The 53,526-nt window shown below is 74.7% G+C and carries 45 protein-coding genes and 1 pseudogene (1 of these 46 running past the window's edge); 24 read left to right on the plus strand and 22 right to left on the minus strand.

Annotated elements, in window-relative coordinates; genetic code table 11:
• From ABD345_RS22145 to ABD345_RS22155, 3 genes are all read right to left on the minus strand, one after another.
• Positions 1 to 1,008: the 5' end (the start) of a hypothetical protein gene (locus ABD345_RS22145; protein ID WP_344554251.1), read on the minus strand. 1,533 nt of this gene lie to the left of the window's left edge; 1,008 of the gene's 2,541 nt are visible here — the first part of the coding sequence; it begins with the start codon at positions 1,006 to 1,008; its stop codon lies off the left edge, out of view.
• A 62-nt stretch (positions 1,009 to 1,070) separates the two neighbouring features.
• Entirely contained in the window at positions 1,071 to 3,731 is a 2,661-nt protein-coding gene (locus tag ABD345_RS22150) for a DUF6493 family protein (protein WP_344554252.1), read from the minus strand.
• Positions 3,728 to 5,119 carry an SWIM zinc finger family protein gene (locus tag ABD345_RS22155; RefSeq protein ID WP_344554254.1) on the minus strand — a complete coding sequence of 464 codons (1,392 nt, stop codon included), beginning with the start codon at positions 5,117 to 5,119 and terminating at the stop codon, positions 3,728 to 3,730. Before ABD345_RS22155 ends, ABD345_RS22150 begins: the two co-directional genes overlap by 4 nt.
• A gap of 161 nt (positions 5,120 to 5,280) precedes the next feature.
• On the opposite strand from ABD345_RS22155, the gene ABD345_RS22160 reads away from it, so the two are divergent.
• From ABD345_RS22160 to ABD345_RS22180, 5 genes are all read left to right on the plus strand, one after another.
• Positions 5,281 to 6,210 carry an acyl-CoA thioesterase gene (locus tag ABD345_RS22160; RefSeq protein WP_344554255.1) on the plus strand — a complete coding sequence of 310 codons (930 nt, stop codon included), beginning with the start codon at positions 5,281 to 5,283 and terminating at the stop codon, positions 6,208 to 6,210.
• Positions 6,211 to 6,327: 117 nt separating this feature from the next.
• Complete coding sequence (locus tag ABD345_RS22165) at positions 6,328 to 6,951, plus strand: TetR/AcrR family transcriptional regulator (RefSeq protein WP_344554256.1); 624 nt, start codon at positions 6,328 to 6,330, stop codon at positions 6,949 to 6,951.
• Positions 6,952 to 7,095: 144 nt separating this feature from the next.
• Positions 7,096 to 8,748, plus strand: a complete 1,653-nt coding sequence (locus ABD345_RS22170) for a BCCT family transporter (protein ID WP_344554257.1) — start codon at positions 7,096 to 7,098, stop codon at positions 8,746 to 8,748.
• A gap of 439 nt (positions 8,749 to 9,187) precedes the next feature.
• Positions 9,188 to 9,388, plus strand: a complete 201-nt coding sequence (locus ABD345_RS22175) for a hypothetical protein (protein WP_344554258.1) — start codon at positions 9,188 to 9,190, stop codon at positions 9,386 to 9,388.
• A gap of 104 nt (positions 9,389 to 9,492) precedes the next feature.
• Positions 9,493 to 9,708 (plus strand): cold-shock protein, encoded by a 216-nt coding sequence (locus ABD345_RS22180; RefSeq protein ID WP_344554260.1) that lies wholly within the window; start codon positions 9,493 to 9,495, stop codon positions 9,706 to 9,708.
• A 34-nt stretch (positions 9,709 to 9,742) separates the two neighbouring features.
• On the opposite strand, the gene ABD345_RS22185 is transcribed toward ABD345_RS22180, so the two are convergent.
• Positions 9,743 to 11,191 carry a DUF2398 family protein gene (locus ABD345_RS22185; protein ID WP_344554261.1) on the minus strand — a complete coding sequence of 483 codons (1,449 nt, stop codon included), beginning with the start codon at positions 11,189 to 11,191 and terminating at the stop codon, positions 9,743 to 9,745.
• 88 nt (positions 11,192 to 11,279) lie between these two features.
• Here ABD345_RS22185 and ABD345_RS22190 point away from each other — a divergent pair, with 88 nt between their 5' ends.
• Entirely contained in the window at positions 11,280 to 12,164 is an 885-nt protein-coding gene (locus tag ABD345_RS22190; RefSeq protein ID WP_344554263.1) for a sterol desaturase family protein, read from the plus strand.
• Positions 12,161 to 12,835 (plus strand): lysoplasmalogenase, encoded by a 675-nt coding sequence (locus ABD345_RS22195; protein WP_344554264.1) that lies wholly within the window; start codon positions 12,161 to 12,163, stop codon positions 12,833 to 12,835. The genes ABD345_RS22190 and ABD345_RS22195 overlap by 4 nt, the downstream gene beginning before the upstream one ends.
• 151 nt (positions 12,836 to 12,986) lie before the next feature.
• Here ABD345_RS22195 and ABD345_RS22200 read toward each other — a convergent pair whose 3' ends face one another.
• From ABD345_RS22200 to ABD345_RS22230, 7 genes are all read right to left on the minus strand, one after another.
• The gene (locus ABD345_RS22200) at positions 12,987 to 13,586 is read right to left on the minus strand and encodes a hypothetical protein (protein ID WP_344554266.1); all 600 of its coding nucleotides are present in this window, start codon (positions 13,584 to 13,586) and stop codon (positions 12,987 to 12,989) included.
• 556 nt (positions 13,587 to 14,142) lie between these two features.
• Complete coding sequence (locus tag ABD345_RS22205) at positions 14,143 to 16,416, minus strand: FtsX-like permease family protein (RefSeq protein WP_344554268.1); 2,274 nt, start codon at positions 16,414 to 16,416, stop codon at positions 14,143 to 14,145.
• Entirely contained in the window at positions 16,413 to 17,099 is a 687-nt protein-coding gene (locus tag ABD345_RS22210) for an ABC transporter ATP-binding protein (RefSeq protein ID WP_344554269.1), read from the minus strand. Before ABD345_RS22210 ends, ABD345_RS22205 begins: the two co-directional genes overlap by 4 nt.
• A complete protein-coding gene (locus ABD345_RS22215) occupies positions 17,096 to 17,623 on the minus strand; it encodes a PadR family transcriptional regulator (RefSeq protein WP_344554270.1) in 528 nt (175 codons plus the stop codon). Before ABD345_RS22215 ends, ABD345_RS22210 begins: the two co-directional genes overlap by 4 nt.
• Positions 17,624 to 17,756: 133 nt before the next feature.
• Positions 17,757 to 18,560: an exodeoxyribonuclease III gene (locus ABD345_RS22220; RefSeq protein ID WP_344554272.1), complete on the minus strand. Its 804-nt coding sequence runs from the start codon at positions 18,558 to 18,560 to the stop codon at positions 17,757 to 17,759.
• A gap of 112 nt (positions 18,561 to 18,672) precedes the next feature.
• Complete coding sequence (gene ggt / locus ABD345_RS22225) at positions 18,673 to 20,469, minus strand: gamma-glutamyltransferase (protein ID WP_344554273.1); 1,797 nt, start codon at positions 20,467 to 20,469, stop codon at positions 18,673 to 18,675.
• Positions 20,470 to 20,596: 127 nt separating this feature from the next.
• The gene (locus ABD345_RS22230) at positions 20,597 to 21,706 is read right to left on the minus strand and encodes an ROK family glucokinase (protein ID WP_380275437.1); all 1,110 of its coding nucleotides are present in this window, start codon (positions 21,704 to 21,706) and stop codon (positions 20,597 to 20,599) included.
• Between the two features lie 237 nt (positions 21,707 to 21,943).
• Between ABD345_RS22230 and ABD345_RS22235 the strand changes: the two genes are divergently transcribed.
• Complete coding sequence (locus ABD345_RS22235) at positions 21,944 to 23,083, plus strand: alpha/beta hydrolase (protein WP_344554274.1); 1,140 nt, start codon at positions 21,944 to 21,946, stop codon at positions 23,081 to 23,083.
• Positions 23,084 to 23,152: 69 nt separating this feature from the next.
• On the opposite strand, the gene ABD345_RS22240 is transcribed toward ABD345_RS22235, so the two are convergent.
• Positions 23,153 to 24,133 (minus strand): glycoside hydrolase family 16 protein, encoded by a 981-nt coding sequence (locus ABD345_RS22240; RefSeq protein WP_344554276.1) that lies wholly within the window; start codon positions 24,131 to 24,133, stop codon positions 23,153 to 23,155.
• 338 nt (positions 24,134 to 24,471) lie between these two features.
• On the opposite strand from ABD345_RS22240, the gene ABD345_RS22245 reads away from it, so the two are divergent.
• The 3 genes from ABD345_RS22245 (at position 24,472) to ABD345_RS22255 (ending at position 28,510) form a co-directional block, all read left to right on the plus strand.
• Complete coding sequence (locus ABD345_RS22245; protein ID WP_344554277.1) at positions 24,472 to 24,978, plus strand: hypothetical protein; 507 nt, start codon at positions 24,472 to 24,474, stop codon at positions 24,976 to 24,978.
• Between the two features lie 108 nt (positions 24,979 to 25,086).
• Entirely contained in the window at positions 25,087 to 27,177 is a 2,091-nt protein-coding gene (locus ABD345_RS22250; RefSeq protein WP_425556861.1) for a bifunctional polysaccharide deacetylase/glycosyltransferase family 2 protein, read from the plus strand.
• 1 nt (position 27,178) lies between these two features.
• Entirely contained in the window at positions 27,179 to 28,510 is a 1,332-nt protein-coding gene (locus ABD345_RS22255; RefSeq protein WP_344554280.1) for an acyltransferase family protein, read from the plus strand.
• A 64-nt stretch (positions 28,511 to 28,574) separates the two neighbouring features.
• On the opposite strand, the gene ABD345_RS22260 is transcribed toward ABD345_RS22255, so the two are convergent.
• Positions 28,575 to 30,170, minus strand: a complete 1,596-nt coding sequence (locus ABD345_RS22260) for a PucR family transcriptional regulator (protein WP_344554281.1) — start codon at positions 30,168 to 30,170, stop codon at positions 28,575 to 28,577.
• Between the two features lie 283 nt (positions 30,171 to 30,453).
• On the opposite strand from ABD345_RS22260, the gene ABD345_RS22265 reads away from it, so the two are divergent.
• The 7 genes from ABD345_RS22265 to ABD345_RS22295 all read left to right on the plus strand — a co-directional run bounded on the left by ABD345_RS22265 (position 30,454) and on the right by ABD345_RS22295 (position 38,633).
• Positions 30,454 to 31,341 carry an FAD binding domain-containing protein gene (locus ABD345_RS22265; RefSeq protein WP_344554282.1) on the plus strand — a complete coding sequence of 296 codons (888 nt, stop codon included), beginning with the start codon at positions 30,454 to 30,456 and terminating at the stop codon, positions 31,339 to 31,341.
• A complete protein-coding gene (locus ABD345_RS22270; RefSeq protein ID WP_344554283.1) occupies positions 31,338 to 31,823 on the plus strand; it encodes a (2Fe-2S)-binding protein in 486 nt (161 codons plus the stop codon). Before ABD345_RS22265 ends, ABD345_RS22270 begins: the two co-directional genes overlap by 4 nt.
• Complete coding sequence (gene pucD, locus ABD345_RS22275; protein ID WP_344554284.1) at positions 31,820 to 34,180, plus strand: xanthine dehydrogenase subunit D; 2,361 nt, start codon at positions 31,820 to 31,822, stop codon at positions 34,178 to 34,180. Before ABD345_RS22270 ends, pucD begins: the two co-directional genes overlap by 4 nt.
• A 190-nt stretch (positions 34,181 to 34,370) precedes the next feature.
• Positions 34,371 to 35,834, plus strand: coding sequence for an NCS2 family permease (locus ABD345_RS22280; RefSeq protein WP_344554285.1), 1,464 nt, complete (start codon positions 34,371 to 34,373; stop codon positions 35,832 to 35,834).
• 72 nt (positions 35,835 to 35,906) lie between these two features.
• On the plus strand, positions 35,907 to 37,124 hold the full coding sequence (locus tag ABD345_RS22285) for an XdhC family protein (protein WP_344554286.1): 1,218 nt from the start codon (positions 35,907 to 35,909) through the stop codon (positions 37,122 to 37,124).
• A 269-nt stretch (positions 37,125 to 37,393) separates the two neighbouring features.
• Positions 37,394 to 37,843 (plus strand): hypothetical protein, encoded by a 450-nt coding sequence (locus tag ABD345_RS22290; protein ID WP_344554287.1) that lies wholly within the window; start codon positions 37,394 to 37,396, stop codon positions 37,841 to 37,843.
• 340 nt (positions 37,844 to 38,183) lie between these two features.
• A complete protein-coding gene (locus ABD345_RS22295; RefSeq protein WP_344554289.1) occupies positions 38,184 to 38,633 on the plus strand; it encodes a hypothetical protein in 450 nt (149 codons plus the stop codon).
• 99 nt (positions 38,634 to 38,732) lie between these two features.
• Here the strand turns inward: ABD345_RS22295 and ABD345_RS22300 are convergent, their stop codons facing one another.
• Complete coding sequence (locus ABD345_RS22300) at positions 38,733 to 39,899, minus strand: Dyp-type peroxidase (protein ID WP_344554290.1); 1,167 nt, start codon at positions 39,897 to 39,899, stop codon at positions 38,733 to 38,735.
• Between the two features lie 61 nt (positions 39,900 to 39,960).
• Between ABD345_RS22300 and ABD345_RS22305 the strand changes: the two genes are divergently transcribed.
• The gene (locus ABD345_RS22305; protein WP_344554291.1) at positions 39,961 to 41,265 is read left to right on the plus strand and encodes a right-handed parallel beta-helix repeat-containing protein; all 1,305 of its coding nucleotides are present in this window, start codon (positions 39,961 to 39,963) and stop codon (positions 41,263 to 41,265) included.
• Between the two features lie 48 nt (positions 41,266 to 41,313).
• Here ABD345_RS22305 and ABD345_RS22310 read toward each other — a convergent pair whose 3' ends face one another.
• Both ABD345_RS22310 and ABD345_RS22315 read right to left on the minus strand, forming a co-directional pair.
• The gene (locus ABD345_RS22310) at positions 41,314 to 42,093 is read right to left on the minus strand and encodes a hypothetical protein (RefSeq protein ID WP_344554292.1); all 780 of its coding nucleotides are present in this window, start codon (positions 42,091 to 42,093) and stop codon (positions 41,314 to 41,316) included.
• A gap of 69 nt (positions 42,094 to 42,162) precedes the next feature.
• Complete coding sequence (locus ABD345_RS22315) at positions 42,163 to 44,871, minus strand: SdrD B-like domain-containing protein (protein ID WP_344554294.1); 2,709 nt, start codon at positions 44,869 to 44,871, stop codon at positions 42,163 to 42,165.
• A gap of 357 nt (positions 44,872 to 45,228) precedes the next feature.
• On the opposite strand from ABD345_RS22315, the gene ABD345_RS22320 reads away from it, so the two are divergent.
• On the plus strand, positions 45,229 to 45,522 hold the full coding sequence (locus ABD345_RS22320) for a hypothetical protein (protein ID WP_344554295.1): 294 nt from the start codon (positions 45,229 to 45,231) through the stop codon (positions 45,520 to 45,522).
• Positions 45,523 to 45,609: 87 nt separating this feature from the next.
• Here the strand turns inward: ABD345_RS22320 and ABD345_RS22325 are convergent, their stop codons facing one another.
• The 4 genes from ABD345_RS22325 to ABD345_RS22340 all read right to left on the minus strand — a co-directional run bounded on the left by ABD345_RS22325 (position 45,610) and on the right by ABD345_RS22340 (position 50,396).
• Positions 45,610 to 47,361, minus strand: a complete 1,752-nt coding sequence (locus ABD345_RS22325; RefSeq protein ID WP_344554297.1) for an SDR family oxidoreductase — start codon at positions 47,359 to 47,361, stop codon at positions 45,610 to 45,612.
• Positions 47,358 to 48,200: a M24 family metallopeptidase gene (locus tag ABD345_RS22330; protein WP_344554299.1), complete on the minus strand. Its 843-nt coding sequence runs from the start codon at positions 48,198 to 48,200 to the stop codon at positions 47,358 to 47,360. Before ABD345_RS22330 ends, ABD345_RS22325 begins: the two co-directional genes overlap by 4 nt.
• Before the next feature lies 1 nt (position 48,201).
• Positions 48,202 to 49,281, minus strand: a complete 1,080-nt coding sequence (locus ABD345_RS22335; protein ID WP_344554301.1) for a PDR/VanB family oxidoreductase — start codon at positions 49,279 to 49,281, stop codon at positions 48,202 to 48,204.
• 221 nt (positions 49,282 to 49,502) lie between these two features.
• The gene (locus ABD345_RS22340; protein ID WP_344554302.1) at positions 49,503 to 50,396 is read right to left on the minus strand and encodes a metal-dependent hydrolase; all 894 of its coding nucleotides are present in this window, start codon (positions 50,394 to 50,396) and stop codon (positions 49,503 to 49,505) included.
• 202 nt (positions 50,397 to 50,598) lie between these two features.
• On the opposite strand from ABD345_RS22340, the gene ABD345_RS22345 reads away from it, so the two are divergent.
• Together ABD345_RS22345 and ABD345_RS22350 are read left to right on the plus strand one after the other, a co-directional pair.
• Positions 50,599 to 50,727, plus strand: a complete 129-nt coding sequence (locus tag ABD345_RS22345) for a hypothetical protein (protein WP_344554303.1) — start codon at positions 50,599 to 50,601, stop codon at positions 50,725 to 50,727.
• Complete coding sequence (locus ABD345_RS22350) at positions 50,724 to 51,266, plus strand: pyridoxamine 5'-phosphate oxidase family protein (protein ID WP_344554304.1); 543 nt, start codon at positions 50,724 to 50,726, stop codon at positions 51,264 to 51,266. The genes ABD345_RS22345 and ABD345_RS22350 overlap by 4 nt, the downstream gene beginning before the upstream one ends.
• Positions 51,267 to 51,372: 106 nt before the next feature.
• On the opposite strand, the gene ABD345_RS22355 is transcribed toward ABD345_RS22350, so the two are convergent.
• Positions 51,373 to 51,723 (minus strand): DoxX family protein, encoded by a 351-nt coding sequence (locus ABD345_RS22355; protein WP_344554306.1) that lies wholly within the window; start codon positions 51,721 to 51,723, stop codon positions 51,373 to 51,375.
• Between the two features lie 150 nt (positions 51,724 to 51,873).
• On the opposite strand from ABD345_RS22355, the gene ABD345_RS22360 reads away from it, so the two are divergent.
• Positions 51,874 to 52,251, plus strand: a complete 378-nt coding sequence (locus ABD345_RS22360; protein ID WP_344554318.1) for a winged helix-turn-helix transcriptional regulator — start codon at positions 51,874 to 51,876, stop codon at positions 52,249 to 52,251.
• A 28-nt stretch (positions 52,252 to 52,279) separates the two neighbouring features.
• Here the strand turns inward: ABD345_RS22360 and ABD345_RS22365 are convergent, their stop codons facing one another.
• Positions 52,280 to 53,041: a DUF6193 family natural product biosynthesis protein gene (locus ABD345_RS22365; RefSeq protein ID WP_344554309.1), complete on the minus strand. Its 762-nt coding sequence runs from the start codon at positions 53,039 to 53,041 to the stop codon at positions 52,280 to 52,282.
• A 103-nt stretch (positions 53,042 to 53,144) separates the two neighbouring features.
• On the opposite strand from ABD345_RS22365, the pseudogene ABD345_RS22370 reads away from it, so the two are divergent.
• Positions 53,145 to 53,526 (plus strand): annotated as a pseudogene (locus tag ABD345_RS22370) (hypothetical protein); the annotation flags it as partial.

The raw sequence follows: 53,526 nt of genomic DNA on the forward strand, positions 1-53,526 counted from the left end.
CCCGAGCGCCACCCCCACCCGACCACCAGCCGCCACCCGATCGAGCCAACCCAACTGCGCCCGCACCAACTTCTTCTCCGGACGCGCCCATACCACCCCCGACACCTCCGCGAGCTCCCCCTCCCCCAGCAACCCCGCCCCGTCCAACAACATCAACCATTCCTGCGCGCCTCCGGCCAGCACCGAGTCGCCGTCCAGCATCGCCACCAACGCCCGCCGGTTCTCCGCCAGTTCGGCGAGGTCCGGCGCGAGCCCGGTCAACAGGCCGAGGTAGGTGCGCAGTTCGCCGGGGGCTCCGCCGCGGGCCAGCCGGGCGAAGCCGCAGGCGAGGAAGGCGGCCCGGTCGAGGGTGCCGTCGGCGACGAGCCGCACCAGGGCGGGGGTCCAGCGTTCGGCGTCGTTGCGGCGGGCGAAGTGGTCGAACCAGCGGGCGGTGTCGCCCTCGAAGAGCAGGGGGCCGAGGACGGGGGTGAAGCTGTCGGCGCGCAGCCGGGTGTACAGGTCGGCGTCGGGCGGCAGGACGGTGACGGCGCTGCGGAACAGGGCGGAGCTGCGGTCGCGCATCCAGTCGACGACGAAGCCGGGTTCGGCGGGCGGCGGGGTGTCGCTGCGGCGCAGCAGGTGTTCGGTGATGCCGAAGAGCAGGCCCGATCCCCAGGCGTCGGTGCTGCCGGCCCGCCGGTTGGCCAGTCGGAGGCCCACGTCCCGTTGCCAGGGGGCGGGTTGGGCTTCCAGCAGACCGATCAGCGGCGGGCGGTCCCAGGCGCCGTGGCTGTCGAGTTCGCCGCGGGCGAGCCAGTTCGCGGCCGCGGCGGGGGCGCTGTGGCAGACGGCTCCGACGATCAGGGCGGCGTCCCAGCCGGGGCGGACGCCGTCCCGGCGGATGAGTTCGCGACGCAGTGCCTCCAGGCCGGGCAGTTCGGCCCGGCGCCGGGCCGCGTCCATGCCCGCCACCAGTTCGACCGCCCGTGCCGGGTCGGCGTTCCGGATCGCCGTGACCAGGTCCATGTTCCGTTCCGCTCCGTTCCTCGTGGTCCGTCGTCCTACGCCCGTGTCCGGGCCCCGCTCGGTCAGTCGCCGAGCAGGGCGGCCAGGTTGCGGGCCTCGGTGAGCAGTTTGGTGCTGCCCTTGCGGGCGGCGGTGCGGGTCACCGCGTCGATCGGGCCGCGGGCGCCGCTGCGGCGGGCGGCGTCGACCGCTACGGCGACCAGGTCGGCCGCGCCGCGCGGGGGTGGGCCGTCGAGCAGGCCGGGGACGAGGACCGCCAGGATGCTCCAGGTGAGTCCCGGTGCGGGGTCGGCGAGTTCGGCGAGGGTGGCGGCGAGGCGGTTGGGCTTGACGGCGCCGAGGGCGAGCAGTTCGAGCGTCTCGCGGGCCAGCGCGGCCGGGTCGAGCTGCCGCTGGGCGGCGAACGAGAGCAGGGCGTCGACCGTCGCGGAGCGGTCCTCGGCATGGCCGGCGCCGAGGCCGTAGGCGAGTGCCTGGTGGACGGCGAAGCCGCAGGGGCCGCCCGCCTCGGCGAGCAGCGGCAGCAGTTGGGGGGTCCCGCGGACGGGGGTGGTGGCGGCGGACTCGGCGAGCTGGCCGGTGATCCGGAGGGCCGACTCCTCGCGGTGGTGCGGGAGCTGGGCGGTCCAGCGGGCGCTGGGGGCGGAGTCCTCCACGGCGGAGCGGCGGAAGAAGGGCTCGGCGGGGCCGAGCAGGGCCAGGAGGGCCTCGGACGGGGTGTTCGCGTCCGTGGCCCCGGGGATGTCGAGGGCGGGTATCGCCAGGCGCTCCCGTTCGTGCGCCGACAGCTCGGGCTGCTCCGCGGAGCGGCGGGAGCCCGGGCACCGGACGCCGAGCTTCCAGGTGCCGGGCGGCACCGGGGTCGAGCTGCGCCGGGGCAGTCCGCCGCCGCGCAGCCAGGCCGCCAACTGCCGCCCGGCGGGCGAGGTCAGCGCCTCCGCCCCCTCGCTGCCGTCACCGACGGTGCGCAGCAGCGCCTGCGCGAAGTCCACCGGCCCCGGCTGCACGCCGAGTTCCTCGTACCGGGCCAGCCGGTCCACCAACTCCCGCGCGTCCAGGGCGCCGTGGCACCAGCTCGGGGTGGCCAGCAGGAACGGCACCGGGTCGGCGGTGAGCCGCCAGGCGGTCTCGTGCAGGCGGGCGGCGAGGAACTCGCCGACGGGGCCGCGGAATTCCCAGTGGCCGAAGATCCGGCCGCGGCGGGACTGCAGGGCGTTCAGGACTCGCGGGGTGGGGATGGCGCCGGTGGCGACGCCGGCGAGTCGGCCGAGCACCTGCCATTCGCTGTCGGGTCGCAGCACGGGGGCGAGGGCGGCGGCGAGGGCGTCCCGGTCGGTCCAGACCTGCCGGACCAGGCCGTCCAGCAGGAGTTCGAAGGCCACGCTCTCCTCGGGGGCGGCCAGCGCGGCGGCCAGTTCCTCGGCGACCTCGGCGGGGGTGGCGAGCGGTGCGGGCATCGGCACCGGCCGGGGCGGTTCCGGTAGCCGGTCCGCCACCACCACCTCGCCCGCCAACTCCACCTCCACGCCCAGCAATTCGGCCGCCAGCGCAGCATGCACCGGATCCAGCAGCAACGCCGCCACCCGCAACTCCGTCAGCAACTCCCCCTCCACCACACGGACATGGCGCTTCACCACCTTCAACGCCTGCCCCTGCAGCTGCCGATCCGGATGCCCGAAACACCCCGCCACCGCCCGCAACGCCTCCCCCTCCCGACCACCGGCGGCCACCCGATCGAGCCAACCCAACTGCGCCCGCACCAACTTCTTCTCCGGCCGCGCCCACACCACCCCGGCCGCCTCCGCGAGTTCCTCCTCGCCCAGCAGCCCGGCGGCGTCCAGCGCCGCCAGCGACTCCAGCGCGTACCCGGCCAGCACCGAGTCGCCGTCCAGTAGGGCCAGCAACGCCCGCCGGTTGTCCGCCAGTTCGGCGCTGCTGGGCTCCAGTGCGCGCACCACCCCCAGGTGGGTCCGCAGCTCGCCCTGCCCGCCGCCGCGCACCAGCCGGGCGAAGCCGCGTCCGAGCAGTGCCGGGCGGTCGATGACGCCCTCGGCGGCGAGCCGGGCCAGCACGGCGGGCCAGCGCTGCTCGGAGTCCTTGGCGGCCCAGGGGCCGGAGAGTTGCTGGACGGTGTCGGCGTCGAAGACCAGCGGGGCGAGGACGGGGGTGAAGCCGTCGGCGCGCAGCCGGGCGTACAGGTCGGGTCCGGGCGGCAGTTGGTCGCGCCAGCGACGGGGTTCGGGGTTGCCGCGGTCGCGCATCCACTCCAGGACGAGGCCCGGTTCGGCGGGCGGCGGGGTGTCGCTGCGGCGCAGCAGGTGCTCGGCGATCTGGTAGGGGGTGGCGGAGTCCCAGCCGATCGGGTCGGCGGGGCGGGCGGAGAGGGCGCGGGCCAGCCGCAGGGCCACGTCCCGCTGCCAGGCGGCGGGTCGGGCGTTCAGCAGGGCGAGCAGCGGTCGCTGGTCCCAGGCCCGGACCTCGAAGTCGCGGCCGCCGATCCAGTCGGCGGCGCCGGAGGGGGCGGTGTGGCAGACGGCGCCGACGACCAGCAGGGCGGTGACGGCGCCGCCCCGGGAGTGGTCGCTGTCGCGCAGTTCGCGGCGCAGCTGCTTGAGCCGGGGCAGTTCGGCCCGGCGTTCGGCGTCCGTCATCCGCTCGACCAGGGCGGCGGCCAGCGGGGTCCGGGCCTCCCGGATCGCGGTCACGAGGTCCTCGGTGCTCACTTCCGCACCGCCCCGTCCACGTCGATCGCCCCGTCCGTGCCGTTCGTCATCCGCACCGCGAGCACGTGGCTGCACGGTCCGCGGCCGCCCCGGTGGCGGGCCCACCAGCGGCAGGTGCAGCCGAGGGCGGTGCCGTCGGCGCCGACCCGGACGTGGTGGACGTGGTCGCCGACCGCGACCACCCGGAGGTCGCCGGTGACCGGCCCGACGGCGTCGGCGGCGAGCAGCGCGCGGGCGGACCGCAGCCGGGGGTTGCGGTCCGCCACCCGGCCGCTGTCGTACGGGAGTTGGCGGTGGAAGTGGGCGGCTTCGGCCAGGTCGTAGCCGATCTGGCCGCCGGTGGCGAGGTGGGCGAGGGCGGAGCGGACCCGGTCCGGGGTCAGGCCGGAGTCCTCGGCGAGGTCGGCGGGTTCGATCCGCGGGTCCCAGGCGAGCAGGGCGGCGAGCGCGTCGACGTCCTCGGCCGTACCGGCGGGGCGGGCGAGCAGGTCGAGCAGTCCGCCCTCGCCGGAGAAGCCGCGGGAGCTGTCGGGCGACAGGGTGAGCGTCAACCGGCCGCCGGGGAAGGTGAGTTCCCAGGCGGAGGCGGTGGGCTCGGTGGGGGTGCCGGGCGGGGCGTAGACGTGCAGGCCGGTGGCGTGGCGCAGCAGCGGGCGCAGCGCGGAGAGCCGTTCGGGGCCGGGCAGGCAGATCGCGCCGGGGCCGGGCCGGGAGGTGGGGCGCAGTCCGGGGCCGGCCGGGAGGACCCAGCGGACGGTGCTGCGGCCGCTGCCGCTGACGCCGGCGGGCAGGGTGCGCAGGAAGCGGACGGCTTCGGCGGCCGGGAGGGCGGCGCGCCGGTCGAAGCGGGCGGTGAGCACCTGGGTCTCGGCGAAGCCCTTGAGCCAGCGCTGCGGCAGCGGGACCCGGCGTTCGACCAGTTCCTCGGCCCCGACGCCGACGGCCAGTTCGTCGGCGCCGACGGCGAGCCGCAGCCGTTCGCCGGGGGTGCGCAGCCGCAGCGCCTCGCGCAGCGGGGCGTTGACGTCGACGTTGGTGGTGCCGTGGCCGGTGGCGGCGCCGTCCAGGCCCTCGGGCAGCACGTCGAGCCGGGCGTGCACGCCGCCGCAGCCGGAGAAGGACTCGAAGCGCAGCCGGTCGCCGTCGGCGGTGACCACGGGGTCGAGCGAGGCGGCGCCGGTGGGCCGGTGGTAGCGGGTGGCGGCCACGTCGGCGACGGCGAGCAGCGCGGCGGCCGCGGCGTCGGGGTGGCGCAGCGCGCCGGTGAAGAACCGGGGGTGCTCGGCCGCGCCGTGCGGGGTGGCGCCACCGCTGGTGGCGAGGTCCAGCCGGCTGGGGCTGAGTACGGAGGGCTGGAGGTAGCGCAGGGCGTGCACGGCCGTGGTCATGGGCGGAACGCTAGCCTCCGACCCCGACAGCACCCCGACCCCGCCTCGACCCCGTCCCGGCAGCGCCCCGACAGCACCCGGCGGCCCCCGTCCGGCCGCCATCCGGCCGCCACCCGGCGTGACCGGCCCCACAGCCTGCACCGATTGCCACCTGTTCTAGCATGAGCCGGGTGACCGCTCCCGCCGCCCAGACCCCCGAATTCTCCCCCGGCCTGCGCTCCTTCGCGGAACTGCTCGGCATCGAGGAGCTGGAGGAGGACCTGTTCCGGGGCCGCTGCCACGCGGGCGCCCCGCTGCGCGCGTTCGGCGGCCAGGTCGCGGCGCAGGCGCTCACCTCGGCCGGGCGCACGGTGGAGCCGGCCCGCCGGGTGCACAGCCTGCACGGGTACTTCCTGCGGCCGGGCGACCCGCGCCGCCCGATCGTCTACCAGGTGGACCGGGCCCGGGACGGCCGCTCGTACGCGACCCGGCGGGTGTCGGCGGTGCAGCGCGGCGAGGTCATCTTCACGATGTCGGCCTCGTTCAAGCACCCGGAGCCGGCGGGCGACCGGCAGCGCACGATGCCACCGGTGCCGGGCCCCGAGGAACTGCCCGACCCGTACCTGGCCTGGGAGCGGGACGCACCCGAGGAGTTCGCGAACGCCGCGGTCTTCCGCGCGCTGCGGATGCGCTTCGTCCCGGCGGACGCCCCCGGCCTGCCGCCGGAACTGCCGGGCGTCCCGCAGCAGTTCGTCTGGCTGCGGACGGACCGCCCGCTGCCGGGGGACGATCCGCTGCTGCAGGTCTGCGCGCTGACGTACCTGTCCGACCTGACGCTGGCCTCGACCGCGGCCCTGCACCTCCAGCCGCACCGGGTGCACCGGGTCGAGGAGCCCCGGGTGTCACTGGCCTCGCTGGACCACGCGATGTGGTTCCACCGCCCGTTCCGCGCCGACGAGTGGCTGCTGTTCGCCCAGCGCAGCCCGTCCGCCTCGGACGGCCGGGGACTGGCGATGGGCGAGTTCTACGACCGCGACGGGGTGCTGGTGGCCTCCGCCGTCCAGGAGACCCTGCTCCGCGAACTGCGCCCGCGGCCCGCCCGGACGAGCTGACGACGCGGCACCCACCGGCACGCGTCCTTTGTCACCCAGTGGTACGCGTCCTTTGTCACCCAGTGGTGATCTGCCGCGTCATACCGCTGCGTGGGGCCGCCACGTATCATGGTTCGGGTGACCAAGGTTGACCTGTCACCTCGTCCGGTGGAGGCGATGTCCCCCCGTCAGCTCGAACGCCGCGGCTCCCTCCTGTCCGCCGCCCTGGCCCTGGTGACCGAGATCGGCGTGGAGCGGCTCCAGATGAAACAGGTGTCGGAGCGTTCTGGCGTGGCCCTCGGTACCGCGTACCGGTACTTCTCCTCGAAGGACCACCTGCTCGCCGCCGCGATAGCGGACTGGCACCGGCTGCTGCTCGCCGACCTGGTCGGCGAGGTGGGGGCGGGGCGCAGCGCCTCGCCGACCGAGCGGGCGGTGCGGTTCGTGCGGCGGGGGATGCGGGCGTACCAGCGGCAGCCGGAGCTGGCCCGGCTGCGGGTGGCGGTGGCGACGTCCACGGACCCGTTCGCCAGCGAGGCGCTGCAGGGCCTGGCCCGGGCGGACCGGGCGGCGCTGGGGGCGGTGATGCCGGAGGTCCCGCCGGCCTCCGGGGAGTTGGTGCGGCACATGGTGGGGCACGCCTGGCAGGGCGAGTTGACGGCCTGGGTGACCGGCCGGACGACGCTGGACGACGCCCGCAACCGGCTGGAGGAGATGGTCCGGCTGGTGCTGACGCCGTACGAGCCGCCGCTGTCGGCCTGAACCCCCGCGGCACCACCACTGCCCGCCCGTTCGCCGGGCCGTCTGCCCACCCGTTCGCCGGGCCGTCTGCCCACCCGTCCGCCGGGCCGTCCGCCCGGCGTGCCGCGCCACCGACCGGCCCGGGTTGTGGACATAGTGCCTGGTATGTCCACATCTGCCGAGCCCCCGACGGACCGTCAGCCCACCGCGCCGGACGCGGACGCCTTCCCGCTGGACCGGGTGGTGTTCGGGATCGGCGCGGCCACCGTACTGGGGGTGGTGGCCTGGGGGGTGTTCGCGGAGGACTCGCTGGGCCGGGCCTCGGACTCGGCGCTGGCCTGGGTGCTGCACAACTTCGGCTGGCTGTTCGTGGTCGCCGCGGACGTGTTCCTGGTGCTCGCGGTGGTGCTGGCGGTCAGCCGCTTCGGCCGGATCCCGCTGGGCCGGGACGGTGAGCGGCCGGAGTTCTCCACGCTGGCCTGGATCGCGATGATGTTCTCCGCCGGAATGGGCATCGGCCTGCTGTTCTACGGCGTCGGCGAGCCGCTGCAGCTGTACGCGCAGCCGCAGCCGGGTTCCGGCGTCGAGGCGCAGACCCCGGCGGCGGCGCAGCGGGCGCTGGAGTTCTCGCTGTTCCACTGGACGCTGCACCCGTGGGCGATCTACGCGGTGGGCGGCCTGGCGCTGGCGTACACCACCTTCCGCAAGGGCCGGGGCAACCGGATGTCGGCGGCGTTCGTGCCGCTGATCGGCGAGCGCGGGGCGAACGGCTGGCAGGGGCGGCTGATCGACCTGTTGGCGGTATTCGCGACGGTGTTCGGTTCGGCGACCAGCCTGGGCCTGGGCGCGATCCAGGTGGCGGGCGGCCTGGGCTACGTGACGGACGTCCGGGCCACCGAGGGCGTGGAGCTGGTGGTGATCGCGGCGCTGGGCAGCGCGTTCGTGCTGTCCGCGATGTCGGGCGTGCACCGGGGCGTGAAGTGGCTGTCGACCACCAGCGTGGTGCTGGCCTGCGTGCTGATGCTGTTCGTGTTCCTGGTCGGCCCGACGGTCTTCGTGCTGGACGCGCTGCCCTCCACGGTCGGCGGCTACCTGTCCGACCTGGCGGTGCTGGCCACCCAGACCGGGGCGTTCACGGACGAGGACTGGCTGGGCTCCTGGACGATCTTCTACTGGGCGTGGTGGCTGTCCTGGGCGCCGTTCGTCGGCACCTTCATCGCCCGGATCTCCCGGGGCCGGACGGTGCGCCAGTTCCTGGTGGGCGTGCTGCTGGTGCCCAGCGGGGCGACCGCGGTCTGGTTCGTGGTGATGGGCGGTTCGGCGATCCGGCTGCAGTCGACCGGCGCGGCCGACCTGGTGGCGACCATTCCGCGGGGCGCGGACGCCGGGCTGTTCGAGATGCTGAAGGCGCTGCCGCTGGGGGCGGTGACCAGCGTGGTCGCGGTGCTGCTGGTGATGCTGTACTTCATCACCTCGGCCGACTCGGCGTCCCTGGTGCTGGGTTCGCTGTCCTCCGGCGGCGCCCTGCACCCGCGCACCTGGCTGGTGGTGGTCTGGGGCGTGCTGATGGCGGGCGTGGCCGCCGCGCTGCTGCTGGCGGGCGGGCTGACGGCGCTGCAGAACGCCACCATCCTGGTCGCGCTGCCGTTCGTGCTGGTCATGCTGGGGCTGTGCCTGGCCCTGGTGCGCGAGCTGCGCACCGACCCGGCGGCGGGGCTCTCCCGGTTCCACCCCGCGCACGGCCTGCGCGACGCGGTCGGCGCGAGCGTCGGCGACGAGTACGGGGAGTACCCCGATCGGTCTCGCCCGCAGGAGTGAACCCGCGGTCCCCGCACCGCCCCGGACCGCCCCCGCGCGACCCCCGCTCCGGCCCGGCGGCCCGTGCGGCGCCCGGCCGGGGCCCCGACCGTCGAACCTTTACCAAGAGTTCGTCATGGTCCCGATCGCCCGCCGGCGGTGGCAGGCTGATCCGCGTCGGGCCCACGCCGAACGGTGGGCGCGGACGGCCGTCATCCGCCCGCGCCCACCGCCGAACCGCCCGACGCCCCTCCCCTCCCCCACCCCTCCGCCGGCCTGCCGGGCCCCGCTCGCGCACCGCCCGGGCGGTGCGCGCCGCGCCACCCCGGCTGCTACGCGCGTCCGCGATCAGCCGTTCGACCTGCGCGGATGCGGGGGCGGGGGTTCCGACGCCGAGATCCCTTCCAGACTTCACCCGCCTTTCGTGACCGCGTAACACCCCCCTGCCAGGCTTTCCGGCATGACCGCCAGCACTGCCTCGCCGGCCCTCCCGCCGGCCCAGGATCCGCGCTTCCCGCTGCCCCGCCGCCACCGCCGCCTGCTCGCCTGCGCCGCCGTCGCGGCCTCCGTCGCGCTGGGTTCGCTCGGCGTCGGCGCCACGGTGGAGACCGTCCGGCACCAGGACGAGTCGGCCCGGGCGGCGGCCACGGCCGGACGCTGAACCGGGCGCCGGGCCGGGCGGGTGGTGGGCACCGGGCCGGACGGGTGGTGGGCGCCGGGCCCCGGGCCGATACTGAGGGTGACCGGCCCGAAGGGAGTCCCGTCATGGAGACCGGCACCGTCAAGTGGTTCGACCCCCACCACGGCTACGGCTACATCACCCCGGACGGCGGCGGCCCCGACCTCGCCGTCTACTACGACTCGGTGCTCGCCGACACCGACGACCACCGTTTCCTGCACCAGGGCCAGCGGGTGCGCTACGACGGGACGGTGCAGGAGCTCCGTCCGGTCGCCGAACGGGTCCGCCCGGTCACCTACTGACCGCTCGCCCGCCGACCGCTCACCTGCCGGCCGCTCACCTGCTGAGCACCCGGCCCTGCGCCGGGACGCTCGGGCGGGAGTGCCGGCCGCTGCCCGCCGGGGGTTCGGGTTCGGCGCGGGGGGCGTAGCGGGCGGCGGGGGCGCGCAGCAGCCAGGTGCGTCCGGCGGGGGCGGCCAGGCCCATCCGGTGCAGCAGGTCGAGCGCGTCGCGGCGGAAGGCGGCGAGGTCGGCGAGGTAGCCGGCGTCCCACCCGGCGCTCATGCCGTAGTCGTCGGTGATGTCGCCGAGGGTGCCGTCGATCAGCGCGTCGGGGATCAGGACGGCGGGCGGCGCGGTGGCGGTGTCGGCCGGGCGCAGGTCCTCGACCAGGCGTTCGGCGAGCAGCAGCGCGGCCTGGGCGAGGGTGCCGGGGCCGGGGAGCGCGAGGTCGGTGAGTTCGTCGGCGGGGTCGAGCAGGGCGACGCCCTCGGCGCGGACCTCGGCGGTGAGGCCGAGGAAGTCGGCGACCCGTTCGGCCTCGGCGGCCGCGGCGCCGCGCAGGTGTTCGCGTTCAGCGGGGGCGAGGTCGTCGTACAGCACGACGGGGGTCTCGGCGAGCAGCCGCCGGACGGCCGTCCCGGGGTCGGCGGCGGGCAGCGGGGGCGCGGTGAGCAGGTCGGCGGCGAGCGCGGCGGGCGGCCGCCAGTGGTCGAGCAGGGCGCGGACCGGGGGCGGGGCGGGGGCGGGGTCGCCGGCCAGGGCGCGGACCAGGGCGGCGTACCCGGCGGGGTCGAGGCCGGGCAGCGGGCGGCCGGGCAGCGGGGCCTTGTGCAGGCGGGCGTGGGCGGGGCCGAGGGTGAGCCGGTAGCCGAGCAGGGTGTGGAAGCCTTCGGCGAGCGCCTCGGCGTGACGGCGGATCAGCGCGAGCGCGGCGCCGTGCGGTCCGTCGGCGGTGACCAGCGGGTGGGCCGTCAGCAGCCGGGCCGCGGTGCGCACTTCGGTGGTGGGACGTTCGGGTTTGCGGTGGCGGCCGCCGCCGGTGGGACGGGCGGCGCCCTGGGCGGGCGCTTCGCGGCGTATCCGGCGGTAGCCGAGCGGCCGGAACAGCGGCGAGGTGCTGTGGTGGACGGTGGGGCCGTGCCACCAGCTGGTGCCGGGCCCGGGTTCGGCCTGCCGGGGTGCCCCACCCAGGTGGCGGGCCCCGTGGGCGCCGAACACGGCGCTGGCGAGCAGGTCGGCGGCGGCGGGTTCGGCCGCGGCGAACCGGGCGGCCAACTCCTCGGCGGCCGCGGCCACTTCGGGCCCGGGGCGGTCCTCCGGACGGCCCTGCGGGCGCGCCTGCGCGCGGCCCTGCGGGTGGTCCTCCGCACGGCCCTGGGGGTGCGTCTGCGCGCGGTCCTGCGGGCGTGCCGGTCCGGCGGGCCGTCCGGCCCCGCCCGGGCGCCCCGTCCCCGATCCGCCGGTCGCCGCAGCGACTTCGACGGCTGCTCGCTGCCGCTCCATGTCGGCCCAAGCCTAGACGCCGAACCCGGCACTACGCGCCGGTAACAACCTCTTCCGCAGGTCGCCACCGTCCCCTAGGGTTCCGGGCATGCCTCACCTGCCCGACGTCGTGCTCTGGTCGATACCGGCCTTCGTGCTGCTCACCGTCCTGGAGATCGTCTCGTACCGCTTCCATCCGGACGAGGAGGAGCAGGGGTACGCCGCGAAGGACACCGCGACCAGTCTGGGCATGGGCCTGGGTTCGCTGCTGTTCGACGCGGGGTGGAAGATCCCGATCGTGGCGGTCTACTCGTTCCTGTACGAGTTGACGCCGCTCCGGGTGCCGGTGCTGTGGTGGACGGTGCCGCTGATGCTGCTCGCCCAGGACTTCTTCTACTACTGGTCGCACCGCGGCCACCACGTGGTCCGGATCCTGTGGGCCTGCCACGTGGTGCACCACTCCAGCCGGCACTACAACCTGTCCACCGCGCTGCGCCAGCCCTGGACCTCGGCCACCAGCTGGGTGTTCTTCGTGCCGATGGTCCTGGCGGGCGTGCACCCGGCGGCGCTGGCGTTCTGCTCCTCGGCGAACCTGGTGTACCAGTTCTGGATCCACACCGAGCGGATCGGCCGGCTCCCCCGCCCGGTCGAGTACCTGTTCAACACGCCCTCGCACCACCGGGTGCACCACGCCTCCCAGGGCGGCTACCTGGACCGCAACTTCGGCGGCATCCTGATCGTCTTCGACCGGCTGTTCGGCTCGTTCGCGGCCGAGGCCGAGCGCCCGGTGTACGGGCTCACCAAGAACATCGGCACCTTCAACCCGCTGCGGGTCGCCACCCACGAGTACGCGTCGATCGCCCGGGACATACGGGGAGCGACCACCTGGGGCGACCGGCTGCGCCACCTGACGAAGGGACCGGGCTGGCAGCCCGCGCCGCGCACCGAGAGCCCCGCCACCACCGCCACCGGACCGGAGAGTGCCGCCGCATGACCCCCCTCCGCGACCCGCGCACCGCGCGGGCCCTGCTGATCGCCTTCACCGTCGTCTCGGCCGCGCACCTGCTGGCGATCGCCTTCGGGATCCACCCCCTGCAGTACGCCACCAAGCCGCTGCTGATGCCGCTGCTGGCCGCCTGGGTCTGGTCCCTCACGAAGCCCGGCACGCCGAAGCTGCTCGTCCCGGCGCTGCTGTTCGGCGCGGGCGGCGACATCCTGCTGGAGATCGGCGGGACGGCCGCGTTCCTGGCCGGGATGGGCTCGTTCGCGGCCGGCCACGTCTGCTACGTGACGATGTTCGTCAAGCTGGGCGCGCTCGCCGACCGCCGCCGGGCGCTGATCGTCGCGGGCTGCTACGCGGTGGTCTGGGCGATGCTGATCGTGCTGCTCTGGCCCGACCTGGACGCGGGGATGCGGATCCCGGTGGCGCTCTACAGCCTGCTGCTGGCCTCCACCGCGGTGACCGCCTCGCAGGTCAACGTGCGGGCCGGGCTGGGCGGGGCGCTGTTCCTGTTCTCCGACACCCTGATCGCCACCGACCTGGCGGACTGGCGGCACCTGCCCGCGCACAGCTTCCTGATCATGGTGACGTACCTGGCCGGCCAGTACCTGCTGACGGTCGGCACCCTGGAGCGCACCGGCGGCGTGGAGCGCACCGAATCCTGAGCGCACCGGCCCCCGGCGCACCGGCCCCCGGGCGCACCGGCTCCGAACACGGCGAAGGGCGGCACCCCGCGGGGTGCCGCCCTTCGCCGTGCCGTCGGCCGCGTGGGACGCGCGGCCTGCCGGGTACGGTGGGCGCGTACCGGCCGGCCGCTCAGGAGGCCCGGCCGGCCGCCGTACCGCGACGGCGCAGCAGCCAGAACCCGCCGATGCCGGAGGCCACCAGGCCGGCGCCTACGGCCAACCGGGTGCCGTCCATGCCGACCGAGCCGCCCAGGCCGGTCTCCACCCCGCCCTGCGGGAGCCGGACGCCCTCCCAGACGCCCGCACCGGCGGCCGCGCCGCTGGTGGTGCCGTTCGTCCCGGCGACCGCGATGGCCACCGCACCGACGAAGCCGTCCCCGTTGGGACACTTGCCGTCGATGCCCCAGGACGAGTCGGTGGTGGTGCGCTTGGCGGCGGCCGCGGCCATCTCCTGTTCGGAGATGACGGTGGCGCTGCCCGAGTACTTCCCGTCGGGGCCCACGCGGAGCGTGGTGGAGCCGCCGGCGAAGGCCAGCGAGGTCGCGGTGACGGTCTTCTCCGTGCTGCTCGCGCACGTGACACTGACCGAGACCGACTGTCCGGGCTTGGCCTGCGCGGGAGAGACCCAAGCGGGTTCGCTGCCCTTCGCGGACGCGGGGGCGGTGCCGGCCAGGCCGAGCAGGACGGTGGTGCCGAGCAGTGCGGCGGCGGCGGTGCGCGTCGGGCGCATGCCGTACCTCCAGGGGGTCGGGGTTGGGGGCGGCGGCTGCGTGTTCGGGCCGCTACACCCGGTTGCCGACCACGCTAGGCAGCGTCGCCCGGACCGGCGAACGCGCGAGGCCGTTCGGGGCCGACCGGTGCTCCGGACCCGAACGACCTCCGGGCGGGCCCCCCGGCGAACCGCGCCCGGAACGGACGGACGGGGGCGGCAGCCGGAAGGACGGCGACCGGCGCACCGCGGACACCCCCGCCACCACCCGGAGGGCCGTGCCCTCCCCGACGACGAACGGGAGCACGGGCAGGCCCCGAACGGCGACCGGCGGGCCCGCCCCGGACGCGGCCCGGACGCGGCTGAGCAGCTCGCGCCCCCCTGCCCCGCCCGGCGAACCGCGTACGCGGGCCGGCGCCACCGGACCTGCCGGGCCGCCGACGACCGGAGCCACGAACGCCCTGCCTCCCCGCCCCCGGCCCTCGTCCCCGCCAGAGCGCCAGAACGCCAGAACGCCCGGAGGGCCCGCCCGTCGCGGGCGGGCCCTCCGGTGCGGCCGGTCCCTTCCCGGGAGGGGCTACTCGTTGCGGGCGGTCTCCGGCCCGGTGATCCGGCGCAGCAGCGGCAGGGTGGCGGCGATGACGGCCAGCGCCCCGGCCAGTCCGCCCGCGACCACCAGGTAGTAGCCGGTGCCGAGCGAGTGCAGCGTGTACTGGAGCTGGGAGCGCAGGAACAGGTCGGCGGCCAGCAGTCCGGTGCCGATGGCCAGCGCCGAGACCGCCAGCAGCGGCACCGCGGACTCCAGCAGCACCACCCGGCGCAGCATCGCCAGCGACACCCCGCTGAGCCGCAGCAGGCTGAACGGCCGCTTGCGCTCGCCGAGCGCGGCGGCGACGCTGACCGCCAGGCTGCAGCCCGCGATCGGGAAGGTCGCCAGGATGACCACCTTCGCCAACTGCTGGAAGCCCTCCAGTTCGGCACCGGACTGCTTCCGCCCCTCGGCGAGGGTCTGTGACTGCCGGTTGGCCGGGTAGGCGGTGTCCACCATCGTCCGGGCCCGCTCGACGGCGGCCCGCGAGCCGTCGGTGGCGACCACCACGTTCACCACCGGCAGGGCCGCCAGTTGCTCGGCGGTGTAGGGCGCGGCGGGCCACGCGGTGTCGGCGTAGTCGCGGAAGCCCCCCAGTACGGACGGCAGGTAGGCGGTGGCCGCGCCCGGCTCGCAGTGGCCGAACACCCCGACGGCGTCGAGCTCCGGGCAGGCCACCGCCTCGGACGCCTCGGTCGCGTCGCCGGCGTGGACCGGCACCACCTGGTCGAGCGGGTGCACCAGCATGGTGGCGCGCACGCCGGGGACGGCCAGCAGGCCGGTGGTGAAACCGGGCTGCGCGGGCGGCGCGGCGCCGCGGTCGAGGCCCTCGGGGGTGCGGCCCTCGCTGAGGTAGTCGATCAGCACGTTGTCGAACTGCGGGCCGCCCTCGACCCGGCCGCGCTCGTCGGTCATCGTGGTGATGATCCCGATCGTCGCGGTCATCACCAGCAGGGCCAGCACCAGCCCGCTGACCGCCCGGAACCCGGCGGTGGGGTTGTCGGCGAGCCGCCGGGCCGCGATCAGCGCGGCCGGGCGCTGGGTGCGCCGGGCCAGCAGGGCGGCGGCCCGGCCGGTCAGCCAGGGGCCGGAGAGCACCAGGCCGATCATGATCAGGCCGAACGAGGAAAGGTAGCCCCGCACCTGGCCCGGGACCGACTCCGGGTGCCGGACCAGCAGGAACACCAGCTCGGCGAGCCCGGCCAGCAACGGCGCCACCCGCCAGGCCCGGGGCGGCTTCGGGGTGACCCGGCGGCTGACCCCGAGCGGGGAGACCTGCACCCGGCGCAGCGCGATCCGGGCGGCGACGACGGCCGCCAGCGGCACGCCCAGGACGACGACCGCGGCCTGCGGGAGCGTCAGGGCGAGGTCGGAGGTGTAGAAGCGGTACCCGGTCAGCGACATCGCGGCGACCTGGCCGCGCACCGCGAGGTAGGGCAGGAAGCCGAGCAGGACGCCCGCCGCGGCGGCGAGCGCGGACTCGACGGCGGAGACCGCCGTCACCTGCCGGGGCGTCGCGCCGACCAGTCGCATCGCGGCGAAGCGGCGCTCGCGCTGGGTGGCGCTGAGCCGGGTGGCGGTGCCGATCAGGATGAGCAGCGGGAAGACCAGCGCGCCGGTGACGACGGTCAGGATCAGCGTGACGCCGTCGGACTGGATGCCGACCGGGCAGTCGTCGCAGCGGTCGGGCGGGGTGGTGAGGATCCGGGTGACCCGCGTCGCGCCGTCGAGCGCCGACAGCTCCTGCGGGGTGCGGCCGACCAGGGCGACCAGGCTGTCGGGGCCGGGCAGGGCGTCCTTGCCGAGGATGCCGATCCGGTGGCTGCCGAAGCGGTCGGCGAGCTGCTCCGGGGGCACCGCGTCGGCCAGCTTCGCCAGCGCGGGCGACAGGTAGTACTCGCCGTCGGCGGGCAGCCGGTCGACCCCGGGCGGGAGCGCGGTGGTCGGGCCGGTGGGGGCGACGTCGACGCGTCCGATCTGCTCGCCCTGGAAGGCGTCGCGCCGGACCATCCACCACAGCGGGGCGTCGCCGCCCGAGGCCGTCCCCGCCGCCTCCCGATCGGCGGGGGCGGCCTCGGCGTCGGCGGCGAAGCCGGTGTTGACCCAGGCGTAGCGGCCGTTCTGGGTGTGCACGGCGTTGACGGCGGCGAGGGTGGTGAGCAGCAGTCCGACACCGACGGCCACGGCGGCGGCGGTGACCAGCAGGCGCAGCCACGCTTCGCGGCCGCCGCTGACGGCGAGGCGCAGGCCGAGGCGGATCATCCGGCGGCCCGTCCGCTCAGCGAGGTGGCGCGACCGTCGCGGACGACGGCCTCACGGTCGGCGTAGGCGGCGATCCGGGCCTCGTGGGTGACCAGGACGACGGTGGTGCCCTGGGCGCGGGCGGAGTCGACCAGCAGGTCCATCACGTGCTCGCCGGTGAGCGAGTCGAGCGCGCCGGTGGGTTCGTCGGCGAACAGGACGCGCGGCTCGGCGACCAGCCCGCGGGCCAGGGCGACGCGCTGGGCCTGGCCGCCGGAGAGTTCGCCGGAGCGGCGCCCCTCCAGGCCGTCCAGGCCGAGCCGGGGGAACCAGCCGCGGGCCCGGGCCAGCGCGTCGGCGCGCTTGGCGCCGCCGAGCAGCAGCGGCAGGGCGACGTTCTCCTCGGCGCTCAACTCCGGTACCAGCTGCCCGAACTGGAAGACGAAGCCGAAGCTGTCGCGGCGCAGCGCGCTGCGCTCCTGCTCGCCGAGGCGGTCGATCCGGCGGCCGTCGAAGTGGATCTCGCCGCCGTCGGGGGCGAGGATGCCGGCCAGGCAGTGCAGCAGGGTGGACTTGCCGGAGCCGGAGGGGCCCATCACGGCGAGGATCTCACCGGCGTCGACGGCCAGGTCGGCGCCGCGCAGGGCGGGGGTCTCGCCGAAGGAGAGGGTGACGGCGCGGGCCTCGATCAGGGGGTCGCTCATCGGGCGGTCACCTCCGCGGCGAGGGCGTCGAGCCGGGCGGCGGTGAGGTCGATCCAGCGCAGGTCGGACTCCAGGTGGAACAGGCCGTGGTCGGCGAGCAGGGCGTCGACCAGGCTGCCGGAGCGCTTGACCTCGGTGAGTTCGCGCATCCGCCGCATGTGCGCGGCGCGCTGGGTGTCGAGGTAGTGCTCGGCGTCGCGGCCGAGCATCAGGGCGAGCACGACCTTGCTGAACAGCACGGTCTGCAGGTGGGGTTCGGCGGCGACCGGTTCGCGCAGCCAGTCCTCGAACTCGGTGGCCCCCGCCTCGGTGATCACGTACCGCTTGCGGTCCGGCCCGTCGCCGGCCTCGGGGTCGCCGACCACCACCTTCCCGTCCCGGGCGAGCCGCCCGAGGGTCGCGTAGACCTGGCCGAAGGGGAGCGGTTTGCCGCGCCCGAAGAAGGCGTCGTAGTCGCGCTTGAGGTCGTAGCCGTGGCTGGGCTCGCGTTCGAGGAGCCCGAGCAGGGTGAGTGGAACGCTCATGCCGGGAGCATACGCCGCGCGTACACTCCACGTCTATACACTCGGAGAATAGTCGGGCGGAAATCCCCTGACCTGTACGTTCGTCGAGGGGGGGTGGGGCGGGCAGCCGGGCGGCCCGCCCCCCGCCCGGACCTCACAGCTCCAGGTCGACCACCACCGGCGCGTGGTCCGACGTGCCCTTGCCCTTGCGGGCCTCGCGGTCCACGTAGGTGTCGGTGACGGCGTCCGCGAACGGCTTGTTGGCGTACGTCAGGTCGATCCGCATGCCGCGGTTCTTCGGGAAGGCCAGCGCCCGGTAGTCCCAGAAGGTGTAGGGGCGGTCGTACTTGAGGGCGCGCGGGACGACGTCCCGCAGGCCGACCTCCTGGAGGGCGGTGAGGGTGGCGCGCTCGGGGGCGGTGACGTGGGTGAGGCCCTCGAAGGCGGCGAGGTCGTAGACGTCCTCGTCGGCGGGGGCGACGTTGAAGTCGCCGAGGACGGCGAACGGGCGGTCGCCCGCGGCGTCCTCGCGGACGGCGTCGCGCAGCGCGGCCATCCACTCCAGCTTGTAGCGGTAGTGCGCGTGGTCGACCTCGCGGCCGTTGGGCACGTACACCGACCAGACCCGGACCGGGCCGCAGGTCGCGGCGATGGCGCGCGGCTCGACCACCGGGAGCAGCGCGTCCTCGGCGAGGTAGCCGGGCTGGGCGGGCAGGTCGCGGACCACGTCGTCCAGGCCGATCCGCGACAGCAGGGCGACGCCGTTCCACCGGCCGTCGCCGTGCGCGGCGGAGGCGTAGCCCAGCTCGGCGACGGCCTCCGCGGGGAACGCGTCGGTGGCGCACTTGAGTTCCTGCAGGCAGAGCACGTCCGGCTTGGCGGACTCCAGCCACTCCAGCAGCTTGGGCAGCCGGGCGGTGACGGAGTTGATGTTCCAGGTGGCGATGCGGACGGTCACGGCGGCCTTCCCTCGGCGGTGCGGACGGACGGGGCCCCGGCGCGGGCCGGGCACCCCGTCCGAACATACCGCCCGGCGCCGACAGCGCCCGGCAGCTGACGCCGGCTCAGGGTCAGCGCGAGGGGTGCACCACTCCCGCCGCTCCGCCGCCGCGCCGGACGGGTTCGGCGGCGGCCAGCCAGCGGCCGTCCGGGAGCCGTTCGATCCCGGTGGCGGCGCCGATCTCCGGGGTGGACGCGAACACGTGGCCGAGCGCCTGGAGCTTCGCGGCCTCGGGCGAGGCCAGGAAGGCGGGTTCGGCCTGGGTGGCGGCGGTGTTGCGCTGGCTGGCCCGGGGGGCGGCGATGGCCTGTTCCAGCGTCAGCCCGCGGTCGACCCGGCCGGTGAGCACCTGCAGGACGGTGGTGATGATGGTGGCGCCGCCGGGCGAGCCGAGCGCCAGGTAGGGCTCGCCGTCCTTGAGCACGATGGTCGGCGAGATCGAGGAGCGCGGCCGCTTGCCGGGGCCGGGCAGGTTCGGGTCGGGGACGCCGGGGGTGAGCGGCGCGAAGTCGAAGTCGGTCAGCTCGTTGTTGAGCAGGAAGCCCCGGCCGGGGACGGTGATGCCGCTGCCGCCGGTCTGCTCGATGGTCAGCGTGTAGGAGACCACGTTCCCCCAGCGGTCGGCGACCGTCAGGTGGGTGGTGCTCTGGCCCTCGTACGGTTCGGCGGCGGGCTGCCCGGTGCTGCCGCAGGCGGCCGGGTGGTACGGGTCGCCGGGGGCGAGCGGGCTGGTCAGCGCGTGGTCCGGGTCGATCAGGCAGGCCCGGGCGGCGGCGTAGCCGGGGTCGAGGAGCTGCCGGGTCGGCACCTGGACGGCGGCCGGGTCGCCGACCCAGCGGTTGCGGTCGGCGAAGGCGATCCGGCTGGCCTCCAGGTACTGGTGGTCGTAGGCGGCCTGGTCGGTGAGCCCTGCGGCGCCGTTGGCGGCCAGCACGTTCAGCGCCTCGCCGACCGTGGTGCCGCCGGAGGAGGACGGCGCGATGCCGTACACGTCCAGGCCCCGGTAGCCGACGTGGGTCGGGGCCTGCTCGCGGACCCGGTAGCCGGCCAGGTCGGCGGCGTCGACCCTGCCGGGGCGGGCGGTGCGGCCGGAGGCGGGGTCGACCGGCGGGTGCTGGAGGGTGCGCACCACGTCGGCGCCGATCGGGCCCCGGTAGAGCGCGCCGGTGCCCTGGCGGCCGAGCTGGCGGTAGGTGGCGGCCAGGTCGGGGTTGCGGAAGGTGGAGCCGACGGCGGGGAGCTGGCCGCCGGGCAGGAACAGGGCGCGGCTGGCCGGGAAGTCCTGGAACCTGGCCCGGTTGGCGGCGGTCTGGTCCTGGAAGGTCTGGTCGACGGTGAAGCCGCGCTCGGCGATCCGCTCGGCGGGCTCCAGCACCTGGCCCAGGCTGCGGGTGCCCCAGCGCTGCAGGGCCCGCTCCCAGGTGGCGGCGGTGCCGGGGACGCCGACGGACAGGCCGCTGGTGACGGCGTCGTTGAAGGGCAGCGGGGTGCCGTTCTCCAGGAACAGCGTGCTGTCGGCGCTCCGGGAGGCGGTCTCCCGGCCGTCGATGGTCTCCACCTTCCCGGTGCGGGCGTCGTAGTGGACGAAGTACCCGCCGCCGCCGATGCCGGCCGAGTAGGGCTCGGTGACGCCGAGCGCGGCGGCGGTGGCGACGGCGGCGTCGACCGCGTTGCCGCCGTGCTTGAGGACCTCCAGGCCGGCGGCGGTGGCGTCGGCGTCCACGCTGGCCACCGCCCCGCCCCGGCCGACCGCGACGGGCTGCTTGCCCGGCGGGGCCTGGGCCGCTCCGGCGGGCGTCGCGGCGCCCAGCAGACCGGTGGCGGTGACGAGCGCGAGGACGGGGACGAGACGGGCGCGGACGCGCATGCGGCCTCCTGGGGCGGCGTCGGGCCTCCCGTTCTCCCACACCCGGCGTGCACCGGACAACAGCCCCGTCAGCCAACCGGGGCTGTTTTCACCCGGTGTTGACGCTCCGTCAACACCGGGCCACGGATCAGCCGTTGCCCGCGGGTCGTTCCACCCGGCGGCGCTTGACGGTGCGGAAGCGGCGGGCCACCTGGCGGGCCAGGTCGGCGGCGCCGACCAGGCCGGCCTCGTTGCCGAGGTCGGCGTGCACGATCTCGGCCTCGGGGCGGAAGCCGCGGCCGGTCAGGGTACGGCGGAAGGCGTCCCGGGCCGGGCCGAGCAGCAGGTCGCCGGCCTCGCTGACGCCGCCGCCGACCACGAAGCGGCCGGGGTCGAGCGCGGCGGCCAGGTTGGCGATGCCGACGCCGAGCCAGCGGCCGACCTCGTAGAGCAGTTCGACGGCGACGGCGTCGCCGTCCCGGGCGGCCTCGGTGACCAGCGGGCCGGTGATGCCCAGCGGGGTGCCGCCGGCCCGGGCCAGCAGCGGCTGCACCACCGGGGACTCCTCGGCGGCCAGTTCGCGCGCCTCGCGCACCAGCGCGTTGCCGGAGGAGTACTGCTCCCAGCAGCCCCGGTTGCCGCACGGGCAGCGGTGGCCGCCGGGCACCACCTGCATGTGGCCGAACTCGCCCGCCAGGCCGTGCTTGCCCCGGTCGACGTGGCCGTCGCGGACCTGCGCGCCGCCGATCCCGGTGCCCAGGGTGATCATCACCATGTGGTCCTCGCCGCGCCCGGCGCCGAAGCGCCACTCGGCCCAGGCCGCCGCGTTGGCGTCGTTCTCCACCACCACCGGGAAGCGCAGCCGGGAGCTGAGCGCCTGCTGCAGCGGTTCTCCGCGCCAGTTCAGGTGCGGGGCGAACAGCACGGTGGAGCGCTCGGCGTCCACCCAGCCCGCCGCACCGACGCCGACGGCGTGCACGTCGTGCTTGTCGGCCAGTTGCAGGACCAGTTCGACGATGACGTCCTCGACCACCTTGGGGCTCTTGCTCTTGTCCGGGGTCTCGGTGCGCAGCCGCTCCACCACGTTGCCGTCCCCGTCGACCACGCCCGCGACCACCTTGGTGCCGCCGATGTCCACGCCGATGGTGGGCAGCTTCAGCACCCCTGCGGGCAGGGTGCGCCGGCGGCGCTCGGCGCGCGGGCCGAGGCCCAGCAGGTTGGGCAGGACGGGGCGGGCGGGGCCGCTGGCTCGGGTCACGGAACGAATGCTCCTTGATTGGGTAAAGGTTGCGGTCCGGGGTCGGAAGGCTGTGGGCGAACTGGCAGACTGAGCGCTCGGCACCCAGCGGATTCTCACGAAAACGTGATGTTCCTCTCAGGTTTCCGCGAGTGTCGACGGCAACTGATCGAGTGTGTGACGCAGTCTGACAAGTGTGATGCGTGAACCGGGGGACCATGCCCCGGACGGCCGGACGACCCGATTCGAGAGACCCCGATGCAGCTGACAGGCACCCCGTTCCTCCTCCTCACGATCGTCCTGGTGCCGGTCTCGATCGTGGCGGCGCTGCTGCTGTGGGGGCGGGTGCGCGGTCCGAAGCCCTTCCAGGTGCTCTCCAGGATCGTGATGCTGTTGTTCTGTCAGATCACGGCCGTCATGACGGTCTTCGTGATGGTGAACAACGCCAACCTGATCTACGGCAGCTGGGACGACCTGCTGGGCACCGGCAACCACGTCCGCGCGGTGCCCAACCTGCAGACCGGGCCGGACGGTTCGGGCGGTCCGGAGGGCGGCGGGCCGGGCAACGACGCCCAGCGCCCCAAGGTGCTGCAGCAGTTCAAGCCGGTCGACGACCCGAAGGTGCCGGACGACGTGCGGACCACCGACCTCAAGGGCGAGGTCTCCGGCGTCGACGGCGAGGTGCTGGTCTGGCTGCCGCCGCAGTACGACGACCCGGCGTACAAGGACAAGACCTTCCCCGTGGTGGAACTGCTGCCGGGCTGGCCGGGCTCCTCCAAGACCTGGTTCGGCACCCTGAAGGTCTCCGAGCAGCTGAAGCCGATGATGCGCAGCGGGCAGGTCGCCCCGTTCATCCTGGTCTCGCCGCGCACCAACCTGCTGGGCGACAACACCGACACCGGCTGCGCCGACGTCCCCGGCAAGGTCAACGCGGACGCCTGGCTGTCGCGCGACGTGCCGCAGATGGTGCTCGACAACTTCCGCGCCGACCCGGCGGCCGACCGCTGGGCGGTGGCCGGGTACTCGGCGGGCGCCCACTGCGCGGCCAAGCTCGCCCTGGAGCACCCGAACCGCTACCGGGCCGGGGTCAGCCTCTCCGGGTACAACGACCCCGGCGTCGAGGAGAAGTCGCTGACCGCGCAGGACCCGCACCTGCGCGAGGTCTCCAACCCGCTCAACATCCTCAGGTCCGCCAAGACCCCGCCGAAGACCGCCCTGTACGTCAGCGGCAACAAGGGCGACGGCCTGGAGGCCGGCGAGGCCCTGAAGGCCGCCGCCAAGCCCCCCACCGCGGTCACCGTCCAGGAGACCAGCGGCGCCCACAGCAGCGACGTCTGGAAGCCGATGGTCCCGGGCGTCTTCACCTGGCTGACCGGTGTGATCCCCGTCCAGCACTGACCGCACCGCACGGGGGCGGGTCCGGGGCGCGTGCCCGGCCCGCCCCCGTGCGTCGTCGGCCCGGACGGGTCAGGACCCCGGCAGGGTGTTGACGTAGTCGGTGCCGGCGGCGTAGAAGCCGTCCACCGCCTTCTGGACGTCGGCCTGGGACACCGCCTCGTCGGCCTTGTGGTAGAACCAGTTGACCTTCATGTCCCAGGTGCGCCCGGCGCCGAGGGAGGGCATCAGGTCGATGAACCAGTTGCTGAAGTGGACGTCGACCTTCTCCCGCGCGACGTACTTGCCGGTGCTGGTGAACAGGTCCTTGCCGTCCAGCGAGTAGGTCACCTTCCCGTCCACCGCGGTGATCATCATCAGGTGCCAGCCCTCCAGGTGCTGCTTCAGGGCGTGGGTGACCCGGTCCGGCGGGTCGGCCTTGAACCAGCTGGTGGTGTCGAGCTGCGGGCCGACGGAGCCCCAGCCGCCGTTGGCCATGTACTCGTAGTCGAGCTCGCTGTAGTTCGCCGAGGAGTCCTCGGGCGAGATCGGGAAGAAGGTCTGGACGACGTGGTCGCCGTTGCGGCCGGTGCCGGGCTTGTCGCTGAGGTAGACCCGGGCGGCGTAGGTCCCGTTGAGGAACCGGGCGCCGGTGGTCTGCACCTCCACCTGCTCGGTGCCCTGCTTGGTGCCGTCGGTGGACGAGCGCAGTTGCAGGACCCGGCCGCCCTGGGCGGCGCCGTCGGTGGGGAAGGAGGCCCCGGCGGCGCTCCAGGTGTCCTTGATGCCGGGGCCGCCCGCACCGTCGCGGACCTCCCAGCCGTGGTCGGCGAAGGCGGGGTCGTCCGGCCCGGTGTAGTGGAAGGAGTCGAACAGCGTGCCGGGCGGGCCGGTCGGCGTCGGCGAGGCGCTTGAGGTGGAGCCGCCCTTGGTGCCCGCTCCCCTCGCGGCCGCACCGTCCCCGGAGCCGGCGGCGCCGCCGGCGCTGGAGCAGGCGGCGAGCAGGGACAGCAGGACCGGCGCGGTGAGCACGCTCCACGCACGGTGGCGGGGCATGCGGCGGGGCTGGCTCACACGGGCTCCTTGCGGCGTAGCGGCGGAGCCTGGACGCGCCCCTCGGCGCGGGGCGGCGGCTGATCCGCACGAAGCGGTCATCCTAACGGGGCCCGCAAGCGCCACCGCCCCTGCCCCGCCCGGATCCTGACGGACATGTGCCAAGGTCAACGGTCCGCGACCGTCCCCCTACGGTCATGCCCCCGCGGTCATCTCAATCCGATTACAACACTGCGCCATACTCCACCAAAAACGGACAAGCGCCCCAATTGCCTCCGGCCGGGTGGACTAGCGTTCGGCCTACGCTCCCGCGATCCCCACCTATCTGCACTGAGAGGCGCTGCACGGTGCGCCCTGTCATGACTCCCCACGGAGGCGGACCCGTCCGCACGGGGGGACTCGGCGGTCCCGCCGACGACTTCCCCCCGTACGACGACTACGACGACCACGACGAACCGGCCCCCGAGCCGGTGTTCGTCGACCAGTCGGGGCTCCGCGGCCGCATGCTCCGGGGCCTGGGCTGGCCGGTCTCCCTGGTCGGCGCGGTCCTGGCGGTCGCCATGGGCGGCAGCCTGGTCGGCATGCAGGCGGACGCCCCGCCGCTGGTGGTGCCCGCCCAGCCCGCGCAGGCGCCGGCCGCCACCGCGGCCCCGTCGCCGTCCGCCAGCGCCTCGCCGTCCGCGACCGCCTCGCCGTCCGCCACCGGAACGACCGGACGCCCCACCGCGCCCGGCTCGAAGGGCCCGACCGGTGGCACGAAGCCGAGCAGCACGAACACGAAGCCGAGCGCCACGAAGTCCGGCTCGAAGTCCACCGCCGCGTCCCACGCACCGACGCCCTCGGGCCGGTCGGCCGCGCACTCCTGACGGCCCGCCGTCCCCCGACCCTCCCGCCCATCCCCAGGAGCGCCATTGTCCCGCCACCAGCGCCGCCGGCAGTCCCTGCTCAGGCCGCGCCGACTGGCCGCGCCGCCGCTGCGCTTCTTCATGCCGCTGTCCCTGCTCGCGTGCCTGCTGGTGCTGCTCGTGCTGCGCGGCCTGGCCACCAACGAGGTGTTCCACGACACCCGGATCGCCCAGTCGGTGGACAAGACGACCGTGCCCGAGGAACTGCTCCACGGCGGCCCGGTCATCGACGCGCGCGGGGACAAGAAGGCGCACCCGGTGAGCTACCGGATCCCCGACAAGACCGTGGTGCTGAGCTTCGACGACGGCCCCTCCCCGGAGTGGACCCCGAAGATCCTGAAGGTGCTCGCGGACCACGGCATCCGCGCCGACTTCTTCGTGACCGGCTCGATGACCACCCGCAACCCGGAGCTGATCCGGCAGATCGTCGCGGGCGGCCACGAGATCGGCCTGCACACCTTCACCCACCCCGACCTGGCGTACCAGTCACACGCCCGGATCAGCTGGGAGCTGGCGCAGACCCAGCTGGCGCTGGCCGGCGTCGCGGGCGTCCACAGCTCGCTGTTCCGGCCGCCGTACTCCTCCGACGCCTCCGCGATGGACGACTGGAACTACCCGGTCATCAAGTACGTGGGCGCGCACGGCTACCTCACCGCGTTCATCGACCGCGACACGGACGACTGGAAGCGCCCCGGGGTGGAGGAGATCGTCAAGGCCGCGATGCCCACCACGCCCGGCGCGGGCGAGCTGGTCCTGCTGCACGACGCGGGCGGTGACCGCTCGGAGACCGTCGAGGCGCTGGAGCAGATCATCGTCAAGCTGCAGGGCGAGGGCTACCGCTTCACCACCATCTCCGACGCGCTCGGCGCCCCCAGCGCCATGGTGCCGGTGCACGGCTTCCAGCTGTGGGCGGGCAAGGGGTTCATCTGGGCCACCCACGTGTCGGTGGTGACCCTGCCGCTGCTGGTCGGGCTGCTGGCCCTGGTCGGCTTCCTGAACTTCGGCCGGTTCGCGCTGATGGTCGTGCTCGCCCCGGTGCACGCCCGCCGCTCCAAGCGGCAGGGGGTCTGGGGGCCGCCCGTCACCGAACCGGTCACCGTCCTCGTCCCGGCTTACAACGAGCGCGAGTGCATCGCCAACACGCTCAACTCGCTGGCCGCCAGCGACTACCCGATCGAGGTCATCGTCATCGACGACGGCTCCACGGACGGCACCGCGGACATCGTCGAGGAGATGGACCTGCCGTTCGTCCGGCTGATCCGCAAGGTCAACGGCGGCAAGCCGAGCGCGCTGAACGCCGGTGTGGCGGCCGCCTCGTACGACATCGTCGTGATGATGGACGGCGACACCGTCTTCGAGCCGTCCACCGTCCGCGAGCTGGTCCAGCCCTTCGCCGACCCGGGGATCGGCGCGGTGGCGGGCAACGCGAAGGTCGGCAACCGCGACAGCCTGATCGGCGCCTGGCAGCACATCGAGTACGTCCTCGGCCACAACCTGGACCGCCGGATGTACGACGTGCTCAACGTCATCCCGACCATCCCGGGCGCGGTCGGCGCCTTCCGCCGGGAGGCCCTGGAGGCCGTCGGCGGAATGAGCGACGACACCCTCGCCGAGGACACCGACATCACCATGGCGGTGCTCTGCGAGGGCTGGCGGATCGTCTACGCCGAGCGCGCCCGCGCCTGGACCGAGGCCCCCGCCAGCCTGCAGCAGCTGTGGTCCCAGCGCTACCGCTGGAGCTACGGCTCGATGCAGGCGATGTGGAAGCACCGCCGCGCGGTGGTCTCCCGCGGGCCGGCCGGCCGCTTCGGCCGGATCGGGCTGCCGCTGGTCGTGCTGTTCGGCGTGGTCGCCCCGCTGCTGGCCCCGCTGGTCGACCTGTTCCTGCTGTACGGCGTCCTGTTCGCGGACACCCCGATCACGCTCGCCAGCTGGGGCGGCTTCATCCTGCTCCAGTCCCTGCTGTCCTGGTACGCCTTCCGGCTCGACCGGGAGAAGCCCTGGCACCTGATCAGCCTGCCGTTGCAGCAGGTGGTCTACCGGCAGCTGATGTACATCGTCCTCTTGCAGTCCACGATCACCGCGTTCACCGGTGGCCGGCTGCGCTGGCAGAAGCTCCGGCGCACCGGCGAGGTCTCCGCCGCGCCGGTGGAGGTGTGACGTGACTTCACCCACCGGACAGCGCGGGCGGCACGAGGAGACCATCCCGCTGCGGATACCCGAGGGGTTCGGGCGCCACGAGGACACCATGGCGCTGCGGATCCCCGAGCAGTGGCGCCGGGACCACGACACGGACCCGGTGCCGGAGGAGCCGCAGGAGGAGCAGGCCCCCGCCCCGCGCAAGGGCGGCCGGGACCGCTACCTGGACCTGCTGCGCGCGCTGGCGCTGGTCCGCGTGGTGCTCTACCACAACTTCGGCTGGTTCTGGCTGCCGCTGCTGTTCCCGTCGATGGGCGTGATGTTCGCGCTGGCGGGCTCGCTGATGGCCCGTTCGCTGAGCCGTCCCGCCCTCGGCGTGATCCGCGGGCGCATGCGCCGGCTGCTGCCGCCGATGTGGCTGTTCGGCGGGATCGTGGTCGCCCTGCAGGTCGTCGACGGCGGCGGCCCCGGCGCGGACGGCCACCCCACCTGGTGGTGGGCCAAGCTGGCCTTCTGGCTGCTGCCGCTGAGCACCCCGCCGTACGCGGAGGACGGCCTGCACGGCCTGCACGGCCTGCACCTGGAGTCCGGCTGGGCCACCCAGCTCGTGGTGCCGCTGTGGTACCTGCGGGCCTACCTCTGGTACGTCCTGCTCTCGCCGCTGATGCTGCGGGCCCTGCGGCGCTTCCCGGTGGCGACGCTGTGCGCCCCGCTGGTGCTGGTGATCGCGATGAACGGGTTCACCACCGACCACGACTTCGTCTACCAGCGGGTCTGGGAGACCGTCAACGACTTCGCGACCTTCGGCTCCTGCTGGATCCTCGGCATGGCCCACCAGGAGGGGGTGCTCAAGCGGCTCCCGCAGTACGTCCTGCCGTCCCTCGCGCCGCTGGTCATGGTGGCCGGCTTCTGGTACCTGCAGACCAGGCCGGTCGATCCGACCCAGCCGACCGACATCGAGGCGTGGCCGATCGCCCAGGCCGTCTGGTCCCTGGGCTTCGTCGCGCTGCTGCTGCACCTCAGCCCGTCCTGGGAGCGGTGGCCCGCCCCGCTGGAGCGCTGGAACGGCCTGGTCAGCCTGCTGAACTCGCGGGCCGTCAGCGTCTACCTGTGGCACGTGACCGCACTGGTGGCCGCCGTCCCGCTGATCGACCGCCTGTGGGACGTCGACTTCTTCTACGAGCACATGAAGTGGCTGCTGACCAGCCAGTGGTTCACCCTGGCGGTCGGCATCCCGCTGCTGGCCCTGCTGGTGCTGGCCTTCGGCTGGGTCGAGGACGTGGCCGCCAAGCGCTCGCCACGGCTGTTCCCGTACCCGCGCCGCAAGCGGGGCAAGCGCCGGGTCGCCGCCTGAGCGGGCGCCGGGCGGTCGGCGCTCCCCCCGGCGGGCGCCGGCCGGCCCGGGGGAGCGCCGCGGCTCAGGAGAGCTCCAGGGCGAGGTAGAAGTCGACCCGGTCCTCCAGTCGGGAGAGGTCGCGGCCGGTGAGCTCCTCGATCCGGCCGATGCGGTAGCGCAGCGTGTTGACGTGGACGTGCAGCTGGGCGGCGCAGCGGGTCCAGGAGCCGTCGGAGCGGAGGAAGGCTTCGAGGGTGCGGACCAGGTCGGCCTGGTGTTCGAGGTCGTAGGCGATGACCTTGTCGAGCAGGCGGCTGCGGAAGGCGCGGCGGACCTCGTCGGGGACGGCGGCCAGCAGCAGGACGTGCGAGGCGAGCTCCTCGGGGCCGGCGACGCAGACCCGGCCGACCCGGGCGGCGGCGATCCGGCGGGCGTGCCTGGCCTCTTCGAGGGCGCCGCGCAGGCCGCCGGACTCGGCGGCGGGGGCGCAGACGCCGACGGTGATCCGGCCCTCGGAGCCGAGGCCGGCCTCCAGCGGGGCGAGCAGCGCGCGGACGGCGTCGGCGGGGACGGGGGCGTCCAGGGCCGGGAGGACGACGACGGCGCCGGTGGGGCCGAGGGCGGCGACCAGGGCGCGGTCGGTGGCGCCGGCCAGCGCTTCTTCGAGGATCGGGCGCAGCGCGCCGTCGGGCAGTCCGGTGGCGTCGGCGGACAGGACGAGCCACTGCGGGCCGGGCCCGGAGGTCTCGGTGGAGCCCTCGTAGCGGGTGGCCATGGTGGTGGACGCCTGGAGGGCGCGGCCGATCTCGGCGGGGTCGGCGTCGCGCTGGAGCAGGGTGAGCACCTCGTCGGCGATCCGGCGGCGCAGCCGGCGGCCCTCGTCGCGGCGGGTGCGTTCGGCGGCGACCAGCCGGGCCAGGTTCTCGGCGAGCCGCTGGCGCCCCGGGGTCCACTCGGTGACGTCGCCGGCGACGGCGAGGATCCAGTCGGCGAGCGGGGTGTCGGCGTCCCGGCCGTCGGCGGCGGCGGGCAGCAGCGAGTAGGGGCCGGTGGCCAGGCGGACCCGGTGCGGGGGGCGGCGGCGCTGGCGCTGGGCGGCGAGGTGGGCGCGGGCGAGCTGGTCGCGGTCGGCGGGCGGCAGGTGCTCGGCGGGTCCGGCGACGACGCGCCCGGTGGGGGTGAGGACCCAGCAGTCGAGGTCGAGGTCGCCGCCGAGCAGGTCGAGGACGGCGTCGAGGCCGCCGGCGCCGGCGGCGGAGACCAGCAGCCGGTGCCGGTCGACCAGGGCGGCGAGGTCGGCGGCGCGGTCGGCGGAGACCTGGCGGCCGACGTACTCGGTGACGGCGCCGAAGGCGACGTCGTCGGGGACGGCGAGCAGCGGCAGGCGGTGCCGGCGGCAGGCTTCGGCGAGGTCGGCGGGGACGGGGCCGACCTCGACCTCGCCGGCGCCGAGGGCGGCGGCGCCCGCGGTGACGATGGTGCGCACGAAGCGCTCGGAGTCGGCGGGGGCGGTGCGCCAGAGCATGCCGGTGAGGACGAGTTCGCCGCCGTGCAGGTAGCGGCCGGGGTCCTGGAGGTCGGTGGTCATCACTCCGGTGACCTGCCGGTCGAGTTCGTCCTCCCCGGCGAGCAGCCGCAGTCGGGGGGCGCCGGGGGCGAGCAGGTCACGGACGCGCATGGGCTGCCCTTCTTGGTCTGTGAGGGTGGGACCGCGGGGTGGAACGGCCCAGTGTGCACGAGCCGGGCTGGAGGATCGTCCACCTTAGAGGAACGTACAGGACGGTGGTGCGGGGCACCGCCGGGCCTCATGCCATCGGTGACTGCCAGTGGCCCCCGTCACAGCGGTTCACTTGCCAACACGCCGCCGGGCTGCACCGCGGTGACCGATCGGGCCCCGGCCCCGGCCACCGGCAAGGGCGCAGTGCCCGCGTCCGTCGGCGCCGACTTGAGGAGTTACCCGCATGGAGTTCCTTCGGCCCGCCACCTGGGACGAGGCACTCGCGGCGAAGGCCGAGCACCCCACCGCGCTGCCGATCTCCGGCGGCACGGACGTCATGGTCGAGATGAACTTCGACGTGCACCGGCCATCCGCGATCCTCGACCTGAACCGCATCACCGAGCTCACCGAGTGGACGGACGACGGCGCCGTCGTCCGGCTGGGCGCGGCGGTGCCGTACGCCCGGATCATCGAGGAGCTGTCGGGGCCGCTGCCCGGTCTGGCGCTGGCCGCGCACACGGTCGGCTCGCCGCAGATCCGCAACCGCGGCAGCGTCGGCGGCAACCTGGGCGCGGCCTCGCCGGCCGGCGACTCGCACCCGGCGCTGCTGGCGGCGGGCCGGGACGTGTTCGTGGAGGCGCACTCGGTGCGCGGGTCGCGGCTGATCCCGATCGACGACTTCTACGTCGGCGTGAAGCGCAACAGCCTGGAGCCGGACGAGCTGATCCGCGCGGTGCGGATCCCGGTCGCGGACGGGCCGCAGCAGTTCTCGAAGATCGGCACCCGCAACGCGATGGTGATCGCGGTCTGCGCGTTCGGCTTCGCGCTGCACCCGAAGAACGGCACGGTCGGCACCGGCATCGGCTCGGCCGCGCCGACGCCGCGCCGGGCGGTGGCGGCCGAGGAGTACCTGCGGGGGGTGCTCGCCGAGCGCGGCCTGTGGGAGTCCGGTGAGCTGCTGGGCCCGGAGGTGGTGCGGCGCTTCGGCGAGCTGGTGCGGGCCGCGGCCTCGCCGATCGACGACGTCCGGGGCACCGCCGACTACCGGCGGCACGCGCTGGCCGTGATGGCCCGGCGCACCCTGACGTGGTGTTGGAACGACTATCGCAAGCAGATCAGGAGCGCGGCATGAGGGTCACGTTCAGCGCGAACGGCAGGCCGGTGGAGGCCGACGACGTGTGGGAGGGCGAGTCCCTGCTGTACGTCCTGCGCGAGCGGGTCGGCCTGCCCGGGTCCAAGAACGCCTGCGAGCAGGGCGAGTGCGGCTCGTGCACGGTCTACCTGGACGGGGTGCCGGTGTGCTCCTGCCTGGTGGCGGCGGGCCAGGTGCAGGGCCGCGAGGTGCGCACCGTGGAGGGCCTGGCCGGCCCGGACGGCGAACTGGGCGTGGTCCAGCAGGCGTTCGTGGACGCGGGCGCCGTGCAGTGCGGCTTCTGCACCCCCGGCCTGCTGGTGCAGACCGACGCCCTGCTGGCCGCGGACCCGCAGCCCTCGGACACCGACATCCGCGAGGCGCTGTCGGGCAACCTGTGCCGCTGCACCGGCTACGAGAAGATCATGGACGCGGTGCGGCTGGCCTCGGCCCGCACCTGTGCCCGGGGGGCCGAGAAGTGAGCGCGCGCACGATCCAGGGCCAGAAGAACCTGCAGAAGATCAACCAGGCGTCCAAGGACGGCATCGGCGGCTCCCCGCTGCGCCCGGACGGCACGCTGAAGGTGAAGGGCGAGTTCGCCTACTCCTCCGACCTGTGGCACGAGGACATGCTGTGGGGCACCGCGCTGCGCTCCCCGCACCCGCGGGCGAACATCCTCTCCGTCGACGTCTCGGAGGCGCTCGCCGTCCCCGGCGTGTACGCGGTGCTCACCCACGAGGACGTCCCCGGCGAGAAGTACTACGGCCTGGAGATCGCCGACCAGCCGGCCCTGGCGATCGACAAGGTCCGCTACCACGGCGAGGCGATCGCCCTGGTCGCCGCCGACCACCCGGAGACGGCCCGCCGCGCGGTGAAGAAGATCAAGGTCGAGTACGAGGTGCTCACCCCGATCACCACCGAGGAGCAGTGCCTCGACCCGGAGACCCACGGGTACGTGCACGAGCCGCACGAGTACAAGTCGCACGCCTACGGCAACGTCTGCCACGAGCAGCGGCTGGTCTCCGGCCTGGGCGTCACCGACGAGGTGCGGGCGCTGGCGGACGTGGTCGTCTCCGGCGAGTACGAGGTCGGCATGCAGGACCAGGCGTTCCTCGGCCCGGAGTCCGGCCTGGCGGTGCCCGCCGAGGACGGCGGCGTCGACCTGTACGTCGCCACCCAGTGGCTGCACGTGGACCGCCAGCAGATGGCGCCCGTCCTGGACCTGCCGCTGGAGAAGGTCCGGCTCACGCTGGCCGGGGTGGGCGGCGCGTTCGGCGGCCGCGAGGACCTGTCGATGCAGATCCACGCCTGCCTGCTGGCGCTGCGCACCGGCAGGCCCGTCAAGATCGTCTACGCCCGGGACGAGTCGTTCTTCGGGCACGTGCACCGCCACCCGGCGCGGATGCGCTACGAGCACGGCGCCACCCGCGACGGGAAACTGGTCTTCGCCGACTGCCGGATCGTGCTGGACGGCGGCGCCTACGCCTCCGCCTCCCCCGCCGTGGTCGGCAACGCCGCCTCGTTGGGCCACGGCCCGTACGTGATCCCGAACGTGCGGATGCACGCGATCGCGCTGTACTCCAACAACCCGTCCTGCGGGGCGATGCGCGGCTTCGGCGCGGTGCAGGCCGCGTTCGGCTACGAGTCGCAGATGGACAAGCTGGCCGAGGCGCTCGGGATGGACCCGGTCGAGCTGCGGCAGCTGAACGCCGTCACCCAGGGCGACCGGATGCCGACCGGGCAGGAGATCGACGCGCCCGCGCCGGTCGCCGAACTGCTGCAGCGGGTCAAGGACATGCCGCTGCCGCCGCCGCTCGACCTGGAGCACCTGGACGTGCGCACCCTGCCGGGCGCGCTGTCCAACACCTCGCACGGCGAGGGCATCGTGCGCGGCGTCGGCTACTCGGTGGGCATCAAGAACGTCGGCTTCTCCGAGGGCTTCGACGACTACTCCACCGCCCGGGTCCGGCTGGAGGTGATCGGCGGCGAGCCGGTCGCCATGGTGCACACCGCGATGGCCGAGGTCGGCCAGGGCGGCGTCACCGTGCACGCCCAGATCGCCCGCACCGAGCTGGGCGTCGAGCAGGTCACCATCCACCCGGCCAACACCGAGGTCGGCTCGGCCGGCTCCACCTCCGCCTCCCGGCAGACGTACATGACCGGCGGCGCGGTGAAGCTCGCCGCCGAGGCGGTCCGGCACGAGCTGCTGGAGCGCGGGCGGCACCGCTACGGCTGGACGCAAGGCGACCTGTCGCTGGCCGGCGGCAAGGTGGTCTCCGCCTCGGCCGGGGTGCTGATCCCGATCGTCGACCTGCTCGGCGAGGACGCCATCGAGCAGACCCGCGAGCACCACCACCGCCCCACCGTCCCGTTCGACAAGGAGACCGGGCAGGGCTTCGGCCACGTCCAGTACACCTTCTGCGCCAACCGCGCCGTGGTCGACGTGGACGTGGAGCTGGGCCTGGTCAAGGTGGTCGAACTGACGGCCGTGCAGGACGTCGGCAAGGCGCTCAACCCGCTCTCGGTGGTCGGCCAGATCCAGGGCGGCTGCACCCAGGCGCTGGGCCTCGCGGTGATGGAGGAGATCGTGCTGAAGGACGGCAAGGTGCGCAACGCCTCCTTCACCGACTACCTGATCCCCACCATCCTGGACACCCCGCCGATCCCGGTGCAGATCCTCGAACTCCCCGACCCGAACGCCCCGTACGGGCTGCGCGGCGTCGGCGAGGCGCCCACCGTCTCCGCCACCCCGTCGATCGTCGCGGCCATCCGCCAGGCCACCGGCAAGGCGCTCACCCGCATCCCGGTGCGGCCGGAGCACCTGACCGACACGCTCTGACGGCCCGAACGTCCCCGGGGAGAGCACCCGTCTTCCCTGCTGGTCCCCGGGGAACCCGCCGTCAGGCCACGCCGGGCCGGCGGCTCCGCACCCCCACCCGTGAGTCGAACCAGTCCCCCTGCGTACCCCCCCTGACGGGCATTCAGGTCGGCTCGCCCACCCCAACCCCCTATGAACCTTGGGAGTGGACATGTCCCGGACCTCCACGGAGCCCGGCCCCACCGAAGAAGCGGCCCCCACCGCACCGGAAACACCCCCGCGCGGCGCCCTCGACGCCTACTTCAAGATCTCGGCGCGCGGCTCCACCCTGGGCAACGAGATCCGCGGCGGTCTCACCACCTTCATGGCGATGGCCTACATCGTCCTGCTCAACCCGATCATCCTGAGCGGCGCGGACGTCACCGGCGCGAAGCTGGGCCACGCCCAGCTGACCACCGCCACCGCGCTGGCCGCCGCCGTCACCACGATCCTGATGGGCGTGGTCGGCAACGTGCCGCTGGCGGTCGCGGCCGGCCTGTCCGTCTCCGGCGCGATATCCGCGCTGGTGGTGCCGCACACCACCTGGGCGCAGGCGATGGGCCTGTGCGTGCTCTACGGCCTGCTGATCGTGCTGCTGGTGGTCTCCGGCCTGCGCGAGAAGATCATGAACGGGATCCCGCTGCCGCTCAAGCACGCCATCACCATCGGCATCGGCCTGTTCGTGGCGATCATCGGCTTCTACAAGGCCGGGTTCGTGCACACCGGCGGCCCCACCCCGCTCTCGCTCGGCCCGTTCGGCGAGCTGCGGGGCTGGCCGGTGCTGATCTTCGCACTCACCCTGCTGACCGTCTTCGTGCTGCTGGCCCGGGGCGTCCGGGGCGCGATCCTGATCGGCATCGCGGCCGGCACCGTGGTCGCGCTGGTGGTGAACGAGGCGGCCGGGCTGACCGCGGCGGACTGGGGCGGCTCGGCGCCGACCTGGCCCGGATCGCCGGTCGCCGCGCCCGACTTCGGGTTGTTCGGGCACGTCGACCTGTTCGGCGCGTTCGGCTCGCACGGGCTGGGCGCGATCAGCGCCTCGGTGGCCGTGTTCACCCTCGTCCTGGCCGGCTTCTTCGACGCGATGGCCACCATCATCGGCGTCGGCACCGAGGCCGGGCTCGCCGACGCCAAGGGCCGGATGCCCGGCCTGTCCAAGGCGCTGTTCATCGACGGCGCGGGCGGCGCGATCGGCGGCCTGTCCGGCGCGTCCGGGCAGACCGTGTTCGTCGAGTCGGCCACCGGCGTCGGCGACGGCGCCCGCACCGGCCTGGCCTCCACCGTCACCGGCGGCGTGTTCGCGCTGATGCTGTTCTTCTCGCCGGTCGCCGCGGTGGTGCCGGTGCAGGTCGCCTCCGCCGCGCTGGTGGTGATCGGCTCGATGATGATGAGCCAGGCCCGGCACATCGACTGGTCGGACCGCGAGGTCGCCATCCCCGCGTTCCTGACCTGCGTGGTCATGCCGTTCACGTACAGCATCACGGCCGGCGTCGCGGCCGGCGTCATCTCGTACACCGTCATCAAGGCGGGCACCGGCAAGTGGCGCGAGCCCGGCCCACTGATGTGGATCCTGACCGGCGTGTTCGTCGTGTACTTCGCGATCGTGCCGATCAAGTCCTGGCTGGGCGTCCACTGACGCCTCCGCCCCCACCGCCGCCCCGCCGCACCCTCCGGCGGGGCGGCACACCCGTCCGTGAGGAGCAACCCCGTGCACGACATCGCCGCCCAGCTGCACACCTGGCACGCCGCCGGACGCCCCTACGCGGTGGCCACCGTGGTCGGCACCCTGGGCTCCGCCCCGCGCGAACCCGGCGCCGCGCTGGCCGTCGACGCGGACGGCGAGGCGGTCGGCTCGGTCTCCGGCGGCTGCGTCGAGGGCGCCGTGTACGAGCTGTGCCGGGCCGCGCTGGAGAGCGGCGCCCCCGTGCTGGAGCGCTTCGGCTACAGCGACGAGGACGCCTTCGCCGTCGGCCTGACCTGCGGCGGCCTGCTCGACGTCTTCGTCCAGCCGGTCACCCCCGGCGCGGACCCCGGCCTGGACGCGGCCGTCGCCCACGTCGCCTCCGGCACGCCCGTCGCGGTGGCCCGGATCGTCGACGGCCCGCCCGCCCTGCTCGGCGGCACCCTCGCCGTCACCGCGGACGCCCACCACGGCTCGTTCGCCTCCCTCCGGCTGGAGCGCGCCGCCGTCACCGAGGCCCGCGCGATGCTCTCCGCCGGGCGCACCGGCCGGCTCCCGCTCGGGCTGGACGGCCGCCCCTGCGACCCCTCCGCCGAGCAGACCGTCACCGTCTTCGTCGAGGCGTACGTGCCGCCGCCGCGGATGCTCGTCTTCGGCGCGATCGACTTCGCCTCCGCGGTGGTGCGGATCGGCAAGTTCCTCGGCTACCACGTCACGGTCTGCGACGCCCGGCCGGTGTTCGCCACCGCGCGCCGCTTCCCCGAGGCGGACGAGCTCGTCGTCGACTGGCCGCACCGCTACCTCGACACCCAGCTGGACCGGCTCGACGGCCGCAGCGTGCTGTGCGTCCTCACCCACGACGCCAAGTTCGACGTCCCGCTGCTGGAGCGCGCCCTGCGGCTGCCGGTCGGCTACGTCGGCGCGATGGGCTCCCGCCGCACCCACCGCGACCGCGCCGCCCGCCTGCGCGAAGTCGGCCTCACCGAAGCCGAGTTGGCCCGCCTGCACTCCCCCATCGGCCTCGACCTCGGCGCCCGCACCCCCGAGGAGACCGCCGTCTCCATCGCCGCCCAACTCGTCGCCGAGGCCCGCGGCGGCTCCTGCCTCCCGCTCTCCGCCACCGGCGGCCCGATCCACCACGACCCGGCCGAGCCGTTCCGCCCATGTGGGCCGACGAGCCCCACCGCGGAGGTTTCCGAGAAAAACGAACCATCCGGCGACCAGGTGCACCGTATCCGGAAATAGGGTGCTCCTCTCCCCTGCCCCGATCCCCGCCGAGAAAGTGACCTGCGTCACACCGGGGCCCGGCGGAATTCACTCGCTCCGGGTTCACCGCCCCGAAACGCGCCATCGACGTGCGTATACGCCCAACCTTAAATCCGGACCGGTGGACTCCATTGCCGTGTGACCTGCGTCACACGCGAATTCAACACCGCTCCGCATGCAATCTGGTTAATCTGATGCCCGTTCGCCGGGGAAATACCACGGCGACCGAAAGGCAGCAGGGGGAAAACATGAACAAGACCGCCCGCAGGATCGCCAAGGCGCTCGTCGCCGGCTCCGTGGCCGCCGTGTCCGTCGTCGCCCTGACCGGCAGCGCCTCGGCGAGCAACGTCTCCTACCTCTCCCGCGGCAGCACGCTCTACGGCGGCGACTCGATCATCAAGTACGTCGGGAGCGGCCTCCCGGGCTACGAGCTGCGCATGCAGACGGACGGCAACCTGGTCGAGTACCGCTGGAACAACGGCAGCGTCGACCGGGTCTGCTGGTCGACCGGCACCTACACCCAGCCCGGCGCCTACGCGACCTACCAGAACGACGGCAACTTCGTGCTCTACAGCCGAGGCGGCGCCGTGCTCTGGAGCACCCACACCATCACCCAGGACGGCTTCAGCGTCAGCATCAACGACCGCGGCGCCATGTTCGTCGGCAACCAGCAGATCGTCGGCGCCGGCATCTGCTGACGGCCGCCCGAGCCAGCCCGGTAAATCATCCCGGCCGAATTCGGAAAAAGCAGCTCCCGCAAAACACCCGGAGATTTCCGCCACCCGGTAATTCCGGCGCGCGATGACGTCTCCGAACTCCCTGCGCCTTCCGCGGGGCCCGCCCGGGCCGTTTCCGGCCGCTCCGGGCGGGCCCCGCGTCCGTGATGTCCCGTCGTTCCCCGCGCCTCCCCCGGGACGCCGCCGCCGTGCCTTCACCGGCGAACGAGCGGCCCGTGGCGATGCGCACCCGCCCTGATCCGTCAGATTCCCGTCCGCCGGGCAAGCGCCGCGGCGGGCGGCAGGCAGCAGAGGAAACCGCATGAACAAGACCGCCCGCAGGATCGCCAAGGCGCTCGTCGCCGGCTCCGTGGCCGCCGTGTCCGTCGTCGCCCTGACCGGCAGCGCCTCGGCGAACAACGTCTCCGCCCTGCCCCGGAACAACACCCTCAACGGCGGCGACTCGATCGTCACGTTCGGCTCCGGCGGCCAGCCCAGCTACGAGCTGCGCATGCAGACGGACGGCAACCTGGTCGAGTACCGCTGGTACAACGGCAGCATCGACCGGGTCTGCTGGTCGACCGGCACCAACGGGAACGGCGCCTCCCACGCGACGTACCAGAACGACGGCAACTTCGTGGTGTACCGCAACAGCGACAACCACGTGCTCTGGGCCTCCAACACCGTCGGCTGGTCGGGCAACTCGGTGAACATCTCCGCCAGCGGCGTCGTCTACGTCGGCAGCAAGCAGCTCAACGCGCCCTACTGCTGATGCCCCGACCGGGCGAGGGGGCAACGGTTCCCGTGCGGCCTCCGGCCGCGCCCCCTCGTCCCGGCTCCCTGCGCCGCCCCGCTCCCCCGCCGCCCGTCCTCAGATCACCCCCGCGCCCCACTGACCGCCCTCCGGCGCCCCCGGGAGCACCCAGGCCACCGCGGAGGCCGTGTGGGTCAGGAACGGGGTGAGCGCGTCGCGTTCGGCGAGGCGGGTCTGGACCCGGGCGAAGAGGGCGGGGTCGGGCATGAAGGCGCAGAAGAGCAGGCCGCGGTCGGCGGGGGCGTCGTCGTAGGACCAGCCGCGGCGGAGCATCCGGGCGCCGCCGTCGAGGCGGGGGCTGCTGAGGCGGACGTGGGCGCCGGCGGGGATGACGTAGGAGCCGTCGGGGTGCTTGGCGTAGATGTCGGGGTCGTCGTGCTCGGCGCTGCCGGTGAGCGGGGCGCCGGTGTCGGCCCGGCGGCCCATGGCGAGTTCGCGGCCGTCGGCGGGGAGGGCCGCGAAGGCGGCGGTGTCCATCCGGATCCGGCGGTAGACCAGGACGGTGCCGTCCTGGTGCCAGAGGGCGGGGTCGGCGGGGTCGGGGTTGGCGGTGCCGTCCTTGAAGCCGAACAGGTTGCGCGGGGTCCCGCCGTCGGGGGTGGGCGGCAGGAAGCCGCCCTGCTGCCAGCGGAGGGCGGCGCCCGCGGCGGTGGCGGCGGTGAGCAGGTGCTCGGCCAGGACGCCGGTGGTCCAGGGGTGTTCGGCGCTGACCTGGAGCAGCAGGTCGCCGCCGCCGCGGGCGGGGTCGAGGCGGTCGCCGGGGAAGGCCGGGAGTTCGGCGAGGGTCTCGGGGGCGGGCAGCCGGAGGCGGGCGGCCAGGGCCGGTCCGAGCGCGGCGAGCGAGGTGACCGGCGGGGTGCCGGCCAGCCGGGCGTCGGCGAGGGTGCCGTCGGCGGCCCGGGCCAGGACGTCCCCGGTGCCGGCCAGCAGGGTGCGCAGCGCGCCGCGGTCGGCGTCGGCGGGGAGGTCGAGGGCGAGCAGCCGGGTGGCGGGGAGCTGGCGGTGCACGACGCCGCTCTGCCGGGCGCCGTGGAACGGGACGGCCGCGGCGGGCGGCGGCGGGGCGGTGGCGGCGGGCCGGTCCTCGCGGGTGAGCGCGGTGGCGGCACCGGCCCCGGCGGCGCCGGCGGCGAGGACGGCCCCGGCGGTGAACAGGGTGCGGCGGTCGATCCGGGGCCGGTCCGGCGTGCTGTCGTCCTGCGGGTTCCCCGGTTCGGTGTGCATGGCCGCCATTGCAGACGATAGAACACGTTTCATGCAACTCCGCCTCTCTTCCTTCACGTTGATGACTCGTCAGGCCCGGGCGGGCCGGTTGGTGCTGGGTGCGGCGCTGCTGCTGCTCCCGGCGGCGGCCGGGTGCTCCCCGGGCGGTGCGGGCGGTTCCTCGGCCGACCGCCATCCGCCGGGGACGGTGGTCCGGGTGCCGGAGGACTTCCCGACCGTGCAGCGGGCGGTGGACGTCGCGAACCCGGGCGACCTGGTGCTGGTCGGCCCGGGGACGTACCGGGAGAGCGTGCGGATCACCCGGCCGCGGGTGGTGCTGCGCGGGACGGACCGCGATGCGGTGGTGTTCGACGGCGGGCTGAAGCTGGTCAACGGGATCACCGCGACCGGCGCGGGCAGCGTGGTGGAGAACCTGACCGTGCACGGCTACCTGGCCAACGGCGTGCTGTTCACCGGCGTCACCGACGAGAAGCTGCAGCGGCACGGCGCGGGCGGCTCGGCGTACGACCCGCTGGACACCACCCGCTTCCCCGCCGTGCAGGGCTTCCGGGCGACCCGGGTGACGGCGTACGGGAACGCGCTGTACGGGATCTACGCGTTCGACGCGCGCGGCGGGGTCATCGAGGAGTCGTACGCCTCGGGGCAGGCCGACTCGGGGATCTACGTCGGGCAGTGCAAGCCGTGCGACACCCTGGTGCGGGGCAACACGGTGGAGCGCAACGCGGTCGGGATCGAGATCACCAACGCCTCGGAGAACCTGACCGTGGTGGGCAACCGGGTGGTGGGCAACCGGGTCGGGGTGACGGTCAACTCCAACGACCTGGAGTCGCTGGCGCCGCAGCACGCCGCGGTGATCGCGGGCAACGTGGTGGCGGACAACAACGCGGCGGACTCGCCGGTGCAGGCCGACGGCGGTTTCGGGATCGGCATCGGGATCGGCGGCGGCACCGGCAACCGGGTGGAACGGAACCTGGTGCGCGGCAACCGGTCGGCGGGCGTGGTGGTGACCGACCCGCCGGGGCACCCCGCCGCAGGCAACCGGGTGACCGGCAACGGCGTCACCGGCAACGGGGTGGACCTGGTCAGTTCGGCGGCCGACCCGAGCAACTGCTTCACCGGGAACGGGCCTTCGACGCAGAGCCCGGACGGCCTGGAGGGGCTGGCGGCCTGCGACGCGACCGGCGCCGGACGCGTCCCGGCCGGGCGGGCGGCCGGGGTGCAGGCCCCGCCCGGGACGGCGTTCAACGCCGTGCCGGTGCCGCCCGCGCAGCCCTCGCTGCCCGACCCGCAGGCCCCGGCGGTGCCCGCCGTCGACCTGCCGGGCCGGGTCGACCCGGACTCCTACCCGCTGCCCACCGGCTCCTGAAGCCATCCCGGCCCGTCCCGGCCCGCCGCCGCCCGCCGCCGCCCGGCCTCAGCCCGCCGTCGCCCAGGGCGCCTCGGGGAGCTTCGCCCCGGCGGACCGCCCGTGGAAGTCCAGGGTGGTCGGGGTGCCGAGGCCGGGCATCCGCATGGTGACCCGGCGCAGGCCGCCGTCGGCGTCGATCCAGTAGGTGAGCGGCGAGGTGTCACCAGGGCTCCCGCCCCCGGTGACGGCTCCGCGCGGGCGGGGGCCGGAGATCCGGTCGTGGTCGCGGCCGTCGATCCGGTCCCGGCCGAGCCGGCGCGGTCCGGCCTGGGCGAGCAGCAGCGGGTTGTCGGGGCGGTCGGCGCCGAGCTGGACGGCGAGGTCGAGTCCGGCGTCGAGCGGGTCGGTGCCGTAGGGGCGGGAGGTCCAGCCGGTGCGCGGGACGTGTTCGGCCTGTTCCCAGGGCTGTCCGGTGGCGCCGGCGGGGGCCTTGGCGAGGCCGAGCCCGCCGGCGTCCCAGATCAGCAGTCCTTCGTCGAGGACGCCCCGGGGCCCGGTCACCCGGTAGCTCCCGGCGGCGTGCCGGGTGCGGTAGTCGATCACGCCGTGCACCTCGACGGTCGTCCCGCCGCCCTCCCGGACGGTCAGGTCGACGGCGGCGGGGCTGGTCCCGTACAGGGTGAACCGGGACAGGGCCAGCCGGGACGCCTCCTCGGTGCTGAGCGGCCGGGCGCCGTCCTCGCGGGCGGCGACCCGCCAGGCCGTCACCCCGCCGGCGGCGACCAGGACGGCGGCCAGCACGGCGGCCACCGCGTACCGGCGGCGGTTCTTCTTCTGCGTTGCCACGGCTTCCTCTACAGGGGGTCACGGGTGGGGCCCCGGGTCGGCACCCGGGGCCCCGTTCTCGGTGGTGCGTCAGTTGCTCCGGCGCCTCCTCGCCGCGATCACCAGGCCGGTGCCGAGCGCCAGCAGCAGCGCTCCGCCCGCGAGCGCGAACGGGACGGTCCCGTCCAGGCCGGTGCTGGCGAGGCTGCCGGACGGTGCCGGGCGGGCCTGCGGGGGCGCGGGCGGCGCGGGCGGCGCCGGGGTCGGGGTGGGCGTCGGCGACGGGGTGGGGGTGGGCGTGGGCGTCGGGCTCGGCGGGACGGGGGTGTTGACGGCGGTGGTGGTGATGCCCGCGTCGAGGTGCGCGTCGTCCAGCACGACCGGTCCGAGGACCGGCTGCTCGGGGGCCCGGTAGCCCTTGGGCGGGCTGACCTCCTGCCAGTAGTAGCTGCCGAGGTCGGCCTGCTCGGTGCAGGTGCCGTCCTCGCCGGTGGTGCACGGGTCGCCGACCTTGCTGTCCTCGGGTTGCAGGCCCGGGGTGTCGTCGGTCTCGCGCCACAGCTGGAAGACCGCGCCGGGCAGCGGCTTGCCGTCCGGGTCGTGCTTGACCAGGCGCAGCGCGCCGCGCTGCCGCTGGAAGCCGAAGTCGAAGCTGTGGTCGTCCTGGCCGGGGCCGCCGGTGGTGAGCGCCCGCTCGACGTACGTGCCGCCCTTCGGGACGGTGCCGTCGGAGTCGGTGAGGCGGTTGTCGCCGACGTTGTCCTTGGTCGGGACCCAGTGGTACAGCGGGCCGCCCTCGGCGTAGTCGGCGGGGTGGTCGAGCCGGATGGTGTACGCGGTCCTCGGCTTCAGGCCGCCGGTGACGTCGCCGTCGTCGAAGTAGTACTCGCCGCGGGCGGTGGTCTTCGTGGTGCCGACCAGCTTGCCGTCCGCGTCGTACAGGTGGACGGTGGCGCCGGGGACGGGCTTCTGCTGTGGCAGTTGCAGGCCGGAGCGCTCCGGGTCGTACCAGACCCGGTTGCCGATCTGCAGCGGGGCGCGGTCGCAGAGCACTTCGAGGTCGGCCATCGCGGCGCCCTTGCCGAAGCGCGAGCGGCCCTCGGACAGCTCGTTGCCGAAGCCCGGGTCGGGGGCGCCGGTGCGGAGGGTGAACATGGTGCCGGCGGTGACGATGTTGTTGGACACGTCGTAGCCGGAGGTGGCGATGGAGTCCTCGACCCTGGACAGCGCCAGGCCGGCGAAGGCCGGGTACGGGTGGCCGTTCGGGTACGGGCGGCTCTGGTCGAAGAAGCCCTTGTTCCGGACGGTCTGGCCGCAGCCGAGGTTGACGTCCAGCACGAAGGTGCCGCCGGACTCGCAGGCCTTGTTGAGGTCGGCCGAGGCGAGCACGTAGGTGAAGCCGTTGGGCAGCGGCTGCCCCTCCGGCGGGGCGGCGGCGGCCTGGTCGGCGTACCGGTCGCGGAAGGCCAGCAGCATCGAGCCGTCGGTCTCGAAGCCGACCTCGCCGAGTTCGGGCTCCGGGTTGATCCCGCAGACCGCGCCGCCGACCAGCGGCTGGGTGTCCTGCCACGGGTACCAGAAGTAGCCCGCGCAGGGGGCGGCCGGGGTGCCGCGGTGGTCGAGCGGCTGGTCGAGCACGGCGGCCCCGAAGGCGCCGGTGGCCGGGTCGAAGGGCAGCACCACGGCCCGCAGGTCGGTGATCCTCCCGGTGGACTGGCCGGAGCAGACGCCGCCGACGTAGCCGACCCCGTCCTGCATGCCGAGGCCGTACGGGCGCCAGTCGTCGGCCGACGGGCAGCCGCCGGACGGGATGGCGTACCCGGCCTTCGGGGCGGACGCGGTCGGCGCGGTGGCGTCGTACCGGTACAGCTTGCGGTCGTGCAGGTTGACCACGTACAGGTCGCGGCCGTCCTCGGTGAGCTTCAGCCCGCCGAGGCTCTCCTTGCCGACGGCGGGCAGGAACGCCGCGTCGTCGCCGTCGGTGTGCGCGGTCGTCCCGGCGTCCGGGACGGTCGCGAACAGCGCGGTGCTCTTCTTCGCCGGGTCGGTGACGTAGATCGCGCCCGGGCCGCCGGGGCCGTACGCGGTGGCCCGCTTGGCCTGGGCGGAGCTGAACAGCCGCTGGTCGTCCCGGTTCCAGGCGATGCCGAAGACGTTCCCGGTCTCGCCGCTGGTGCCGAGGTCGGTGACGTCCTTGTTCACGCCGCGCGACTCGTACGGGAAGGTCAGCAGGGTGCGCTGGGCCGCCGGGGAGCCGATCGGCGGCTGGCAGGCGGTGGCCAGCGGCGCGTTGCGCTGGCAGTAGTCGGCGGGGTTCCACAGGCCGGTGGTCAGGGTGGCCTGCTTGCCGGCCGAGAGGTCGACGAACTCCTCGTTGCTGCTGAGCCTGTCCGGCGCCCCGGTCAGGCCCTCGCGGGCGGCGAACGCCGGGTACAGCACGCCCGGCTGCGGATTGACCACCTCCACCCGGTACGCGCCGCTGGCGGTGGCCTTGGCGGGCGTCAGGGTCACGGTGCCGTCGGCGGCCGTGACGCCGGTGCGCACCGCGCCGTCGTCCCCGGTCAGGGTGACCGTCACCCCGCCCAGGCCCGGCTCCAGCGCCGGGCTCCACGTCCCGCTCTCGTCGACCGCCCGGACCACCCGCACCGTCACCGAGCCGTCCGCGGTGGCCGGCGAGGCCGACGGGGCGGCGACGGCGGTGGCCGCCGCGAAGGCCGCCACCACGGCGGCGGCCCGTTCGGCCCGCCGCCGTCGCGCGCCCGGTACGGGCGCCCTGGTCTGTTGCTCTGTCTGGGTCATGCCCTGCTCTCGTCGTCGGTCGGGAAGGCACGCCGGACCGCCGCCGGAAGATCCCCCGGACGGCCCCGCGCGCACCTCTTTTGGCCGAATGTTAAGCGGAATACGACCATCCGGGTTGCCTTACAAGGAAATTGACGAACCGTCACGAAGCACATCGATCAGATTCGCGTGCGCCTCGTGCGCCCCCGCCCTGCGACCGGAGGGCGCACGGAAGATCGCTCCGTCGATCTCTCGCCGAACGGATTTGTCGACCTGCCGACCGGTCGTTCCCGTGCCGGACGTTCCGGCGTGACCGGGGTGGGTGGGCGCAGGAGAATGGAACGGTTCGCGGGAGCTCTGGATGCCTGGAGGCGTGCGATGCGAACCCTGATCGTGGCGGAGATCGACACCGAGAAGTCCAACGAGCTGATCACCAGCGGGAAGATGCCCGAGATGATGGGCCGGATGATGGAGCAGTTGCGGCCCGAAGCGGCGTACTTCTACCCGCTGAACGGGCACCGCGGGTTCACCCTGGTGGTGGACGTGGACCAGGAGTCCGCACTGGTCACCACCATGGAGCCGCTGTGGATGCGGCTGGGCGCCAAGGTCACGGTGACGCCGTGCATGTCGGCGGACGAACTGCGGGCCGGGATCGAGAAGTTGCGGGGCTGAGCGGGCGGAACGGCAGGACGGCGAGGCCGCCGCGGCCTTTGGGGGGCGCGGCGGCCTAGCGGGTCGTGCCTTCTCCGGCGGGAGGGCTCAGCCGGCGTCGATCCGGGCGGCCCGGCGCAGCAGGGCGGGGCTGATCCGGCCGAGCAGGCGCGCCGCCTTGGCCTCGACGGTGACGGGGACGACGGGCTTGCGGGTGCGGACGGCGCGGACGATCTCGGCGGCGACCTTCTCCGGGGGGAAGCCGCGGCGGGCGTACAGCTCGGAGACCCGGGCCTGCTTGGCGGCGAGGGCCTCGTCGTCGAGGCCGGAGAAGGTGCTGGTGCGGGTGATGTTGGTGTTGACGATGCCGGGGCAGATGGTGGAGACGCCGATCCGGTGCGGGGCGAGTTCGGCGCGCAGGCAGTCGGAGAGCATGAAGACCGCGGACTTGGAGGTGGCGTACGCGGCGAGCTTCTTGGCGGGCAGGTAGGCGGCGGCGGAGGCGAGGTTGACCAGGTGGCCACCGGTGCCGCGTTCGACCATGAGTCGCCCGAAGGCGCGGCAGCCGTGGATGACGCCCCACAGGTTGACGTCCAGGACGCGGCGCCACTCCTCCTCGGTGGTCTGCAGGAAGGTGCCGGAGTGGCCGACGCCCGCGTTGTTGACCACCACGTCGGGGACGCCGTGGTCGGCGGCGACCTGCCGGGCGAAGGCGTCGACGGCGGCGCCGTCGCTGACGTCGACCCGGTACGCGGCGGCCTTCACGCCGGAGAGTTCGCACAGTTCGGCGGTGCGCTGCGCGGCGGGCAGGTCGCGGTCGCAGACCACGACCCGGGCGCCGGCGTCGGCGAAGGCGAGCGCGGTGGCCCGGCCGATGCCGCTGCCGCCGCCGGTGACCACCACCAGCTCCCCGGCGCCGGAGGGTTCCCGGCGGGGCGCGTCGTGGTCGCGGGCGGTGAACTCGCGGACCAGGGCGGCCACCGCGGGGCCCCGCTCCAGCAGCGCGGACCAGTGGGTGGCGTGCAGGGCGCGCCGGGTGAGCCGGGGGACCCAGCGTTCCAGGCCCTCGGAGAGGAAGTCGCTGACGTAGCGGTCCCGTTGCAGGGTGATCAGCTGCACCGGCACCTCGGTGTGCCGTTCGCGCGGGGCCCGCACCCGGGGGCGCATGTTGGCCCGGTACAGCTCGATGCCGTGCACGGCGTCCTCGGCGAGGGTGGCCTGCGGGTGGCCGGGCCGGGGGCGGACGGCCTCCAGGTCGCGCAGCACGCGCGGCCAGAGCCGGGCCAGGCCGAGCCGCCAGGCGGCGGGGGCGAGGACCGGCAGGTGGAACACCGCGATGTACCAGGAGTGGGCGCCCTGGCACAGCAGTTGGGCGAGGTGCCGGGGGGTGGGGCGGCGCAGCCGGTGCCGGATCCAGTGGCCCATGTGGTCGAGGCAGGGGCCGGACATCGTGGTGTAGGAGGCGATCCGCCGGTGGGAGCCGGGTGCGGTGACGGCCTCCCACGCCTGGACGCTGCCCCAGTCGTGGGCGACCACGTGCACGGGGCGGTCGGGGCTGACGGCGTCGGCGACGGCGAACAGGTCCGCGCCGAGCAGTTCCAGCCGGTAGTCCGCGCGGACGGCGGGCACCCCGGAGGCGCCGGAGCCGCGGGTGTCGTAGCGCACCACGTGGTGGTCGGCGGCCAGGTCGGCGGCGACGTCGTCCCAGACCGAGTGGTCGTCGGGGTAGCCGTGCACCAGGATCACCGTCGGGTCGGCCGGGTCGCCCTGCTCGTACACGGCGAGGGGGAGGCCGCCGGAGTCGACGGTGCGCCGGCGGGGCGCGTCGGTGCCGTGGGTCCCGTTGCTGCGGCCGGTCATGCTGCGTCCTCCTGGAGTGCCCAGCGCCGCACGTGCGGCAGGTCGTCGTCGAGCCAGTACGCGTCCTCGTCGGTGACGACGAGGAGTTCCTCGAACTTGATGCCCACCTCGCGGAAGCCGATGTGCGGTTCGACCGCCCACAGGCCCGGGGTGGGGGCGTGCCGGGAGGCCCGGCCGCCCGCCCACAGCGGGGAGCGGCCCTCCAGGCGTTCCTTCACCAGTTCGCGTCCGAGGGTCTGCAGCGTACGCACCCCGAAGCCGAACAGGTTGACCCCGGCCGGGCCGCGGGCGGTGTTCCGGGTGACCTGGTGGCCGATCACCCGGCCCGGGTAGACCCGGTGGCGGTTGTCGTAGCCGTGCGCGGCGAGTTGGGCGTCGACGGCGGCGTACACCTCGGCGAGCGGCTTGCGGGCGCGGACCTCGCGCAGGATCAGCTCGCGGTAGACCCGCAGGTCCTCGGCGAGCAGGTCCCAGACCGGGTTCTCGCCGACCTTGCCGCCGTAGCCGATGTCGGCGGTGTAGCCGTCGACCACGGGCGCGCAGTCCAGCACGTACGGCATGCCCTCGGCGAGGACGCGGGAGCCGGCGAAGAACTGCAGCGGGGTGTGGAAGTGCCGGAACGCGGTGCGGTCGCCGAACCAGGCGAACGGCACGTGGAAGAAGTCCCGCACCCCGGCCCGCACCAGGCGGCGGCGCAGTTCGGCGGTGGTCCGGCGTTCGGTGACGCCGGGTTCGATCCAGGCGGCGACCTGTTCGGCGCAGTGGTAGGCGAGCTGCTGGACCTCCCGGAACCTGGCCAGGTCGCGCTCGTCGTAGGGGAACCGCGGCGGCTTCGACACCTCACACCTCCAGGACGAGGGTCTCGCCCTCGGCGGCCCGGGACACGCAGGGCAGCACCAGCCCGGCGGCCCGCTGCTGTTCGGTCAGGCGGCGGTCCCGGTGCTCGGGCGTCCCGGCGGACACCTTGAGCACGCAGGTGCCGCAGAAGCCCTGCCGGCACGAGTACGGCAGGTCGGGGCGCAGCCCGCGGGCGACGTCGAGCGCGGAGCGGTCCGCCGGGACGGCCAGCGTCGTGTCCCCGATCCGGATCGCGAACGGGCGTCCGGCGCGGATCGGCGCGGCCCCGAAGCGTTCGAAGTGCAGCGCGGCGGCGGGCGAGCCGGGCAGCGCGCGCTGGACGGCCAGCAGCATCGGCGCGGGCCCGCACACGTAGACGGCGGCGCCCCGGGGGGCGTGCCCGAGCAGTTCGGCGGCGTCCGGGACGCCGTGCGCGTCGTCGGTGCGGACGGTCACCCGGGCCGGGTCGAGCGCGGTCAGCTCGGCGGTGTACGGGAGCGCGGCGGCGGTGCGGCCGGTGTGCACCAACCGCCAGTCCACGCCCGCCTGCTGGGCGGCCCGGGCCATCGGCAGCAGCGGCGTGACGCCGATCCCGCCGGCCAGGAACAGCACCTTCTCCTCGCCGCAGAACGCGAAGCCGTTGCGCGGCCGGCGCACCCGCAGCCGCACGCCCACGTGCAGCGCGTCGTGCACCTCGACCGAGCCCCCGCCGCCGTCGGCGATCCGGCGCACCGCGATCCGGTAGCCGTGCCGGTCGGCCGGGTCGCCGCACAGCGAGTAGTGGCGCTCCCGCCCGGACGGCAGGGTCAGCACGATCCGCGCCCCGGGCTGCCAGGGCGGCAGCGTCCCGCCGGACGGGTCGGCCAGCCGCAGTTCCACCACGTCCTCGGCGACCGCCCGGTGCGAGACCACCACCAGGTGCAGCGGCGGCACCCCGCGCGCCTCCGCCCGGCGCGGACCGCGCCGCAGCCCGGGGCGGCCCAGCGCGGGGGCGTACCAGTCGCCGAAGGCGGTCAGCCGGGCGAAGAAGCGGTCGGCCCGTGGGCGTCCGTAGAGGTCGGGGGGCGGGGTTTCGAGGTCCATGGGGTACGGCTCCAGAGACGAAGGCAGGGGCGCGGGGAACTGCGCGCGGGGGAACGGGGCGCGGGCGAGGTCCGTGGACGGAGAGTCGGTGGCAGGTGGGCGGAGCCGCCGGGCGTGACCCGCTCCGCGGGGCCCGCGGCCAGGACGCGGGTACTCGGGGAGTCCGGATCTTCCCGAAGTCCCGTTCCCCCTCGCGCGGTTCCCCGCGCCCCTGTTTTCGCTCAGCGCGTCGCGGCGGCCTGCGCGGCGGGCGACTTCGCCAGGTACGCGAGGGCCTGCGAGGAGCTGCCTTCGCGCGTGGGGTGGTAGCCGGGGCCGAAGTACCTCGCGGCGGAGCGCAGGAAGCGTCCGGGTTCGGGGAGCAGGCCGCGCCGCGCCGCGCGCCGGGCCTCGCGCCAGGTGGGGGCGAGGCGTCCCTCCAGGGCGGGGTCGGCGGCGAGCAGGAAGCGGGCGCCGCGGATCCACAGGTGGACCAGCAGCGGGCCGGAGACGGCCATGCCGCGGACCCGGCGCAGGTAGCCGGGGTCGAGGTGGCGCATCAGGTCGTAGGCGACGCTGCGGTGCTCGACCTCCTCGGCGCCGTGCCAGCGCAGCAGGTCGAGCATGGTGGGGTCGGCCCCGGCGCGGTCGAGGCCGGGCGAGTTGAGGGCCCAGTTGCCGAGGAAGGCGGTGAAGTGCTCGATCGCGGCGACGAAGGCGACCCGTTCGATGGTGTTCTCGCGGCGCTGACGGGCGGTCAGTCCGGGCTTGTCGCCGAGGACGCGGCGGAACAGCCAGCTGATCTGCCGGACGTAGGGGCGGGGGTCGAGGCCCTGGCCGAGCAGGTGGTCGAGGACCTCCTGGTGGGCTTCGGCGTGGATCGCCTCCTGGCCGATGAAGCCGAGCACCTCCTCGCGCAGCTGCTCGTCCCGGATCAGCGGCAGCGCGTCCTTGAACACCTTGACGAACCACCGCTCGCCCTCGGGGAGCAGCAGGTGCAGGACGTTGATGGTGTGGGTGGCCATCGGCTCGTCGGGGATCCAGTGCAGCGGCAGCCCGGACCAGTCGAAGTGCACGTCGCGCGGTTCGAGCACCAGGCTGTCGTGCACGGTGGCGGGCGGGGTGGGGCGGGGCATGGGGTGCCTCCTGACGCGCGGTGGACGAGGCGGTGGACGCGGGCGGCCCCGGTGGGCACACCGGCAAACTACTCGCGGGTAGCGGGCCCGACAAGGGTTTCGACCACTCTTATCAACATCGAGTCTAATAAGCCGCCCGATCGGGTGACCCGCCCCGGGGACCCGTTTGCCACCGCCCCCGCGAACCGCCAGGGTGTGTCCCGTGCCGGGGCGACGGCAGCGCGAGCACCGGCCGGACGAGGAGCACCGCCGCCGCGTCGACGGGCGGCGGTCGCGGATCGGCACCCCGTGCACCCGCCCCGACGCCACCGCCCTGCAGGAGGTCCCGTGACCGACGCCCGCTCGCCCCTCGTCCGCGCGCTGATCGCCCACCCGGTGCTGGCCGCGCCCGGCTACCCGCCGCCGGACCACGCGCCCACCGGACCGGCCGAACTGTTCACCGCCTGGCTGCTGGACGCCCTCGCCGCGAACGTCCCGGACGCCCAGGTGCTGACCCTCGCCACGGTCGACGCCGAGGGCCGCCCGGACGCCCGGGTGCTCGTCCTGCGGGACGTGCAACTCCTCACCGCCGACTGGCACTTCTGGACCGACCCGGACTCCCCCAAGGCCGCCCAGCTGGCCGCCCGCCCGGACGCCGCGCTCACCGCCTACTGGCCCGCCCACGGCCGCCAGGTCCGCCTGCGCGGCCCGGTCCGCCCCTCCCCCGCCTGCCCCACCCCCGCCCCCGACCTGCGCTGCTACGCCCTGCACCCCGACCGGGCCGAGTTCTGGCAGGCCGGCCCCGACCGCCACCACCTGCGCCGCCGCCACACCCGCACCCCCACAGGCTGGACGGACACCGGCTGGACCGACGCCCGCCTGCCCGGTTAGTGCTCCGGCGGTGCCGGGTGCCCGGCGGCGGACCCGGCGGCCGTCCTCGTCGGAGGCCGACCTCACGCGGCGCGGTCGAGGCCGGCGTCGGGCCCGCCGTCCGCCGTCAGAGGGTGGCGGCGCGCAGCACGATCAGGGCGACGGAGGCGACGGTGAGGACCGCCGCCGGAGCGGCGCCCTTGCGGTCGCCGACCCGCAGGTGGAAGGCGACCGCCCCGGCGAAGTAGAGCGTCAGGCCGATCGCGGCGGCGATTCCGACGGGCCCCCACCGGAGCCCGGCGATCACACCGGCCGCGCCCGCGATCTGAGCGGTGATCAGGAGGGCCATCATGCCCTGCGGCACTCCGAGGGTGGACATCTGCTCGGTGATGTGCCGCGTCCGCAGGGACTTGGCCCCGGCCGACACCAGGAGGAGCGCCGACATGACCACGGTGACGACGGCGAGGGAGACGAACATGGCTGGAACCTCAATCGTGCGAGATGCGAGTAAGGGAGCGTGCGCACCTCGACGACGATAGGCGGCCGTCAGGTACCTCCAGGTAACCTTCGGGGCGTGAGCCTGCGCCCCGGAATCGTCTTCCTCGCCGACTGTCCCGCTCTCCTGGCCATGGAGATCATCGCCAGCAAGTGGTCCCTGGTCACGCTCTTCGCGCTGACCGAAGGCCCGTTGCGCCACGGCGAGTTGGTCGAGCTGAGCGGTGGCATTTCGCGCAAGGTACTGACCCAGACGTTGCGCCGGCTCCAAGCCAACGGGCTCGTCGAGCGGCACGCGTACGCCGAGGCGCCGCCGCGCGTGGAGTACGGCCTGACCGACCTCGGGCGCACCCTGGAGGAGCCCATCAGGATGCTCACCGCGTGGGCGCGGGAGAACGGCGAGGCGGTCGTCACCTTCCGGGAAGCGGCCGAGGCGGCCGGGACCGTCGAGGCGGATCGGGCGACCCCGGTGAAGACCCCTCCTGTTGCTCAGCACCCGGGCCGTTCCTGATCGACGGAAGGGGCCTGCGCACGGGGCCTCAGATCATCGGGAGGCAGGGCTCGGGCACGGCGTCCGCGGGCAGCAGGGCGAGGACGGCGGCGAGGGTGTCCGGCACGCCGTCCACCTCGCGGACCTCCCGGCGGCCCTCGCCGTGGCGGATCTCGTAGCGGTCGCCGCCGAGCGCGCGGACCATCGGGAGGTCGTGGCAGACCGGGTGCTCGGCCCGGCGGCTGAACGTCAGCCAGAACATCGACATCCCCGGGGAGAGCGCCCGCAGCCGCGGTTCGGCGTGGGCGGCCTCGATGAACGCGCGCAGTTCGGCGGCGTACCGGGGCCGGGGCCGGGCGGCGCGCAGTCCCGCCCAGCGGGCCGGCACCGGGTCGCCGCGCTCGTACGCCTCGGCGAGCTCCGAGGTGCCCAGGAAGGGCCAGCGGTCGGTGAGTTCGCGCACCGGCACGGCCCGCAGCCAGTGCGCCGCCGCCCCGGCCACCGCCGCCAGGTCGTCGGTGCGGCCGGCGGCCATGGGGACCCACCGGACCGAGCACCGGACCCGGAAGGCGCGCTCCCCCTCGGCCGTCGTCACGGACACCGACCGTTCGCCCGCCTCGGCCCGCACCGAGCCCGGGTACCGGTCGGGCGTGTCCGCGGGCAGGGCCGCGCCGAGCGCGGCGCGCAGCGATCCGGCCCGCACCAGGTCGGGGTAGTGGCGGGCGTACCCGTCCGCGGGCTGCTCGATCACGGGCCGTTCGGTCGCGGGCCGTTCGGTCGCCGACTGCTCTGTCGCGGGCTGCTCGGTCATGGCGTCGAGTATGCGCCAGGCGCGTCCCGCGCGCCGGGAGTCGACGGACCAGCCCCCGGCCATTGGACTGGACCATTCACCCGCAGCCGTTAGCATCGCGCCCATGGACGACACGGTGGTCCCGGACGAGCCCCGCTGGCCGGGCCTTTCGGGCGGGCGCTGGTTCGGGGCGGGTTTCTTCGCGGTGCTGGTGGCGGCGGGCGGTTTCGGGGCGGCCCGGGCCCAGCTGTCCCAACCCGCGGCCGAGGGACGGGTGCTGGCGGGGCTGGCGCTGTTCGGGGCGTTCCTGGCTTTCGTGTGCGGGCAGTTGGTCGCCCGGGGCGGCGGCCCGGACGGCGGGGTCCCGGTGTTCGGCGCGGGTACGGCCGTGCTGGCGGGGGCGGCGCTGGGGGCCGGGGGCGCGGCGGCGGGCGGCTGGGCCGGCCGGCCGCTCGCGGTGGCGGCGCTGCTGGCGGCGGCGGGCGCGGTGCCGGGCGCCCGGCACT

Origin of the sequence: Kitasatospora saccharophila (assembly GCF_039529925.1) — a bacterium.
Taxonomy (GTDB): domain Bacteria; phylum Actinomycetota; class Actinomycetes; order Streptomycetales; family Streptomycetaceae; genus Kitasatospora; species Kitasatospora saccharophila.

What these genes read in the sequence shown, in the direction of transcription:
- ABD345_RS22155 (WP_344554254.1), bottom strand. Translation starts at nt 5,119, where the DNA reads ATGACCACGGCCGTGCACGCCCTGCGCTACCTCCAGCCCTCCGTACTC.
- ABD345_RS22160 (WP_344554255.1), top strand. Translation starts at nt 5,281, where the DNA reads ATGAGCCGGGTGACCGCTCCCGCCGCCCAGACCCCCGAATTCTCCCCC.
- ABD345_RS22170 (WP_344554257.1), top strand. Translation starts at nt 7,096, where the DNA reads ATGTCCACATCTGCCGAGCCCCCGACGGACCGTCAGCCCACCGCGCCG.
- ABD345_RS22175 (WP_344554258.1), top strand. Translation starts at nt 9,188, where the DNA reads ATGACCGCCAGCACTGCCTCGCCGGCCCTCCCGCCGGCCCAGGATCCG.
- ABD345_RS22180 (WP_344554260.1), top strand. Translation starts at nt 9,493, where the DNA reads ATGGAGACCGGCACCGTCAAGTGGTTCGACCCCCACCACGGCTACGGC.
- ABD345_RS22185 (WP_344554261.1), bottom strand. Translation starts at nt 11,191, where the DNA reads ATGGAGCGGCAGCGAGCAGCCGTCGAAGTCGCTGCGGCGACCGGCGGA.
- ABD345_RS22190 (WP_344554263.1), top strand. Translation starts at nt 11,280, where the DNA reads ATGCCTCACCTGCCCGACGTCGTGCTCTGGTCGATACCGGCCTTCGTG.
- ABD345_RS22195 (WP_344554264.1), top strand. Translation starts at nt 12,161, where the DNA reads ATGACCCCCCTCCGCGACCCGCGCACCGCGCGGGCCCTGCTGATCGCC.
- ABD345_RS22200 (WP_344554266.1), bottom strand. Translation starts at nt 13,586, where the DNA reads ATGCGCCCGACGCGCACCGCCGCCGCCGCACTGCTCGGCACCACCGTC.
- ABD345_RS22205 (WP_344554268.1), bottom strand. Translation starts at nt 16,416, where the DNA reads ATGATCCGCCTCGGCCTGCGCCTCGCCGTCAGCGGCGGCCGCGAAGCG.
- ABD345_RS22210 (WP_344554269.1), bottom strand. Translation starts at nt 17,099, where the DNA reads ATGAGCGACCCCCTGATCGAGGCCCGCGCCGTCACCCTCTCCTTCGGC.
- ABD345_RS22215 (WP_344554270.1), bottom strand. Translation starts at nt 17,623, where the DNA reads ATGAGCGTTCCACTCACCCTGCTCGGGCTCCTCGAACGCGAGCCCAGC.
- ggt (WP_344554273.1), bottom strand. Translation starts at nt 20,469, where the DNA reads ATGCGCGTCCGCGCCCGTCTCGTCCCCGTCCTCGCGCTCGTCACCGCC.
- ABD345_RS22235 (WP_344554274.1), top strand. Translation starts at nt 21,944, where the DNA reads ATGCAGCTGACAGGCACCCCGTTCCTCCTCCTCACGATCGTCCTGGTG.
- ABD345_RS22245 (WP_344554277.1), top strand. Translation starts at nt 24,472, where the DNA reads ATGACTCCCCACGGAGGCGGACCCGTCCGCACGGGGGGACTCGGCGGT.
- ABD345_RS22260 (WP_344554281.1), bottom strand. Translation starts at nt 30,170, where the DNA reads ATGCGCGTCCGTGACCTGCTCGCCCCCGGCGCCCCCCGACTGCGGCTG.
- ABD345_RS22265 (WP_344554282.1), top strand. Translation starts at nt 30,454, where the DNA reads ATGGAGTTCCTTCGGCCCGCCACCTGGGACGAGGCACTCGCGGCGAAG.
- ABD345_RS22270 (WP_344554283.1), top strand. Translation starts at nt 31,338, where the DNA reads ATGAGGGTCACGTTCAGCGCGAACGGCAGGCCGGTGGAGGCCGACGAC.
- ABD345_RS22280 (WP_344554285.1), top strand. Translation starts at nt 34,371, where the DNA reads ATGTCCCGGACCTCCACGGAGCCCGGCCCCACCGAAGAAGCGGCCCCC.
- ABD345_RS22290 (WP_344554287.1), top strand. Translation starts at nt 37,394, where the DNA reads ATGAACAAGACCGCCCGCAGGATCGCCAAGGCGCTCGTCGCCGGCTCC.
- ABD345_RS22295 (WP_344554289.1), top strand. Translation starts at nt 38,184, where the DNA reads ATGAACAAGACCGCCCGCAGGATCGCCAAGGCGCTCGTCGCCGGCTCC.
- ABD345_RS22300 (WP_344554290.1), bottom strand. Translation starts at nt 39,899, where the DNA reads ATGCACACCGAACCGGGGAACCCGCAGGACGACAGCACGCCGGACCGG.
- ABD345_RS22305 (WP_344554291.1), top strand. Translation starts at nt 39,961, where the DNA reads ATGACTCGTCAGGCCCGGGCGGGCCGGTTGGTGCTGGGTGCGGCGCTG.
- ABD345_RS22315 (WP_344554294.1), bottom strand. Translation starts at nt 44,871, where the DNA reads ATGACCCAGACAGAGCAACAGACCAGGGCGCCCGTACCGGGCGCGCGA.
- ABD345_RS22320 (WP_344554295.1), top strand. Translation starts at nt 45,229, where the DNA reads ATGCGAACCCTGATCGTGGCGGAGATCGACACCGAGAAGTCCAACGAG.
- ABD345_RS22325 (WP_344554297.1), bottom strand. Translation starts at nt 47,361, where the DNA reads ATGACCGGCCGCAGCAACGGGACCCACGGCACCGACGCGCCCCGCCGG.
- ABD345_RS22335 (WP_344554301.1), bottom strand. Translation starts at nt 49,281, where the DNA reads ATGGACCTCGAAACCCCGCCCCCCGACCTCTACGGACGCCCACGGGCC.
- ABD345_RS22340 (WP_344554302.1), bottom strand. Translation starts at nt 50,396, where the DNA reads ATGCCCCGCCCCACCCCGCCCGCCACCGTGCACGACAGCCTGGTGCTC.
- ABD345_RS22355 (WP_344554306.1), bottom strand. Translation starts at nt 51,723, where the DNA reads ATGTTCGTCTCCCTCGCCGTCGTCACCGTGGTCATGTCGGCGCTCCTC.
- ABD345_RS22360 (WP_344554318.1), top strand. Translation starts at nt 51,874, where the DNA reads ATGGAGATCATCGCCAGCAAGTGGTCCCTGGTCACGCTCTTCGCGCTG.
- ABD345_RS22365 (WP_344554309.1), bottom strand. Translation starts at nt 53,041, where the DNA reads ATGACCGAGCAGCCCGCGACAGAGCAGTCGGCGACCGAACGGCCCGCG.